The sequence below is a fragment of the Caldovatus sediminis genome (genome assembly GCF_014644455.1).
Classification (GTDB): Bacteria; Pseudomonadota; Alphaproteobacteria; order Acetobacterales; family Acetobacteraceae; genus Caldovatus; species Caldovatus sediminis.
This window is the reverse complement of sequence record NZ_BMKS01000003.1, coordinates 194554-251634: the sequence shown is the minus strand read 5'-3', so window position 1 is coordinate 251634 and position 57081 is coordinate 194554. Positions and strand designations below refer to the sequence as shown.

At 72.4% G+C, this 57081-nt stretch carries 49 protein-coding genes and 2 tRNA genes (2 of these 51 cut by a window edge); 13 read left to right on the top strand and 38 right to left on the bottom strand.

Annotation, left to right across the window (positions count from 1 at the left end):
- Both IEX99_RS06440 and IEX99_RS06435 read right to left on the bottom strand, forming a co-directional pair.
- Positions 1 to 2053, bottom strand: partial view of a glycosyltransferase gene (locus tag IEX99_RS06440; RefSeq protein WP_188899189.1) — the 5' portion only. It extends 488 nt beyond the left edge of the window; 2053 of the gene's 2541 nt are visible here — the first part of the coding sequence; the start codon lies at positions 2051 to 2053; its stop codon lies beyond the left edge, outside the window.
- A gap of 360 nt (positions 2054 to 2413) precedes the next feature.
- Entirely contained in the window at positions 2414 to 3652 is a 1239-nt protein-coding gene (locus IEX99_RS06435; protein ID WP_188899188.1) for an aminotransferase-like domain-containing protein, read from the bottom strand.
- Between the two features lie 259 nt (positions 3653 to 3911).
- Here IEX99_RS06435 and IEX99_RS06430 point away from each other — a divergent pair, with 259 nt between their 5' ends.
- Positions 3912 to 4946 carry an MBL fold metallo-hydrolase gene (locus IEX99_RS06430; RefSeq protein ID WP_188899187.1) on the top strand — a complete coding sequence of 345 codons (1035 nt, stop codon included), beginning with the start codon at positions 3912 to 3914 and terminating at the stop codon, positions 4944 to 4946.
- Between the two features lie 33 nt (positions 4947 to 4979).
- On the opposite strand, the gene IEX99_RS06425 is transcribed toward IEX99_RS06430, so the two are convergent.
- A complete protein-coding gene (locus IEX99_RS06425) occupies positions 4980 to 6242 on the bottom strand; it encodes an MFS transporter (protein WP_308421473.1) in 1263 nt (420 codons plus the stop codon).
- 185 nt (positions 6243 to 6427) lie between these two features.
- Between IEX99_RS06425 and IEX99_RS06420 the strand changes: the two genes are divergently transcribed.
- Entirely contained in the window at positions 6428 to 6826 is a 399-nt protein-coding gene (locus IEX99_RS06420; RefSeq protein WP_188899185.1) for a carboxymuconolactone decarboxylase family protein, read from the top strand.
- Between the two features lie 13 nt (positions 6827 to 6839).
- On the opposite strand, the gene IEX99_RS06415 is transcribed toward IEX99_RS06420, so the two are convergent.
- The 28 genes from IEX99_RS06415 to clpP all read right to left on the bottom strand — a co-directional run bounded on the left by IEX99_RS06415 (position 6840) and on the right by clpP (position 35637).
- Positions 6840 to 7784 (bottom strand): NAD-dependent epimerase/dehydratase family protein, encoded by a 945-nt coding sequence (locus IEX99_RS06415; RefSeq protein ID WP_188899184.1) that lies wholly within the window; start codon positions 7782 to 7784, stop codon positions 6840 to 6842.
- Between the two features lie 119 nt (positions 7785 to 7903).
- A complete protein-coding gene (locus IEX99_RS06410) occupies positions 7904 to 8590 on the bottom strand; it encodes an ABC transporter ATP-binding protein (RefSeq protein WP_188899183.1) in 687 nt (228 codons plus the stop codon).
- Positions 8583 to 9836: a lipoprotein-releasing ABC transporter permease subunit gene (locus tag IEX99_RS06405; protein WP_188899375.1), complete on the bottom strand. Its 1254-nt coding sequence runs from the start codon at positions 9834 to 9836 to the stop codon at positions 8583 to 8585. Before IEX99_RS06405 ends, IEX99_RS06410 begins: the two co-directional genes overlap by 8 nt.
- 40 nt (positions 9837 to 9876) lie before the next feature.
- Positions 9877 to 11190, bottom strand: coding sequence for a proline--tRNA ligase (gene proS / locus IEX99_RS06400; protein ID WP_188899182.1), 1314 nt, complete (start codon positions 11188 to 11190; stop codon positions 9877 to 9879).
- A gap of 432 nt (positions 11191 to 11622) precedes the next feature.
- Positions 11623 to 11886: a DUF1467 family protein gene (locus IEX99_RS06395; protein WP_188899181.1), complete on the bottom strand. Its 264-nt coding sequence runs from the start codon at positions 11884 to 11886 to the stop codon at positions 11623 to 11625.
- 82 nt (positions 11887 to 11968) lie between these two features.
- Positions 11969 to 13630 (bottom strand): ribonuclease J, encoded by a 1662-nt coding sequence (locus IEX99_RS06390; protein WP_188899180.1) that lies wholly within the window; start codon positions 13628 to 13630, stop codon positions 11969 to 11971.
- 11 nt (positions 13631 to 13641) lie between these two features.
- Entirely contained in the window at positions 13642 to 14445 is an 804-nt protein-coding gene (locus tag IEX99_RS06385) for a type III pantothenate kinase (protein ID WP_188899179.1), read from the bottom strand.
- A gap of 4 nt (positions 14446 to 14449) precedes the next feature.
- Positions 14450 to 15166 carry a biotin--[acetyl-CoA-carboxylase] ligase gene (locus IEX99_RS06380; RefSeq protein ID WP_229677844.1) on the bottom strand — a complete coding sequence of 239 codons (717 nt, stop codon included), beginning with the start codon at positions 15164 to 15166 and terminating at the stop codon, positions 14450 to 14452.
- Between the two features lie 59 nt (positions 15167 to 15225).
- On the bottom strand, positions 15226 to 16680 hold the full coding sequence (gene nuoN, locus IEX99_RS06375; protein ID WP_188899374.1) for an NADH-quinone oxidoreductase subunit NuoN: 1455 nt from the start codon (positions 16678 to 16680) through the stop codon (positions 15226 to 15228).
- Positions 16680 to 18203 (bottom strand): NADH-quinone oxidoreductase subunit M, encoded by a 1524-nt coding sequence (locus tag IEX99_RS06370; protein WP_188899177.1) that lies wholly within the window; start codon positions 18201 to 18203, stop codon positions 16680 to 16682. The genes nuoN and IEX99_RS06370 overlap by 1 nt, the downstream gene beginning before the upstream one ends.
- Complete coding sequence (nuoL, locus tag IEX99_RS06365) at positions 18203 to 20119, bottom strand: NADH-quinone oxidoreductase subunit L (RefSeq protein ID WP_188899176.1); 1917 nt, start codon at positions 20117 to 20119, stop codon at positions 18203 to 18205. The genes IEX99_RS06370 and nuoL overlap by 1 nt, the downstream gene beginning before the upstream one ends.
- Before the next feature lie 12 nt (positions 20120 to 20131).
- Positions 20132 to 20440, bottom strand: a complete 309-nt coding sequence (gene nuoK, locus IEX99_RS06360; protein WP_188899175.1) for an NADH-quinone oxidoreductase subunit NuoK — start codon at positions 20438 to 20440, stop codon at positions 20132 to 20134.
- A gap of 1 nt (position 20441) precedes the next feature.
- The gene (locus IEX99_RS06355) at positions 20442 to 21140 is read right to left on the bottom strand and encodes an NADH-quinone oxidoreductase subunit J (protein WP_188899174.1); all 699 of its coding nucleotides are present in this window, start codon (positions 21138 to 21140) and stop codon (positions 20442 to 20444) included.
- A gap of 10 nt (positions 21141 to 21150) precedes the next feature.
- On the bottom strand, positions 21151 to 21642 hold the full coding sequence (gene nuoI, locus IEX99_RS06350; RefSeq protein WP_188899173.1) for an NADH-quinone oxidoreductase subunit NuoI: 492 nt from the start codon (positions 21640 to 21642) through the stop codon (positions 21151 to 21153).
- Positions 21643 to 21712: 70 nt separating this feature from the next.
- A complete protein-coding gene (gene nuoH, locus IEX99_RS06345) occupies positions 21713 to 22723 on the bottom strand; it encodes an NADH-quinone oxidoreductase subunit NuoH (protein ID WP_188899172.1) in 1011 nt (336 codons plus the stop codon).
- Positions 22724 to 22732: 9 nt separating this feature from the next.
- Entirely contained in the window at positions 22733 to 24802 is a 2070-nt protein-coding gene (nuoG, locus tag IEX99_RS06340; RefSeq protein WP_188899171.1) for an NADH-quinone oxidoreductase subunit NuoG, read from the bottom strand.
- A gap of 6 nt (positions 24803 to 24808) precedes the next feature.
- Positions 24809 to 26122 carry an NADH-quinone oxidoreductase subunit NuoF gene (nuoF, locus tag IEX99_RS06335; protein WP_188899170.1) on the bottom strand — a complete coding sequence of 438 codons (1314 nt, stop codon included), beginning with the start codon at positions 26120 to 26122 and terminating at the stop codon, positions 24809 to 24811.
- A 10-nt stretch (positions 26123 to 26132) separates the two neighbouring features.
- Complete coding sequence (locus IEX99_RS06330; protein WP_188899169.1) at positions 26133 to 26792, bottom strand: complex I 24 kDa subunit family protein; 660 nt, start codon at positions 26790 to 26792, stop codon at positions 26133 to 26135.
- On the bottom strand, positions 26789 to 27994 hold the full coding sequence (locus tag IEX99_RS06325; protein ID WP_188899373.1) for an NADH-quinone oxidoreductase subunit D: 1206 nt from the start codon (positions 27992 to 27994) through the stop codon (positions 26789 to 26791). The genes IEX99_RS06330 and IEX99_RS06325 overlap by 4 nt, the downstream gene beginning before the upstream one ends.
- 92 nt (positions 27995 to 28086) lie before the next feature.
- The gene (locus IEX99_RS06320) at positions 28087 to 28788 is read right to left on the bottom strand and encodes an NADH-quinone oxidoreductase subunit C (protein ID WP_373285163.1); all 702 of its coding nucleotides are present in this window, start codon (positions 28786 to 28788) and stop codon (positions 28087 to 28089) included.
- Complete coding sequence (locus tag IEX99_RS06315) at positions 28781 to 29338, bottom strand: NuoB/complex I 20 kDa subunit family protein (RefSeq protein ID WP_188899168.1); 558 nt, start codon at positions 29336 to 29338, stop codon at positions 28781 to 28783. Before IEX99_RS06315 ends, IEX99_RS06320 begins: the two co-directional genes overlap by 8 nt.
- A 7-nt stretch (positions 29339 to 29345) precedes the next feature.
- On the bottom strand, positions 29346 to 29714 hold the full coding sequence (locus tag IEX99_RS06310; RefSeq protein ID WP_188899167.1) for an NADH-quinone oxidoreductase subunit A: 369 nt from the start codon (positions 29712 to 29714) through the stop codon (positions 29346 to 29348).
- A gap of 285 nt (positions 29715 to 29999) precedes the next feature.
- Positions 30000 to 30076, bottom strand: a tRNA-Asp gene (locus IEX99_RS06305).
- A 90-nt stretch (positions 30077 to 30166) separates the two neighbouring features.
- Positions 30167 to 30238: transfer RNA gene (locus IEX99_RS06300), tRNA-Val, on the bottom strand.
- A 131-nt stretch (positions 30239 to 30369) separates the two neighbouring features.
- Complete coding sequence (locus IEX99_RS06295) at positions 30370 to 30642, bottom strand: HU family DNA-binding protein (protein WP_188899166.1); 273 nt, start codon at positions 30640 to 30642, stop codon at positions 30370 to 30372.
- A gap of 301 nt (positions 30643 to 30943) precedes the next feature.
- Entirely contained in the window at positions 30944 to 33379 is a 2436-nt protein-coding gene (gene lon, locus IEX99_RS06290) for an endopeptidase La (RefSeq protein WP_188899165.1), read from the bottom strand.
- 143 nt (positions 33380 to 33522) lie between these two features.
- On the bottom strand, positions 33523 to 34779 hold the full coding sequence (gene clpX / locus IEX99_RS06285) for an ATP-dependent Clp protease ATP-binding subunit ClpX (RefSeq protein ID WP_188899164.1): 1257 nt from the start codon (positions 34777 to 34779) through the stop codon (positions 33523 to 33525).
- 198 nt (positions 34780 to 34977) lie between these two features.
- Positions 34978 to 35637, bottom strand: a complete 660-nt coding sequence (clpP, locus tag IEX99_RS06280; RefSeq protein WP_188899163.1) for an ATP-dependent Clp endopeptidase proteolytic subunit ClpP — start codon at positions 35635 to 35637, stop codon at positions 34978 to 34980.
- Between the two features lie 502 nt (positions 35638 to 36139).
- Between clpP and IEX99_RS06275 the strand changes: the two genes are divergently transcribed.
- Positions 36140 to 36370, top strand: coding sequence for a hypothetical protein (locus IEX99_RS06275; RefSeq protein WP_188899162.1), 231 nt, complete (start codon positions 36140 to 36142; stop codon positions 36368 to 36370).
- A 606-nt stretch (positions 36371 to 36976) separates the two neighbouring features.
- Positions 36977 to 37228: a hypothetical protein gene (locus tag IEX99_RS06270; protein ID WP_188899161.1), complete on the top strand. Its 252-nt coding sequence runs from the start codon at positions 36977 to 36979 to the stop codon at positions 37226 to 37228.
- 149 nt (positions 37229 to 37377) lie between these two features.
- On the opposite strand, the gene IEX99_RS06265 is transcribed toward IEX99_RS06270, so the two are convergent.
- From IEX99_RS06265 to IEX99_RS06255, 3 genes are all read right to left on the bottom strand, one after another.
- Positions 37378 to 38673, bottom strand: coding sequence for an ArgE/DapE family deacylase (locus tag IEX99_RS06265; RefSeq protein WP_188899160.1), 1296 nt, complete (start codon positions 38671 to 38673; stop codon positions 37378 to 37380).
- A gap of 105 nt (positions 38674 to 38778) precedes the next feature.
- Complete coding sequence (locus IEX99_RS06260) at positions 38779 to 40380, bottom strand: ABC transporter substrate-binding protein (protein WP_188899159.1); 1602 nt, start codon at positions 40378 to 40380, stop codon at positions 38779 to 38781.
- Between the two features lie 89 nt (positions 40381 to 40469).
- A complete protein-coding gene (locus tag IEX99_RS06255) occupies positions 40470 to 41519 on the bottom strand; it encodes an amino acid ABC transporter substrate-binding protein (protein WP_188899158.1) in 1050 nt (349 codons plus the stop codon).
- A gap of 232 nt (positions 41520 to 41751) precedes the next feature.
- Here IEX99_RS06255 and IEX99_RS06250 point away from each other — a divergent pair, with 232 nt between their 5' ends.
- Positions 41752 to 42411, top strand: a complete 660-nt coding sequence (locus IEX99_RS06250; RefSeq protein ID WP_229677843.1) for a DsbA family oxidoreductase — start codon at positions 41752 to 41754, stop codon at positions 42409 to 42411.
- Between the two features lie 590 nt (positions 42412 to 43001).
- Here IEX99_RS06250 and mfd read toward each other — a convergent pair.
- Both mfd and IEX99_RS06240 read right to left on the bottom strand, forming a co-directional pair.
- Positions 43002 to 46451 (bottom strand): transcription-repair coupling factor, encoded by a 3450-nt coding sequence (gene mfd, locus IEX99_RS06245; RefSeq protein WP_188899156.1) that lies wholly within the window; start codon positions 46449 to 46451, stop codon positions 43002 to 43004.
- Complete coding sequence (locus tag IEX99_RS06240) at positions 46448 to 46732, bottom strand: FAD assembly factor SdhE (protein ID WP_229677842.1); 285 nt, start codon at positions 46730 to 46732, stop codon at positions 46448 to 46450. The genes mfd and IEX99_RS06240 overlap by 4 nt, the downstream gene beginning before the upstream one ends.
- A gap of 37 nt (positions 46733 to 46769) precedes the next feature.
- On the opposite strand from IEX99_RS06240, the gene recG reads away from it, so the two are divergent.
- The 8 genes from recG to IEX99_RS06200 all read left to right on the top strand — a co-directional run bounded on the left by recG (position 46770) and on the right by IEX99_RS06200 (position 55630).
- A complete protein-coding gene (gene recG / locus IEX99_RS06235) occupies positions 46770 to 48914 on the top strand; it encodes an ATP-dependent DNA helicase RecG (protein WP_188899154.1) in 2145 nt (714 codons plus the stop codon).
- Between the two features lie 137 nt (positions 48915 to 49051).
- On the top strand, positions 49052 to 49813 hold the full coding sequence (locus tag IEX99_RS06230; RefSeq protein WP_188899153.1) for an ABC transporter ATP-binding protein: 762 nt from the start codon (positions 49052 to 49054) through the stop codon (positions 49811 to 49813).
- A gap of 1 nt (position 49814) precedes the next feature.
- Positions 49815 to 50546, top strand: coding sequence for an ABC transporter permease (locus IEX99_RS06225; protein ID WP_188899152.1), 732 nt, complete (start codon positions 49815 to 49817; stop codon positions 50544 to 50546).
- A gap of 6 nt (positions 50547 to 50552) precedes the next feature.
- On the top strand, positions 50553 to 52523 hold the full coding sequence (locus IEX99_RS06220; RefSeq protein ID WP_188899151.1) for a GldG family protein: 1971 nt from the start codon (positions 50553 to 50555) through the stop codon (positions 52521 to 52523).
- Positions 52524 to 52539: 16 nt separating this feature from the next.
- On the top strand, positions 52540 to 53631 hold the full coding sequence (locus tag IEX99_RS06215; protein WP_188899150.1) for a DUF4340 domain-containing protein: 1092 nt from the start codon (positions 52540 to 52542) through the stop codon (positions 53629 to 53631).
- The gene (locus IEX99_RS06210; protein ID WP_188899149.1) at positions 53628 to 54062 is read left to right on the top strand and encodes an NUDIX hydrolase; all 435 of its coding nucleotides are present in this window, start codon (positions 53628 to 53630) and stop codon (positions 54060 to 54062) included. The genes IEX99_RS06215 and IEX99_RS06210 overlap by 4 nt, the downstream gene beginning before the upstream one ends.
- A gap of 95 nt (positions 54063 to 54157) precedes the next feature.
- The gene (locus IEX99_RS06205) at positions 54158 to 55171 is read left to right on the top strand and encodes a Bug family tripartite tricarboxylate transporter substrate binding protein (protein ID WP_188899148.1); all 1014 of its coding nucleotides are present in this window, start codon (positions 54158 to 54160) and stop codon (positions 55169 to 55171) included.
- 141 nt (positions 55172 to 55312) lie between these two features.
- Positions 55313 to 55630, top strand: a complete 318-nt coding sequence (locus tag IEX99_RS06200) for a hypothetical protein (RefSeq protein ID WP_188899147.1) — start codon at positions 55313 to 55315, stop codon at positions 55628 to 55630.
- 49 nt (positions 55631 to 55679) lie between these two features.
- On the opposite strand, the gene prpB is transcribed toward IEX99_RS06200, so the two are convergent.
- Positions 55680 to 56600 (bottom strand): methylisocitrate lyase, encoded by a 921-nt coding sequence (gene prpB / locus IEX99_RS06195; protein ID WP_188899146.1) that lies wholly within the window; start codon positions 56598 to 56600, stop codon positions 55680 to 55682.
- Between the two features lie 16 nt (positions 56601 to 56616).
- Positions 56617 to 57081 carry the end of a sodium:proton antiporter gene (locus tag IEX99_RS06190; protein ID WP_188899145.1) on the bottom strand. Its footprint extends 945 nt past the window's final position, so 465 of the gene's 1410 nt are visible here — the last part of the coding sequence; its start codon lies beyond the right edge, outside the window; it ends in the stop codon at positions 56617 to 56619.

Below are 57081 nucleotides of genomic sequence, written 5' to 3'. Positions count from 1 at the left end.
CCGCGGGCGTGCGCGGCAGGCGCGGATCGAACAGCACCAGCCGCGTCGGGCCCGCGCCAGCCGGATCACCGAACGCCGCGCGCAGGCGCGCGACGATCGTCCTGTGCCGTTCCGGGGACGGAGCCGGGCGCATCCACCGGTCGCGGACCGTGAGCTGCTCCATCACGGAGGCGGTTCGGTTGCCGGTCTTCTGCCCCTGGCGCAGGCGGTAGAAGGCGATCGGCCAGTCCACGCGGCGCGGCCGCGCCCCATGCCGCGCGGCGGCAAGCCAGAAGGCGTAGTCGAACGCGTAGTGCAGCCCCTCATCCACCCGCCCGCCGAGAGCCTCGAGCAGGCGGCGGGTGAACAGCGCCTCGGGCTGGAGGAAGAAGGCGCCGTCCATCCAGCGCCCGAACACGTCGGAGAGCGCCTCCACGGTGAATTCGCCGGGCGCGAGGCGCGGCGCCTGCAGGGCCGTCGGGGCCCGGTCGCGGTGGACGATGCACGGCCCGTGGAGGATGTCGGCGGTCTCCGGCTCGGCGAGCCAGGCGGCGGCGGCGGCATGCAACGCGCCGGGGGCGAGCATGTCGTCCGCGTTCAGCCAGCCCACCAGCTCGCCCCGCACCCGGGCGAGGCCCTTGTTCAGGGCCTCCGCCTGGCCGTTGTCGGGCTCGACGATCACCGTGTCGATGGCGGCGCGGTGACGGGCGAGGATGGCGGGCGTGGCATCGGTCGAGCCGCCGTCCACGATGACATACTGCAGCCGCGGATAGCCCTGATGCAGGACGGAGAGGATGGCCTCCTCCAGCCACCGCCCGGCGTTGAGGGTCGGCGTGATGATGGTGACGAGCGGCCACTCGGCGGCCCCGGGCGGCAGCGGCGGCACGACGGTCGGATCCGGCGGCGCGTAGGGCCAGGGGATGCCGCCGGTGCGCGCAGCGACAGGCCAGGCGAGGCGGCGCATCCTCCCCTCCTCGGCGGTCCCGGCGACACCGGCGAAGGCCGCCACGGCCTCCTCCCTCCGCCCTGCCGCGGCGGCGGCGAAGCCGGCGTTCAGGCGGATCGCCGGGTCGTCGGGGGCGAGGCGCAGCGCGAGAGCGAAGCACAGGCCCGCGCGCGCCAGTCGGCCCGCCGCATGCAGCGCGAGGCCGCGCTGGGTCAGCGCAGCGCCGTCGAGGGGGAGCGGTTCCCCCCCGGTGAGCGCGGCGGCGGCCGCGGCGAGCCAGGGCGGTGGCGGGTCGGTGGCGTCCAGGACCTCGACCAGGGGCGCGGCGAGACGGTCGAGGAGATCGCCGCGATCCATGCTCTCCGCCAGCCGCGCGATCTCGGCGAGCAGCGCCGGCGGGAGGGTTGCGGCGAGGTCCGCGGCGGCGCTGGCGATTGCCTCGAGCAGAACCAGGTCCGGAGCGTCGTTGAGGCTGCGTCTGAACGCGTCGAGGCCGGCCTCGACGAAGCGCCGTCGCAGCCCCGGGCGGCCGCGCGCCGCGGGGCCGTGCAGCACGGCGATTGCTGCCGCGCCGGCGCCGCGCGCGAGCAGTGCGTCGAGGGTGTAGGCGATCGCGGCGTCCCCTTCCCCGTCCTCCGAAGGCGCCCAGGATCGCAGCGCCGCCACCGCCTCGGCAGGATCGCCGAAGCGGGCGGCGAGCATCGCGGCGCGCAACCGAAGGCCGGGATCGGCCGGAGCGCGGGCACGCCCGGCCGCGAGAAGGATCTCGGCAGCGGTCGGGTCGCCCGCCAGCAGGCGCGCCTCGGCCGCGACGGCGAGCAGCGGCGCCGGCGGGTGGCGCAGCGCGGCGACGCGCGCCGGGTCGAGCTGGGCGAGGGCGAGCAGAAGCCGCCGCGCCGGCGCATCGTCCGGTTCCTCGGCGAGGAGGGTGACGAGCGCCCGCTCCGCGCTCGCCCAGTCGGCATCGGAGGTCAGGAAGGGCGCGAGACCGGCCGCGGGCGGCGGCGGCGTCGCGCGGGCGAAGGCCAGGAAGATCGCGTGGCGCCGCGCGCCGTCGCCCGGCGGCCTCCCGCCTCCGGTGGGGTTCGGCGAGGGCGGGCATGCGGGTGCTGGAGCCTCCGGAGACATCGCGTGCCCTCTCTAGAGCCGATCGCGGACGGCCGGGAACAGCCGGGAGCGTGAACCGGCTCGGCAAACGACAAGCAGGAGCCGTCGCAACGAGCACAGCCGAGCGAAAACGGCTCTGGCGCAGGTCGCGCCGCCGTGCGCGCCGGCACGGGACGCCCACCTTCATTCGCGCAATTCCAGTCCGCTACGTGGCGGCCTTCATGCGCATGCGGTCCGACATCAGCATGCCGAGGCAACCGTCACCGTCGCCTGGAACAGACGCCGGAGCGGTGCGTGCGCGATGTGCCGGATCAGGTCGCGCCCGCATGGCCTTGATCCTTCGCGGACGGGCCGAGACGGGCTTCGCACGCCGCCGCGGGCTCAGGCGCGGTGGCGCACATTCCCGCTCCGTTCCGGAATGCCGGTCTGCTCGAAGCAGACGCGGGCGAGGGCCGCGACCCCCTCGCGGATCTCCTCCTTCGACGGCAGCGCGAAGCAGAGGCGGAGCTGCGAGCGCGCGCTCGCCGGGTCGCACGCCCATTCGGGGCCGGGGTTGAAGGCGATGCCCCGCTCGGCCGCGGGCTGGATGAGCTTCGTCACGTCCACCGCCTCGGGCAGCCGGAGCCAGAGGAAGATCCCGCCCTTCGGCGTCCAGCATTCGGCCGCGCTGCCGAACTCGCGCGCCACGGCGTCGAGCATGGTGGCGAGCTTGTCCTCCAGCACGGCGCGCAGCCCCGCGACGTGGCTGTCGAAGTGGCGCGAGAAGTACTCGGCGACGAGCATCTGCTCCAGCGCCCCGGTGCCGGCATCGGTCTTCAGCGCGACGAGCCGCGAGAGCACGGGCCAGGGCGCGACGGCGTAGGCGACGCGCAGCGCCGGCGCGAGCGTCTTGGAGAAGGAGCCGATGTGGATCACCTGCTCCGGGTCGAGGGCGTAGAGCGCGGGCGGCGCCTCGGTGCCGGCCCACACCAGGTCGGCGTAGCACTCGTCCTCGAAGATCGGCACGCCATGTGCCCGGGCCAGGGCGATGAGCCGCCTCCGGCGCTCGAGCGGCAGGATCGAGCCGGTCGGGTTCTGGATGGTGGGGATGGTGTAGAGGAACTTCGGCGTCACCCCCCTCGCCTTCAGGTCGCCGAGGATGCGCTCCAGCGCGTCCATGCGCATCCCGTCGGCGTCGAGCGGCACCGGGACGATCCTCGCCCCGCGTTTGCGCGCCCGGGTGATCGTGCCGTTGTAGGACAGCTCCTCGATCAGGACCGTGTCGCCGGGCTCGATCAGCAGGTCCATGACCAGGTCGAGGCCCTGGAGCGAGCCGGAGGTGATCAGCACGTCCTCGCGCGTGCAGTTCGTGATGCCGCGGTGGCGCGCAAGCTTGTCGGCCACCACCTCGCGCAGCCCCGCATGGCCGAGCGGGCCGTGGCCGAGGTTGTAGAGGGCGAGGCTCGGCGCCTCGCGGCGCAGCACGGCGGCGGCGGCCTCGGCCAGCGCCTCGGTCGGGACGCGCGTCGGGTCGTTGTGGCCGCCGATGAAGTTGTACTTCGGGAAGCCGGCCCAGCGCGGCGCCGGCTCGGGCGTATCCCTGCGGAAGAGGCGGGCGTAGTCGGGTCCTGGGCTGGTCATGCGTGGCGTGGTCCTTGGACGTCTCCGGCGGATTCGAGACAGGCTCGCCCGCGCCGACGGGCCGGGAGCCCGGCGCACCGCGCCGGCGGAGGCGCGCCGCCTGCCGGACCGGATGCCGACCGTCGCGGCCCCGACCCCGCACTCTGCCGGCCCGCGGGGACGCCGACAACCCTCGGCGGAGGCCCCCTCCGGCGCGCGCCTCGGCTATGCTGCGGGCGGCACCGGCCGCCGCCAGAGCGCCATGCCGAGGGAGGGCCCCATGATCTTCCGCCAGCTCTTCGACCCGGTCTCGTGCACCTACACCTATCTGCTCGCGAGCCGCCGCGGCGGCGAGGCGCTGATCATCGACCCGGTGCTCGAGCGGGTGGACCGCTACCTCCAGCTCATCGAGGAGCTGGACCTCAGGCTGGTCAAGGCGGTGGACACCCATCTCCACGCGGATCACATCACCGGGCTCGGCGCGCTGCGCGACCGCACGCGCTGCATCACGGTGATGGGCGAGCAGAGCGGCGTGGATGTCGTCTCCATGCGCGTGCGCGACGGCGAGAGGCTGGAGATCGAGGGGATGACGCTCGGCGTGGTCTACACGCCCGGGCACACGGACGATTCCTACTGCTTCACCCTGCCCGACCGGGTCTTCACCGGCGACACGCTGCTGATCCGGGGCACGGGACGCACCGACTTCCAGAACGGCGACCCGCGCGCACAGTACGACTCGATCTTCAACCGCCTTCTCAGGCTGCCGGACGAGACGCTCGTCTATCCCGCGCACGACTACAAGGGCGACACGGTCAGCACCATCGGCGAGGAGCGGGCGCACAACCCGCGCCTGCAGGTCCGCTCGGTGGAGGAGTACGTGGACCTCATGAACGGCCTGAAGCTCGCCAACCCGAAGATGATGGACGTGGCGGTGCCGGCGAACATGCGCCAGGGCCTCGACCAGGAGGAGGTGGCGCGGCGCGGCTGGGCGGTGGGCGCGGAGGAGGCGATGGCGCTGCTCGGCCGCCGCGACGCCGTGCTGGTGGATCTGCGCGAGCGCGGCGAGCGCGAGCGGCACGGCGCGATCCCCGGCGCGCTGCACGTGTCCTATCAGGACCTGCAGGAGAGCATCCGCCCCGGCGGCGTGCTCCACGAGCTCGCCTCGGCGACCGGCAGGCGCCTGGTGTTCTACTGCGCCTTCGGCGAGCGCTCGGCGATGGCGGTGCAGGCGGCGCAGGATGCGGGCCTTGCCGCCGCCGCGCATCTGCAGGGCGGCATCGCGGCCTGGAAGAAGGCGGGCGGGCCGCTGGCCTGACCCCGCTCCCGCCAGGACCGTCCGTGATCGGTCCTAGGCGCGCGGCGCGGCGCGGCGCTCCGCCGCCTGCCGCGGCAGGAAGATGGTGAGCAGCCCGAGCAGCGGCAGGAAGGCGCAGATCCGATAGACCGCGGCGATGCTCGTCCAGTCCGCGAGCTGGCCGAGCGCGGCCGCGCCGAGGCCGCCGAGCCCGAAGGAGAAGCCGAAAAACATCCCCGCCACCAGCCCGACTCGGCCGGGCAGCAGCTCCATCGCATAGACCAGGATGGCCGAGAAGGCGGAGGCCATCATGAAGCCGACCAGCACCGACAGCACGCCGGTCCAGACCAGGCCGACATGCGGCAGCAGCAGGGTGAAGGGCAGCGGCCCGAGGATCGAGAACCAGATCACCGGGATGCGCCCCACCCGGTCGCCCACCGCACCCCCGGCCAGCGTGCCGGCGACCAGGGCGGCGAGGAAGACGAACAGGTGCAGCTGGGCAACCTGCACCGAGACGCCGAACTGGTCGATCAGGTAGAGGGTGAAGTAGGAGGTCAGGCTGGCGGTGTAGACGTTCTTGGAGAACAGCAGCACCACCAGGATGGCGAAGGCCATCGCCACCTTGCCGGCCGGCAGCGGCGCCGCTGCGACCGCCGCGCCGGCATCGCTGCCCGCCCGGGCGGCCGGGCGCGGCGATGCCGGGCGGCTGCGCGCGTACCAGCCGCCGACCCGGACGAGCACCAGCATGGCGAGCAGCGCGGCGGCTGAGAACCACATGATGCTCGCCTGCCCGCCCGGCACCACGATGAAGGCCGCGAGCAGCGGGCCGACCGCCGAGCCGGTGTTGCCGCCCACCTGGAACAGCGACTGCGCCAGCCCGTACCGGCCGCCCGAGGCCAGGCGCGCGACGCGCGACGCCTCCGGGTGGAACACTGCCGAGCCGATGCCGATCAGCGCCGCGGCGAGCAGGATCAGGGGGTAGGATCCCGCCGCGGCCAGCAGCAGCAGGCCGACCAGGGTCGAGCCCATGCCGGCCGCCAGCGAATAGGGCATCGGCCGGCGGTCAGTGGCGATGCCAACCAGCGGCTGCAGCATCGCGGCGGTGAACTGGAAGGCCAGGGTGATCAGCCCGATCTGCGCGAAGTCGAGCGCGTAGGCGGCCTTCAGGATCGGATAGATCGCCGGCACCAGCGACTGCATCATGTCGTTCAGCAGGTGGCAGAAGCTGAGCGAGAGGATGATCGCGAAGCTGGCGCCGGCCGGCGAGGCGGGGCCGCCGCGCGTCCCGGTGTCGGTGAGGTTCGGCGTGTCGCGCACGGGCCGAGTCGCTTTCCCGGAAAACCCTGTCCAGCCTAGCGCGGATCGGCCGGAGCTGCGCCAGACCGGCCATCGTCCCGACGCGGGGCATCCATGCCGCATGCGGCGATCTGCCGCCGCCGGCGCTTGCCGTGCCCCTCGCCCCTGTTAGGCTCGATCCGCCCGCACACAGGAGGAAGCGACCGATGGCGAAGGGCGAGCTCTACCGGATGGGCCGCGAGGTCCGCCGCCAGCTCATGGGCGACGCGTTCGTCGAGCGGATGAACAGCTCGGTCTACGACGACCCGATCATGGAGGGATTCTCCGAATACGCCGCCGAGGCGGTGTTCGGGATGCTGTGGACGCGGCCCGGGCTCGACATGAAGACCCGCGCCCTGATCTGCGTCGTCTCGGACACGGCGACCGGGGCCTGGCCGGAGCTCGCCCTCCATCTGCGCATGGCGCGGCGGCAGGGCTGGACGGAGGAGGAGCTGGCGGAGGCCCTGCTGCACCTCTCGGGCTATATCGGCCTGCCCCCGGTGCGCGAGGCGCTGATCGTGGCGAAGCAGGTGTTCGCCGAGATGCGCGCCGAGGAGAAGGCGTAGCCGCGCTGCCCGGTCAGTCGCCGCGGATCGGCGGGGCGCCGCGCTCGGCGCGCACGTCGTTGATGATCTGCAGGACGCGCCGGCGGAACGGCGCGTACTGCACGCCGAACTCCTCGACCAGGCGGGAATTGTCGATCAGGTAGTTGCCCGAGCGCTCGCGCCCGCCGGTGTCCTGCTCGAACTGGATGCGGGCCTCCGGCAGGAAGCCGCGGACCATCTCGGCCAGTTCGCCGAGGCTGATCGTCGTGCCGCCGGAGTTGTAGATCCGGTGGCGCGGCTTCTCCACGGCCGAGACGCGGGCGAAGACCTCGGCGATGTCGTCCACGTGGATCGGGATGCGCATCGCGTCGCGGTAGGGGAAGGTGACCGGGTTGCCGCGCGCCGGCTCGGTGATGCAGTGGACGTGGTCCACCGAGCCGAACAGCTTGTCGGGCCCGGTGACGTTGGCCGGGCGGATGCCGGTGATGGTCATGCCGTACTTCTCGGCGTAGTCGCGCGCCTGGAACTCGTTGAAGATCTTGTTCACGGCGTACTGGCTGTCGCCATAGCAGCGGTCCTCCTCGGTGACAGCGCGCTCGCCGAAGTGGCGCTGCGGGCCGCTGACCGCGAGCGAGCTGGCGTAGATCGTGTGCGGCACGCCGCAGAGGCGCGCCGCCTCGAAGCAATTGTCCATGCCGAGAACGTTGAGCTTCGTCGCCACGCGCGGGGGGAGATCGCTGCCGATGTGGTAGGCGAGGTTGATCAGGCGGTCCGGCTTCGCCTCCGACACCACCGTCATCACCTCGTCGAACTGGGTGACGTCGCCGCGCAGAACGCGCACGCGCTCGCCGAGCACCGCGAAGGCGGCGCCGGCGGCCGGGTTGATGTCCATGCAGGTGACGCTGTCGCCGCGCGCGGCGAGGAGCGGGATCAGGCGCCGGCCGATGAAGCCGGTGCCGCCGATGACGACGATGCGCATGGGGGGTCCCTCCCGTTCCGACGCGGCGCGACGCGAAGCGAGGATGGCACGTGCCCGCGGCGGCTGTCACCGGCCCGCGCCGGGGAGGGACGCGGCGGAGGCCGCGGCCGCGCCGGCGCTCAGGCCGGGACCACCCGCCCCTCGCGCAGCGTCACGATCCGGTCCATCCGCCGCGCCAGGTCCGGGTTGTGCGTCGCGACCAGGGCGGCGGCGCCGTGGCGACGCACCGCGTCGAGCAGCTCCGCGAAGACGCGGTCGGAGGTGGCGACGTCGAGGTTGCCGGTCGGCTCGTCGGCCAGCAGCACGCGCGGCGCGTTGGCCAGGGCGCGGGCGATGGCGACGCGCTGCTGCTCGCCGCCGGAGAGCCGGCCGGGGCGGTGGTGCTCGCGCCCGTGCAGGCCGAAGGCCTCCAGCAGGGCGCGCGCCCGCTCCCGCGCCGCGGCGCGGGAGGCGCCGGCGGCGAGCTGCGGGAGGACGACGTTCTCCTCCGCCGTGAACTCCGGCAGCAGGTGGTGGAACTGGTAGACGAAGCCGATGGTGGAGCGGCGGATCGCGGTGCGGGCGTCGTCCGGCAGGCGGCCGGCCGCCTGGCCCTCGACGAAGACCTCCCCGCCATCGGGCCGCTCCAGCAGGCCGGCGAGGTGGAGCAGCGTGGACTTCCCGGTGCCCGAGGGGGCGACGAGGGCGACGATCTCGCCCGCCTGCAGGACCAGGTCGGCGCCCGTCAGCACCGGCAGCTCGCCCGCCTCGGTGCGGTAGCGGCGCTCGACGGCCTCGAGGCGCAGCGGCGGGGCGGCGTCACTCACTGCGCAGCGCCTCGACCGGATCGAGCCGCGCCGCCCGCCAGGCGGGATAGACCGAGGCGAGCAGGCTGAGCGTCAGGCTCATGGCGGTGACCTGCGCCACCTCGCCGGGATCGGTGATCGCGGGCAGGCGGGAGAGGAAGTAGACCGTGGGATCGAAGATCACCGTCCCCAGGACCCATTGCAGGAACTGGCGGATGTTCTCGATGTAGGCGCAGAACACCAGGCCGAGCGCGACCCCCGCCACCGTCCCGATCACGCCGATCGCCGCCCCGGTCATGAGGAAGACGCGCATCACCGCGCCCTGGGTGGCGCCGACGGTGCGCAGCACGGCGATGTCCTTCCGCTTGTCCTTCACCAGCATCACCTGGGTGGTGACGATGTTGAAGGCGGCGACCAGGATGATGAGCGAGAGGATGATGAACATCACGTTCCGCTCGACCTGCACCGCCTGGAAGAAGGCGTTGTTCGCCTCCTGCCAGGAGACGACGCGCACCCGCGGCCCGTCGGCGAGGGCGCGCAGGATGGCGCGCTGCACCTCGCGCACGCGATCGGGATCCTGGACGAAGACCTCGATCTGCGTCGCGGCGCCGGGGACCTGGAAGAAGAGCTGCGCCGCCTCGAGCGGGAGGTAGACGAAGCTCGAGTCGTACTCGTGCATCCCGGTGTTGAACAGCGCCACCACCTCGTAGGAGCGCACGCGCGGCACGGTGCCCATCACGGTCGTCCGGCCCTGGGGCGAGACCAGGGTGATGCGGTCGCCCACCATCACGCGCATGCGCTGCGCCAGGCCGGTGCCGATGACGATCGCGTCCTCGCCGCGGAAGGCGCCGAGGTCGCCGGCGCGGATGTTGTCGGCGATGATCCGCTTCGCGCGCAGGTCGTCGGGGCGGATGCCGCGGGCGAGGCCGCCCGCGGCGCCGCCGAACTCCGAGGTCACGAGCGCCTGTCCCTCGACCACCGGATTCGCCGCGACGACGCCGGGGACGCCGCGGATGCGGCCGGCCACCGCGTCGAAGTCGCGCATCGCCCCCTCCGCGGCGAACACGCCGAGGTGCCCGTTGAGGCCGAGGATGCGGCCGAGCAGCTCCTGGCGGAAGCCGTTCATCACGCTCATGACGATGATGAGCGTGGCGACGCCGAGGGCGATGCCGATCAGGCTGAACCAGGCGTTGAAGGAGACGAAGCGCTCGCCCGTGCGCGCGCTCAGGTAGCGCGCGGCGACGCTGCGCTCGAAGGGGCCGAACATCGCCGGGCGGGAGGCGCGGGGGGCGCGGTCCTGGCGCATCCTAGCCGCGGATCTTCGCCACCGCGTCCTCGAGCGAGACCTCCTGCCGCTCGCCGGTGGCGCGCCGCTTCAGCTCGACGCGGCCGCTGGCCGCGCCGCGCGGGCCGACGATCGCCTGCCAGGGGAAGCCCATCAGGTCGGCGTCGGCGAACTTCACGCCGGCGCGCTCGTCGCGGTCGTCGTACACCGCCTCGCCGCCGAGCGCGGCGTAGAGCCGCTCGCACAGCGCGTCGCAGGCGGCGTCGCCGCGCTTGAGGTTGAGGATCGCCGCCGGCCAGGGCGCGACCGGATCGGGCCACTTGATCCCGGCCTCGTCGTGGTTGGCCTCGATGATCGCGCCGACCAGGCGCGAGACGCCGATGCCGTAGCTGCCCATCTCCGGCGCGACCGGCCTGCCGTCCGGGCCGGCGAGGGCGAGGCCCATGGCGGCGCTGTACTTGGTGCCGAAGTAGAAGATGTGGCCGACCTCGATCCCCCTGCCCTCGCGCCGGCGCTCCGTCGGCACCTTCTCCCACGCCGCGGGGTCGTGCTTCTCGTCGGTCGCCGCGTACATCGAGGTGAGCAGCGCCGCGAAGCGGGCGAGGTCCTCGGGATCGTCGTAGTCGTAGTCCGAGTGCTCCCAGTCGAGCGTCTCGAAGCCGGCGTCGTAGAAGACCGCGCTCTCCCCGGTCTCGGCGAGGATGATGAACTCGTGGCTGAGGTCGCCGCCGATCGGGCCGGTCTCGGCCGCCATCGGCACCGCCTTGAGGCCCATGCGTTGGAAGGTGCGCATGTAGGCGAGCATCATCGCCCGGTAGCTGCGGATCGCCCCTTCCTTGTCGAGGTCGAAGGAGTAGGCGTCCTTCATCAGGAACTCGCGCCCGCGCATCACCCCGAAGCGCGGCCGCACCTCGTCGCGGAACTTCCACTGGATGTGGTAGAGGATGCGCGGCAGGTCGCGGTAGCTCCTGGCGTAGGCCTTGAAGATGTCGGTCACCATCTCCTCGTTGGTCGGCCCGTAGAGCATCTCGCGGTCGTGGCGGTCGCGGATACGCAGCATCTCCTTGCCGTAGTCGTCGTAGCGCCCGCTCTCGCGCCACAGCTCGGCCGGCTGGATGGTGGGCATCAGCATCTCCTGCGCCCCGGCGCGGTCCTGCTCCTCGCGCACGATCTGCTCGATGCGGCGCAACGCGCGCAGGCCGAGGGGGAGCCAGGCGTAGATGCCGGCGCTGGTCTGGCGGACCAGGCCGGCGCGCAGCATCAGGCGGTGCGAGGCGATCTGGGCCTCGGCGGGGGTCTCTTTCAGCGTCGGCAGGAAGGCGCGGGAGAGGCGCACGGCGGCGGGATCCTCAGGAACGAAAAGGCGCGCGAAGGTAGGGGCAGCGGCGCGACAGGGCTAGAGCGCAGGCCGTCGCCGCGGGCGGCCGGTCGGCCTCCGCATGCTGCGTTGCAGCAATTCCTTTGCCTAAGGCGGCGAACCGGCGCAATTCCCGGCAAGAATCGCATCCCTTCCCGAAAAAACCGCTTGGCGTCGGCAAGCCGGCCCGTTAATAAAAAATGGGCCGTTTCCCGGGGAAACGGCCCGAGTTTAGGGAGGAAACGCCAGTCACACGGCAGGAAGGGCCACCGCCCTTCCCGTTGGTGATGATGGCGCCGTCTGGGGACGCGTCTCAAGCCCGACGGATGCCCGCAAGGGGCAGAAAAGTAGCGTCCGGGACAGAGCTTGCCCAGATTCGCGGCGAGATCTGCCCGGATTGCTAATTTCGGCCTAGTTTTCAGGCAGAGCGAGCCAGCCGCTGCGGAAGCTGATCCAGTCGCTCTCGACCAACCCGTAGACCGCAAGCCAGATCGCCGCCGAGACGACCGTCGTCGCCACCAGCTTGCGCCCGAGATGCGGCTGCCGCGGCGCGCCGCGCCAGCCGCCCGCCTCGGGATCGCCGTCCGGCTCCGGGCGCGTGCCGAAGGGCAGAACGGCGAACAGCGCGGTCCACCAGATCAGCAGATAGACGACGATCCCGGTGAACCAGGTCACGAAGTCCTCCTCCTCTCCCGCCAAGGCGGAGCGGCCCCGGGTTTCCCGGGACGCACGCGCCGGTGCGGCCGCCTCCACGGGCTCAGACCCGGAGCAGATGCACCTCGACGCTCGGGCGCTTGCGCAGGCGCCGGCCCACGGCCTTGCGCAGCGCGCTCCGCGCCGCCTCGCGCAGGGCGTCGTCCTCGCGCCGCAGCGGTCCGGGCAGCTCGCCGACCGCGCGTGCCAGGTCGGCCGCGATCCGCGCCGGCTCGTCGTCGCCGGATTCGAACAGGCCCGGCGCCGACACCAGCGGCGTGCCGACCACCCGACCGGCCCCGTCCACCGCGAGCGAGGCCATCACCACGCCGTTGAACAGCATGCGCTTGCGCGCGGCCAGCACGCCGCCGGCGAGCGGCAGGAGCCGTTCGCCGTCGAGGGCAAAGCGGCCGGTCGGCACGCCCTCCACCACCTCCGGCCGGCCGGGGGCGAGGCGCAGCACGTCCCCGTCCTCGACCAGGAAGGGGGTGGCGCCGCAGTCGCGGGCAAGGGCCGCGTGCTCGGAAAGGTGGCGCCACTCCCCGTGCACCGGGACCGCGTAGCGCGGCTTCACCAGGGCGTAGAGCCGCTTCAGCTCGTCCCGCGCCGGATGGCCGGAGACATGGACCATGTGGTCGTCCGCCGTCATCACCCGGCAGCCGCGGCGCGCCAGCTCGTCCTGGACCCGCAGGATCGCCCGCTCGTTGCCCGGGATCATGCGCGACGAGAAGATCACCGTGTCCCCCTCGCCCAGCGCGATGTGGGGGTGGCTGTCGGCGGCGATCCGGGCGAGCGCCGAGCGCGGCTCGCCCTGGCTGCCGGTGCAGAGCAGAAGTAGGGAATCGTCGGGCAGGTAGCCCGCCTCCTCCTCCGGCACGAAGGGCGGGATGCCGCGCAGGTAGCCGCATTCCCGCGCCGCGGCCTCGACGTTGCGCAGGGAGCGGCCGAACAGGGCGACCTGTCGCCCCGCAGCCTGGGCCGCCAGCGCCACGCTCTCCATGCGGGCGACGTTGGTGGCGAAGCAGGTGACGGCGACCCGGCCCTTCAGGCCGCGGATGATGGCGGCGAGGTTGCGTCGCACCTCGGCCTCGCTGCCGGAATGGCCCTCGACCATCGCGTTGGTCGAATCGCAGACCATCGCGAGGACGCCGCGCGCGCCGAGGCGGGCGAAGGCGGCCTCGTCGGTCGGCGGCCCGACCAGCGGGTCGGGATCCAGCTTCCAGTCGCCGGTGTGCAGCACCGTCCCATAGCGGGTGTGCAGCGCGAGAGCCTGCGCCTCCGGGGTGGAATGGGCGACCCGGACGAACTCCATCTCGAAGGGCGGAAGGGAGAGCGTGCCGCCGAGCGGCAGGGTGGTCAGCGGCACCTGTCCGGACAGCCCGACCTCGGCCAGCTTCCGGCGCAGCACCGCCAAGGTGAAAGGGCCGGCGAAGACGGGGCAGCGCAGCATCGGCCACAGATGGGCCACGGCGCCGACATGGTCCTCGTGCGCATGGGTCACGACCAGGCCGAGCAGGCGGTCGCGCCGCTCGGCCAGCCAGGTCGCGTCCGGCACCATCACCTCGACCTCCGGGTTCTCCGGTCCGCCGAAGCCGATGCCGCAGTCCACGGCGAGCAGCCGGCCGTCGCAGCGGTAGACGTTGAGGTTGAGGCCGATCTCGCCGGTCCCGCCGAGGGGGATGAAGGCCAGGTCGCCGGAGGATGAACCGGGCGGAGGTGCGTCCATGTCCGATGGGGTTACGCGTGATCGCGATGCGCGGTTCTCTGCAAGATGGGGGTGGGGTTGCGGTCCGCCAACAGCCGCAGCCCTTCGAGGGTGATATCGGGATCGGTCCGCTCGATCACCAGCGTGCCCTCGGCGAAGAGCGGGGCCAGCCCGCCGGTCGCGATCACCTTCATCGGCCGGCCGAACTCGGCGCGGATGCGCGAGACGAGCCCCTCGATCAGCCCGACATAGCCCCAGTAGATGCCGCTCTGCATGGCCGGGACCGTGGCGCGCCCGATCGCCGCCTGGGGCCGGCCGATGCCGATCCGCGGCAGCCGCGCCGCCGCCTGGTGCAGCGCCTCGATCGAGAGGTTGATGCCGGGGGCGATGGCGCCGCCGAGGTAGCTGCCGTCCTCGTCCACCACGTCGAAGGTGGTGGCGGTGCCGAAATCGATGACGATCAGGGGGCCGCGGTAGCGGTGGTGGGAGGCGAGCGCGTTGAGCAGGCGGTCGGCGCCGACCTCCTCGGGGTTGAGGACCTTGATGGCGAAGCCCCAGTCCAGATGGGCGCGCGCCACCAGGGGCTCGCACTGGAACCATTCGCGGGCCAGCCGGCGGAGGTTGTAGAGCGCGGCCGGGACCACGGTGCCGATCACGCAGCGCCGGATGTCGGCGGGCTTCAGCCCGGAATGCTGCAGCAGGGCGAGAAGCCAGACGGCGTACTCGTCGCTGGTCCGGTCGGCCCGCGTGGCGACGCGCCAGCGGCCGCGCCAGTCCCGCCCGTCATGCACCGCGAAGACGACGTTGGTGTTGCCCGCATCAACCGCCAGCAGCATAGGTTCAGCCCGCCTCCACCTCGCCCGTCCGCAGCGCGCGGATGCCGCCGTCGGGGCCGGCGAGCAGCAGGCTGCCATCCTCCCCGAGACCCGCAAAGGCGCCGGTCGCGCCGGCCACGCTCATCGGCGTGCCGCGCCGCGGCCCGTGCGCCAGCCACGCCGTCCGGATCGGGGCGAATCCCTCCCGTGCCAGGACGCGCCGCCAGCGGTCGAGCGCGGCGAGCAGCTCGGCGGCGAACACCTCCGGCGCCGGCGGTTCGGCGCCGAGCGTGGCGAGCGAGACGGTCGCGCGCCCGCCGGGGAGGAGCGGGGCATGCGCCAGGTTCGTGCCGATGCCGAGGACGAGCCAGGCAAGGCCGCCGCGCGGGCCGGTCGCCGCCTCGGCGAGGATTCCCGCGAGCTTCGCCCCACCGAGCAGGACATCGTTCGGCCATTTCAGCTCGAGCGCCGCCGCCATGCCCGCGGGCAGGCGGGGCGAGATCGCCTCCGCCAGCGCCACCGCCGCGAGCAGCGCCCACTGCGCCGCGTGCTGCGCCGGCCCGCGCGGCCGGAGCAGGACCGAGAGGTGCAGGTTGCCGACGGGCGACTCCCATCCCCGGCCCTCCCGGCCTCGGCCGGCGGTCTGCCGGCGGGCGAGGACGGCGAGCCCCTCCGGCTCGCCTGCCTCCGCCGCGCGCAGCACCGCGTCCTGGGTGCTCGGCAGCTCCTCGTGCAGGCGCAACCGCCAGGGGGGGCACGCGCCGCCGGGGGCGCGCGCGGAGGGCCGGAGCGGAGACGCCGTCACCCCACGATGGCCGCGGCCGCGGCCTGCGCCGCGGCGAGCAGCGGCCCCGGCGCGATCGAAAACAGCGCGGTGAACAGGCCGGTCGCCGCCATCACCACGGTAAGGCTCGCCGGCCGGGCATCCAGGGCGCCGGCCTCGGCCAGCGGATCGAAGAACATCACGCGCACGATGCGCAGGTAGTAGTAGGCGGCGATCACGCTGGTCGCCACGCCGATGACGGCGAGCCAGACGAAGCCCCCTTCGATCGCCGCCCGGAAGACGAAGAGCTTGGACCAGAAGCCGGCGAGCGGCGGCACCCCGGCCATCGAGAACATGAAGACCAGCATCCAGATGGCCATGCTGACATCGGTGCGCGCGAGGCCGGCGAGGTCCTCGATCTCCTCCACCGGTCTGCCGCGCCGGCGCATCGCGGCGAGCACGGCGAAGGCGCCGAGCGTCATCAGCAGGTATATCGCCATGTAGAACAGTAGGCTGCGCATGCCCTCGTCGCGCACGGCCGGATCGGGCGAGGCGGCGACGGCGAGGCCGATCAGTGCGTAGCCGATGTTGCCGATCGAGGAATAGGCCATCAGCCGCTTGATGTTGTGCTGGCCGATCGCCGCGACGGCGCCGAGGATCATCGAGCCGGCGGCGACGAGCCACACCACCTGCCCCCACTGCATGCCGAGGTCCCCGAAGGGTTGCACCAGCACCCGCGTCAGCAGTGCGACGGCGGCGAGCTTCGGGGCCGAGGCGAAGAAGGCGGTGACGGGGGTCGGCGCGCCCTCATAGACATCCGGCGTCCACATGTGGAAGGGCACGGCGGAGATCTTGAAGGCCAGCCCGGCGAGGACGAAGACCAGGCCGATGACGAGGCCGAGCGAGGCCGCGTGCCCGGTGGTGAGAATGTCGGCCAGCCGGTCGAAATTGGTCGTGCCGGCGAAGCCGTAAACCAGGCTCATGCCGTAGAGCAGCAGGCCCGAGGCGAGCGCGCCGAGTACGAAGTACTTCAGCCCCGCCTCCGCCGAGCGCTCGGAATCGCGATTGAAGGCGGCGAGCACGTAGGCCGCGAGCGACTGCATCTCGAGCCCGAGGTAGAGCGTCATCAGGTCGTTCGCCGACACCATCAGCATCATGCCGAGCGCGGCGAAGAGGAGGAGGACCGGGTACTCGAAGCGCGCGAGGTCGCGGTCGGTCTCGTTGAAGTCGAGGGCGAGCGTCAGGGCGAGCATGGCGCCGACCAGGATCAGCACCTTGCTGAAGCGGGCGAAGGCGTCGCTGACGTACTGGCCCATGAAGGCGGTGCCCTCCCCCTGCCCCAGCACGAGCACGGCGGCGAGCACCAGCGCGCCGACGACCGCCATGGAGGCGGGGAAGAACATGTCCTGCCGCCGCGGCAGCACCGCGATGGCGAGAATGACGAGGCCGGCGCAGGCCAGCACGAGTTCCGGCAGCGCGAGGGACCAGTTCATCATCGGGAAAGGGTCTCCGCGAGGCGCTGGGCGGCGCCGACTGCCGCCTCGTGCTGCTGGACGAGCGCGGCGACGCTGACCTCGAAGAAGGAGAGGAAGGACTGCGGATAGACGCCCATCCACAGCACGAGCAGGACCAGCGGCGCGAAGACCGCGTGCTCACGCGGGCTCATGTCGAGGAGGCCGCGGATGTCCTCGCGCATGATGCGCCCGAAGGCGACCCTTCGGTAGAGCCAGAGCGTGTAGGCGGCACCGAGGATCATGCCGAGGGCGGCGCCGAAGGCGAGCCAGAAGTTGACCCGCATTGCCGAGACGATGACCAGGAACTCGCCGACGAAATTCGCCGTGCCGGGCAGCGCCACGTTCGCCATCGAGAACAGCATGAACACCGCCGCGAAGGCCGGCATCACCTTCGCCACCCCTCCGTACCGCGCGATGTCGCGCGAGTGCACGCGGTCGTAGAGCACTCCGACGCAGAGGAAGAGCGCTGCCGAGACCACGCCGTGCGCCAGCATCTGGAACACCGCGCCCGAGAGGCCCTGATGGTTGAAGGTGAAAATGCCGAGCGTGACGATGCCCATATGGGCGACCGAGGAGTATGCGATCAGCTTCTTCATGTCCTCCTGCGCCAGGGCGACAAAGGAGGTGTAGACGATGGCGACCACCGAGAGCGCGAAGATGAGCGGCGCCAGCTCCACCGAGGCATGGGGGAACAGCGGCACGGATAGGCGCAGGAAGCCGTAGCCGCCGAGCTTCAGCAGCACGCCGGCGAGGATGACGGAGCCCGCGGTCGGCGCCTCCACATGCGCGTCCGGCAGCCAGGTGTGGACCGGCCACATCGGCACCTTCACCGCGAAGGCGGCAAGGAAGGCGAGGAACAGCCAGATCTGGTAGCGCGGCTCCACGCCCGCCTCGATCAGCGCCGGAATATCGGTAGTGCCGGCCTGGCCCCACAGGAAGATGATGGCGAGCAGCATCAGCAGGCTGCCCGCGAGGGTGTAGAGGAAAAACTTGAACGCGGCGTACACGCGGCGCGGCCCGCCCCAGACCCCGATGATGAGGAACATCGGGATCAGTACCATCTCGAAGAAGAGGAAGAACAGCAGCAGATCGGTGGCGCAGAAGAAGCCCACCATGGCGGTCTCGAGTACGAGGAAGGCCGCCATGTACTCCCGCACCCGATGCTCGACGCTCTCCCAGGAGGCGAGGACGCAGAGCGGTGTCAGCGCGGTGCAGAGCAGGACGAACAGCACCGACAGGCCGTCCACGCCCATCGCATAGGCGACGCCGTAGCCCGGCAGCCATTCCAGCCGCTCGACGAACTGCAGCTCCGGCGAGGAGCGGTCGAACCGGAACCAGAGTATCAGCGACAAGCCGAAGGTGATGAGACTCGTCCAGAGCGCCGTCCAGCGCGCGTTGGAGGCGACCACCCGCTCCTCGCCGCGCACCGAGGCGATGATGAGGGCGCCGGCCAGCGGCAGGAAGGTGACGAGCGAGAGCAGCGGGAAGCCGGCGGCGTTCATCAGCGGGTGGTCCCGAGGTAGAGCAGCGAGACGAACAGCACGAGCCCGATAATCATGGCGAAGGCGTAGTTCGCCACCCGTCCGGTCTGGATCCGCGCCGCGCCGCGCGCGGCATCCACAACCAGCGTCGCCGCGCCGTTCGGCACGCCGTCGATGATCCGCTGGTCTCCGACGCGGAAGGCGAAGCGCGCGACGGCCCGGGCCGGGCGGACGAAGATCGCGTCATACAGCTCGTCGAAGTACCACTTGTTCAGCAGGAACAGATAGATCCCGCGGAAGCTGGCGGCGAGCCGTGCAGGCACGCCCGGCGCGAGCATGTAGAGGACGTAGGCCAGCGCGATCCCGCCGAGGCCGGCCGCAGCTGGGGCAAGCGGCACCCAGGCCGGCACCTCGTGCATGTCGTGCATGATGTGGTTGTGCGGGGCGTTGTGGATCGATCCGGCCCAGAAGCCTTCCCAGGCGCCGCCGATGAAAAAGGGCGCGAAGAGGTAGCCGATCAGCACCGCGCCCGCCGCGAGCACGAGCAGCGGCACGAGCATCACGAGAGGGCTCTCGTGCACGTGCTCCATCACGTGGTGGTCGGCCCGCGGCGCGCCGTGGAAGACGAGGATCAGCAGTCGCCATGAGTAGAAGGCGGTGAGGAAGGCAGCGGCGAGGCCGAGCACGAAGGCCAGCATGCCGGTCGCGGAGTGGGAGGCGAAGGCGGCCTCGAGGATCGCGTCCTTAGAGTAGTAGCCGGCAAAAAACGGGATGCCGGCGAGCGCCAGCGATCCCACCCACATCACCGCGTAGGTCACCGGGATCCTCGTCCAGATCCCGCCCATACGGCGGATGTCCTGTTCGTCGCTCATCGCGTGGATCACCGAGCCCGCCCCGAGGAAGAGCAGCGCCTTGAAGAAGGCGTGGGTAAAGAGGTGGAAGATCGCCGCCTGATAGGCGCCGACGCCGGCGGCGAAGAACATGTAGCCGAGCTGCGAGCAGGTGGAGTAGGCGATGATCCGCTTTATGTCGTTCTGCACGCAACCGACGGTCGCGGCGAAGAAGGCCGTCGCCGCGCCGACGACCGTGGCGACGGCGAGCGCCGTCGGCGCGTACTCGAACAGCGGGGACATCCGGGCGACCAGGAACACGCCGGCCGTCACCATGGTCGCCGCATGGATCAGCGCCGAGACCGGCGTCGGGCCCTCCATCGCGTCGGGCAGCCAGGTGTGCAGGCCGATCTGCGCCGACTTGCCGCAGGCGCCGAGGAAAAGCAGCACCGCGATCAGCTCGATCGTCGGCACGCCGAGGAAGCGGTCGCCGAGGTGCTGGTCCACCGCACCAAAGATCGAGGCGAACTCGAGGCTGCCGAAGGTCCAGAAGGTGAGTGCGACGCCGAGCATGAAGAAGAAGTCGCCCACGCGGTTGACCACGAAGGCCTTGATCGCCGCGGCGTTCGCGCTCTCGCGCTCGTACCAGTAGCCGATCAGCAGGTAGCTCGCGAGGCCCACCCCTTCCCAGCCAAAGAAGAGCTGTACGAGGTTGTCCGCCGTCACCAGCATCAGCATCATGAAGGTGAACAGCGAGAGGTAGGCAAAGAAGCGAGACTGCGTCTCGTCGTGCGCCATGTAGCCGACGCTGTAGAGGTGGATCAGGAAGGAGACGAAGGTCACCATCCCGACCATCACCGCGCTCAGCGTGTCGTAACGCAGCGCCCAGGCGACCTCGAGCCCGCCCGTCGCGATCCAGGTGACGATCGGCACCGTCGTTGGCTCGCCGCCGAACGCCACGGCGAAGAAGGCGGACACGCCGCTGGCCGCCGCCAGGCCCATGAAGACCACGGTGGACCAGCGGGCCGCCACGGGCCCGATCCAGGGGCCGAGGAAGCCCGAGATGCACGCCCCGAGGAGCGGGAAGAAGACGGCGCCGACGTACATGCCTCTGCTCGCTCAGCCCTTGAGGGTCGAGATCTCCTCGACCTCGATGCTGCCCTTGTTGCGGAAGTAGACCACCACGATGGCGAGGCCGATCGCCGCCTCCGCAGCGGCGACGGTCAGCACGAACATCGCAAAGACCTGCCCCGTGAGGTCGTCGAGCGCCGCGGAGAAGGCCACGAGGTTGAGGTTCACGGCGAGCAGGATCAGCTCGATCGACATCAGGATGACGATGACGTTCTTCCGGTTCAGGAAGATGCCGAACACGCCAAGGACGAAGAGGATCGCCGCGACGACGAGATAGTGCGCGAGAGTGATGGCCATCTCAGTGACGCCCCTCGCCATGGCCGTGGTGCTCGGGCTCCGGCAGCGGTTTCGGCTCCTCGGCCGGCGGCGGGCGGAGGATGCCGAGGACCCTGAGGCCGGCACCGGTCGGCACCTTGCGAAGCACGACGGTCTCGCCCGGGGCGCGGGCGATCTGCGCTGCGGCATCCTGCCTGCGGGTGCCGGGCCGCTCGCGCAGCGTGAGCACGATCGCGCCGATCATCGCGACGAGCAGGATGATCCCCGCCGCCTGGAACAGCAGCACATTGTCGGTGTAGAGGATGCGCGCCAGGGCCTCGGTGTTGGTGACTTCGGCGCCGGGGTTCGGGTGCAGGCGCAGGCCGGCCGCCTCCGGCGCCGGGCTCCACGCCCAGAGCACGAAGGCGAGCTCGAGGAACAGCACGGCGCCGACCACGAGGCCGATCGGCGCGTAGCGCTGGAAGCCCTCGCGCAGCCGCGCGAAGTCCACGTCGAGCATCATCACCACGAACAGGAACAGCACGGCGACGGCCCCGACGTAGACGATGACCAGAATCATCGCGAGGAACTCGGCCCCCGCGATCAGGAACAGACCCGCCGCGTTGAAGAAGGCGAGGATGAGGAACAGCACCGAGTGCACCGGATTGCGCGCGGTGACGACCATGGCCGCCGAGGCGACGAGCACGGCGGCGAAGGCGTAGAACGCTATGGCGGCGAGCATCCCGGCGGCCTCACCGATAGGGTGCGTCGAGGCGCAGGCGCTCGGCGATGATCGGCTCCCAGCGATCGCCGTTCTCGAGCAGCTTCTCCTTCTGGTAGAAGAGCTCCTCGCGCGTCTCGGTAGCAAATTCGAGGTTCGGGCCCTCGACGATCGCGTCCACCGGGCAGGCTTCCTCGCAGAGGCCGCAGTAGATGCACTTCGTCATGTCGATGTCGTAGCGCGTCGTGCGGCGGGAGCCGTCCTCGCGGGGCTCGGCCTCGATGGTGATGGCGAGCGCGGGGCAGACCGCCTCGCACAGCTTGCAGGCGATGCAGCGCTCCTCGCCGTTCGGGTAGCGGCGCAGCGCGTGTTCGCCCTTGAAGCGCGGGGACAGGGGGTAACGCTCGTAAGGATAGTTCAGCGTCGCCGCCGGCTTCGTGAAGAAGTACTTCAGCGTCAGCATCATGCCCGAGAGCAGCTCGGAGAGCAGCATGCTGCGGGCGGCGCGGTCGAGTGCGGCCATCTTTTTCACCTCGCGGCGGGGCGCAGCGCGGCCCCGCCCATGGATGCGGCCCGGCGGCGGCGCGGCGTCCTCATGCCGGGAGCCAGCCGGTCAGCTTCAGCAGGGCGGCGGTCACGACCAGCCAGAACAGGCTGAGCGGGAGGAACACCTTCCAGCCCAGGCGCATCAGCTGGTCGTAGCGGTAGCGCGGGAAGGTCGCGCGCACCCAGATGAACAGGAAGACGAAGAACGCCGTCTTCAGGATGAACCAGACCGCGCCCGGGATCCAGGTGAAGGGCTCCACGTGCAGCGGCGGCTGCCAGCCCCCCATGAACAGGATCGTCGTCAGGGCCGACATCAGCACGATGTTCGCGTACTCGCCGAGGAAGAACAGCGTGAAGCCGATCGTGCTGTACTCGACGAAGAACCCGGCGACCAGCTCGCTCTCCCCCTCGGGCAGGTCGAAGGGCGCGCGGTTGGTCTCGGCCAGGGCCGAGACGAAGAACACCACGAACATCGGGAAGAGCGGGATGAAGAACCAGACCTTTTCCTGCGCCCGGACAATCTCGTTCAGGTTCAGCGAGCCGGCCCAGAGCAGGACGGTGACGAGGACGAAGCCGATCGAGACCTCGTAGCTCACCATCTGCGCCGCCGAGCGCAGCGCGCCGAGGAAGGCGTACTTCGAGTTGCTCGCCCAGCCGGCGATGATGATGCCATACACGCCGAGCGAGGAGATCGCGAACAGGTAGAGGACGCCGACGTTGATGTCGGCCGCCGCCCAGCCGTCCGCCACCGGAATCACCGCCCAGGCGATCAGCGCGAGCGTCACCGTGATCATCGGCGCGAGCAGGAACAGCAGGCGGTTGGCGCCGGTCGGGATCACCGTCTCCTTGAAGATGCCCTTCAGCGCGTCGGCGAAAGGCTGCAAAAGGCCGAAGGGTCCGACGACGTTCGGCCCCTTGCGGAGCTGCATCGCCGCCAGGACCTTGCGCTCCGCCCAGGTGACGTAGGCGACGGCGATCAGCAGCGGCACCAGGATGGCAAGCGCGTGGCCGACGGTGATGGCGGCCTGGCCGGCGGGAGAGGCGAGGAAGGCGTCCATCGTCCGGTCTCACTCCGCCGCCAGCCTGGCGTGCGCGCCGCTGCCGTAGACGCGCGCGCACTCGGCCATGGTGTCGGAAGCGCGGCTGATCGCGTCGGCCTGGTAGTAGTTCGCGATCGGCAGGACGAAGGGGCTCTCGCCCATCGCGGCGGGATCGCCGGCAGGGCCTCGAAGGTCGGCGCCGCCGCGTCGCTCCAGCGTCCCGACCGTGCCGAACACCGGATTCGCCTCGACCAGTCGCGCGCGCAACCCGGCGAGATCGTCGTAGGGAAGACGCCTGCCGATGCCTTCGCTGAAGGCGCGGATGATCCGCCAGTCCTCACGCGCCTCGCCTGGAGGATGCACCGCAAGGTAGCCGCGCTGCACCCGGCCCTCGGTGTTGACGTAGGTGCCGTCCTTCTCCGTGTAGGCGGCGCCAGGCAGGATCACGTCGGCGCGCGCGGCCGCGCGGTCGCCATGGTGGCCCTGGTAGATGACGAAGGTCGAGGGCGGGATGCGCGCCGGATCGAACCCGTCGGCGCCGAGCAGCCACAGCGCGTCCACGTCGCCCGCGAGCATCGCCGCGAGGTCCTTGCCACCCTCCCCCGGCACGAAGCCGAGGTCGAGCGCCCCGACCTGGCCGCCGAACAGGTGCAGCAGGTTGAAGCCGTGCCAGTCCGGCTTGAGCATCCCGGTCTCGACCGCGAGCCGCCACGCTGCCGCCAGCACCGCCGCGCCGTCGGCGCGCGCGACCGCGCCGCGGCCGAGGATCAGCATCGGCCGCTCCGCCTTGCGGAGCGTCTCGGCGAAGGGGTGCGCGCCGCCAAGGAGGGCGCGCAGCGCGGCCGGCCCCTCTCCCAGATGATCCGCCGGATAGGTGAGGTTCACGACGCGCGGGCCGATGTATCCGACGGGGAACGGCTTGCCGGCGATGGCGCGCTTGCGGATGCGCGCGTTCAGGACCGGCGCCTCGACGCGCGGGTTGCTGCCGACGATCAGCAGCGCGTCCGCCTCCTCGATCCCGGCGATGGAGGTGTTGAACAGGTAGAAGTCGCGGCGCGAGGCATCGAGCGCCGCGCCATCCTGGCGGCAGTCCAGGTTCGCGCTGCCGAGCGCCGCCATCAGGTCCTTCAGCGCGATGATCGCCTCGGCATCGGCGAGATCGCCCGCGACAGCGCCGATGCGGTGCCCGGGCAGGGCCGTCAGCCGACGCGCGATGGCGGCGAAAGCCTCCGGCCAGGTCGCCGGCGCGAGGCGGCCGTCCTTGCGCACCCAGGGCCGGTCGAGACGGCGGCGCTTCAGCCCATCAATCGCGAAGCGGGAGCGGTCGCCGAGCCACTCCTCGTTCACCTCGTCGTTGGTGCGCGGCAGGATGCGCAGCACCTCCGGCCCGCGGCTGTCCACGCGGATGTTGCAGCCGACCGCGTCCAGGACATCCACGCTGTCGGTCTTGCGCAGTTCCCATGGGCGCGAGACGTAGGCGTAGGGCCGGCTGGTCAGCGCGCCGACCGGGCAGATGTCGATCAGGTTGCCGGAGAGCTCGGTGTGCAGCGCCTGCTCGACATAGGTGCCGACCTCCATCGCCTCGCCGCGGCCCGTCGCGCCGAGTTCCGGCACGCCGGCGACCTCCTGCGAGAAGCGGATGCAGCGGGTGCAGTGGATGCACCGCGTCATGATGGTCTTGATCAGCGGCCCGACGTACTTGTCCTTCACGGATCGCTTCGCCTCGCGGAAGCGCGAGCGGTCCATGCCGTAGGCATAGGCCTGGTCCTGCAGGTCGCACTCGCCGCCCTGGTCGCAGATCGGGCAGTCGAGCGGGTGGTTGATCAGCAGGAATTCCATCACCCCGCGGCGCGCGTTGCGCACCATCGGGCTGTCGGTGCGGATCACCATGCCGTCGGCGACAGGATAGGCGCAGGAGGCGATCGGCTTCGGCGCCTTCTCCAGCTCGACCAGGCACATGCGGCAATTGCCGGCGATCGAGAGCCGCTCGTGGTAGCAAAAGCGCGGGATCTCCTTGCCCGCCGCCTCGCAGGCCTGGAGCACCGTCGCGCCGTTCGGGACCTCGACCTCGATCCCGTCAACCGTGACCTTCGCCATCGCGCGCTACTCCGCCGCCATCGGCAGCGCCGGCTGCGGCGAGCCGTGCCGCGCCCTGTACGCCGCGATGCGCTCTTCCATCAGCGGCCGGAAGTGGCGGATCAGCCCCTGCACCGGCCAGACGCCGCCGTCGGCGAGGGCGCAGATCGTGTGGCCCTCGATCCGGCGCGTCACCTCCTCGAGCACGTCGATCTCCTCGATCTCCGCGCGCCCCTCGACCATGCGCTCCATCACCCGCCAGACCCAGCCCATGCCCTCGCGGCAGGGGGTGCACTGGCCGCAGCTCTCGTGCTTGTAGAACTTGGAGAGGCGCGCGATCGCCTTGATGACGTCGGTGGACCTGTCCATCACGATCACGCCCGCCGTGCCGAGGCCGGACTTCACGTCGCGCAGCGCGTCGAAGTCCATCAGCACGTCGTCGCAGACGTGCTTCGGGATCAGCGGCGTCGAGGACCCGCCCGGGATGACGGCGAGCAGGTTGTCCCAGCCCCCGCGCACCCCGCCGGCGTGGCGCTCGATCAGCTCGCGCAGCGGGATGGACATCTCCTCCTCGACATTGCAGGGCCGGTTCACGTGGCCCTGGATGCAGAAGATCTTGGTGCCCGAGTTCTTCGGCCGCCCGAAGCCCGCGAACCAGGCGGCGCCGCGGCGGAGGATCGTCGGCACCACGGCGATGGTCTCGACGTTGTTCACCGTGGTGGGGCAGCCGTAGAGCCCGACCGCCGCCGGGAAGGGCGGCTTCAGGCGCGGCATGCCCTTCTTGCCCTCGAGCGATTCGATGAGGGCCGTCTCCTCGCCGCAGATGTAGGCGCCGGCGCCGCGGTGGACGTAAAGGTCGAAGTCCCAGCCGCTGCGCGCCGCGTTGCGGCCGAGCAGCCCGGCCTCGTAGGCCTCGCGGATCGCGGCCTCGAGAACGACGCTCTCGTTGTAGTACTCGCCGCGGATGTAGATGTAGCCGGTGTTCGCGCCCATCGCGAAGCCGGCGAGCAGGCAGCCCTCGATCAGCAGGTGCGGATCGTGGCGGATGATGTCGCGGTCCTTGCAGGTGCCGGGCTCGGACTCGTCGGCGTTGACGACCAGGTAGTGCGGCCGGCCGTCCGACTGCTTCGGCATGAAGGACCACTTCAGCCCGGTCGGGAAGCCGGCGCCGCCGCGGCCGCGCAGGCCGGAGTTCTTGACCTCCTCCACCACCCAGTCGCGGCCCCTGGCGATCAGCGCGGCGGTGCCGTCCCAGGCGCCGCGCCGGCGCGCCGCGTGCAGCGACCAGGGCTGCAGGCCGTAGAGGTTGGTGAAGATGCGGTCCTTGTCGCTCAGCGCCATCGCTGCGCCCTCACTCCCCCGGCACGTCGAGCAGCGTGGTGCGCTCGCCCGCCGGCGCGCTGGCCTGGCGGCCGGTGACGCTGCCGGGCTTCGGCCGCTCGCCGCGGCGCAGCGACTCGATCAGCCGCACCGTGCTCTCGTAGTCCAGGTCCTCGTAGTAGTCCAAGTCCACCTGCAGCACCGGCGCGTTGACGCAGGCGCCGAGGCATTCGACCTCGGTCAGGGTGAACATCCCGTCGGCGCTGGTCTCGCCATAGGCCTTGATTCCCGTGGCGTCGCGGCACGCCCGCGCCACCTCCTCCGAGCCGCGCAGCATGCAGGGCGTGGTGCCGCAGACCTGCAGGTGGTAGCGCCCGATCGGGCGGGTGTTGAACATGAAGTAGAAGGTCGCGACCTCGTAGACGCGGATCGGCGCCATGCCGAGCCGCGCCGCGACCACGTCCATCGCGACCTTCGGCACCCAGGCGCTGCCGGTCTGGCGGCGCATCTGGTCCTGCACGAGCCAGAGCAGCGGGATCACCGCGCTCGCCCTCTTCGCCTCGGGGTAGCGCGCGAGGATGTCCGGAATCCGCCGCTCGCTCTCCTCGTCGAAGGCGAAGTGGGCGGGCTGCTCGCGCCGCTCCGCCTCGTCCACCGCGTGGGTGGCGCCGCCGTTCTCGCCCCCGCTCACCGATCGATCTCCCCGAAGACGATGTCGAGCGAGCCGATGATCGCGACCGCATCGGCGAGCATGTGGCCCTTCGAGAGCGCCTCCATCGCCTGCAGGTGCGCGTAGCCCGGCGCCCGGATCTTGCAGCGGTAGGGCTTGTTGGTGCCGTCCGCCACCAGGTAGACGCCGAACTCGCCCTTCGGCGCCTCGGTCGCGGTGTAGGTCGCGCCGGCCGGCACGTGGTAGCCCTCGGTGTAGAGCTTGAAGTGGTGGATCAGCGCCTCCATCGAGCGCTTCATCTCGGCGCGGGGCGGCGGCGTGATCTTGTGGTCCTGGATCCTCACCGGGCCGGGCCGCATCCGGTCCAGGCACTGCTCGATGATGCGCAGGCTCTGGCGCATCTCCTGCATCCGCACCAGGTAGCGGTCGTAGCAGTCGCCGTGCCGGCCGACCGGCACGTCGAACTCCACCCGGTCGTACATGTCGTAGGGCTGCGCCTTGCGCAGGTCCCAGGCGCAGCCGGAGGCGCGCAGGCACGGGCCGCTGAACCCCCAGGCGATCGCCTGCTCCGGCGTCATCACGCCGATGTCCACGGTGCGCTGCTTGAAGATGCGGTTCTCGGTCAGCAGCCCCTCGAGGTCGTCGAGGAAGGAGGGGAGCTGGCGCGCCCAGGCCGCGATGCGGTCGAGCACGGCGGGCGGGATGTCGCGGTTGACGCCGCCGGCGCGGAAGTAGTTGGCGTGGTAGTGGCTGCCGCCCGCCGCCTCGTAGAATTCGAGGACCGCCTCGCGCTGCTCGAACCCCCAGAGCGCGGGGGTGATCGCGCCGACGTCGAGCGCGAAGGTGGTGACGTTCAGCAGGTGGTTGGCGATGCGCGTCAGCTCCGCGTAGAGCGTGCGGATCCACCGGCCGCGCTCCGGCACGTCCCGCTCGATGCCGAGCAGCCGCTCCACCGCCAGCACGAAGCTGTGCTCCATGCACATCGGCGAGACGTAGTCCAGGCGGTCCATGTAGGGCATCGCCTGGAGGTAGGTCTTGTACTCGATCAGCTTCTCGGTGCCGCGGTGCAGCAGGCCGATGTGCGGGTCGGCGCGCTCCACCACCTCGCCCTTCATCTCGAGGATGAGACGCAGCACGCCGTGCGCGGCCGGGTGCTGCGGGCCGAAATTGATGGTGTGGCTGTCCACCTCCACCGTGCGCGTCTCGGCCGGCGCCTCCTCCATGCCGGGCGGCGCCGCCGGCCGCTCGCGCAGCGCGAGGTCCGCGGCGGCGTTCCTCGACGAGCCGCCCTCGGCGGCGATGTGGCTGCTGCCGCTCATGGGCGCGGGCCCTCCAGGCGCTTCCGCGCCTGCGCCTCGAGGTGCTCGCGGTTGGTGTGCACCTTCTCGTCGCCCGGCAGCGTCGTCATCGCCTCCCACGGGGAGAGGAAGTCGAAATTGCGGAACTCCTGGGTCAGCTTCACCGGCTCGTATACGACCTGCTTGCGCTCCTCGTCGTAGCGCACCTCGACGTAGCCGGTGAGCGGGAAGTCCTTGCGCAGCGGATGTCCCTCGAAGCCGTAGTCGGTGAGGATCCGCCGCAGGTCGGTCTGGCCCTCGAAGACGATGCCGAACATGTCCCAGGACTCGCGCTCGTACCAGGTCGCGCTCGGCCAGAGGTCCTTCACGCTCGGCACCGGCGTCGCCTCGTCCGTGCCGACGACCACGCGCAGGCGCCGGTTCAGCGACAGGCTCAGCAGGTTGTACACCACGTCGAAGCGCGGGCTGCGCTGCGGCCAGTCCACGCCGCAGATGTCCACGCACTGCTCGAAGGCGAAGCGCGGATCGTCGCGCAGCAGCGCCATCACCGGCAGCAGCGCCTCGCGCCGCACGCGCAGCACCAGCTCGGCGCCGCGCTCCACCTCGACCGCCTCGACCGCGCCCGCCGGCGCCGCCGCCGCGACCGCGGCGCCGAGCGCATGCAGCGGCTGTTCCTCCGGCGTCGCCGGAATCGCGGTGGTCAGTTCGCCCTCAGCCACGCAGGATGGTCCCCGTCCGACGGATCTTCTTCTGCAGCTGCAGGATGCCGTACACCAGCGCCTCCGCCGTCGGCGGGCATCCCGGCACGTACACGTCCACCGGCACGATCCGGTCGCAGCCGCGCACCACGCTGTAGGAGTAGTGGTAGTAGCCGCCGCCGTTGGCGCAGCTCCCCATCGAGATCACCCAGCGCGGCTCGGCCATCTGGTCGTACACCTTGCGCAGCGCCGGGGCCATCTTGTTGGTCAGCGTCCCCGCCACGATCATCACGTCCGACTGGCGCGGGGAGCCGCGCGGGATGATGCCGAAGCGGTCGAGGTCGTAGCGCGCCATGTAGGCGTGGATCATCGGCACCGCGCAGCAGGCGAGGCCGAAGGTCATCGGCCACAGGCTGCCCGTGCGCGCCCAGTTCACCACCTTGTCGAGGCTGGCGACGACGAAGCCCTTGTCCTCGATCTCGCCGGTGATGCCCTTGACGACCGCGTCCTGCGCCGGCCCGGGCGGCAGATGCTCGCGGTTCCAGGCGATGGCGTCGGTCGCACCGCTCATCGCATCGTCACTCCCACTCCAGGGCGCCCTTGCGCCACTCGTAGAGGAACCCGACCGTCAGGACGAGCAGGAAGGCCATCATGGAGAAGAAGCCGAACCAGCCGATCCCGCCGAGTCCGACGGCCCAGGGGAAGAGGAAGGCGACCTCGAGGTCGAAGATGATGAAGAGGATCGCCACCAGGTAGAACCGCACGTCGAAGCGGCGGCGCGTGTCGTCGAACGGCGCGAACCCGCACTCGTAGGCCGAGAGCTTCTCGGGATCCGGCTTGCGCCGCGCCAGTACCAGGTTGGCGCCGAGCATCGCCGCGGCGATCCCCCCCGCGATGACGAGGAAGACGAGGATCGGAACGTAGTCGGCCAGCAGGGGCTGGGTCATGCGGCGCGCTCGCTCGTTTCGGCCCGGCTTGGGTGCGGCGTGGGGGTCGCGGATCAGCGTCAGCGCCGCAGCCATGCCGCAGCGCAGCGGCGCGGACATTAGCCTCGCCCCGTGCGCTACGCCATAGGGGGAACGTCCGCTCCCCGCGCCTCGATGTGCGCATGGGCACCTGGAACGAAAAGGGGTGTCGCCGGCCGCAAGGCGTGGCCCTGCCCTCACCTTCCCTCGCTTCGCTCGGGGAAGGCGGCACGGCCCATCGCGGCGTTGCCGGCTGGGCGACGCACATGGCGCGAGTGACGGGGCTCGAACCCGCGACCTCCGGCGTGACAGGCCGGCGCTCTAACCGACTGAGCTACACCCGCGTGCGCCCGTGCAGGCGGCGCGGTGTAGGGCGCCGGAGAGGGGCGTGTCAAGGCAGGCGCCGCCAACCCTGCCCGGTGGACCGGTGGATATGGGCACTGACGGATTCGAACCGCCGGCATCCTCGGTGTAAGCGAGGCGCTCTACCGCTGAGCTAAGTGCCCGTGTCCGCGGCTGGACGAGTCGCGTAGCCGTCGTGGCCGGAATTGCAAAGGGCCGGCATCAAGCCGGCCCCCGGGAATGTCCGCCTTGCCTGCCGGGCCCGGGCCAACGCCGTTCCGGGCCGCGCAGCGGCTCAGTTCACCGCCTCCTTGAGCGACTTTCCGGCCTTGAACCGAACGGTGGTGCTGGCCGGGATCTTGATCTCCTCCCCGGTCCGCGGGTTGCGGCCCTTGCCGGCCTTCCGCTTGGAGGTGCTGAAGGTGCCGAAGCCGACCAGGCGCACGTCCTGCTTCTTCTTCAGGGACTTCTGGATGGCGTCGAACACCGCGTCCACCACCTCGCCGGCCTTCGCCTTCGGCAGGTCGGCGGCGTCGGCGACCGCCGTGATGAGATCCTGCTTGTTCATCTGGGAACCCCCCTCTGCGCTCGGCGGCGGCAGGGCAGGACCGATTCCGCCCAGGCCGCACTGCTCGACACACTGTAGGGATGCGGTTTCCCCGGCGTCAATCGGCAGAGGGCCGATTCGGCGCGGATTTCCGCCATTCTGCCCGGGTGGTGGGGCGCAAACGCAACGAAACGCAGGGGCCCCGGCACCGCATCCGCGCAAACCGCCCGCCCGGGCCGCCCTGGAACAGGCCGAGGGAGCGCGGCCGCGCCGCGCTCCCTGCCCGTTTCGTCTCCGACTCGTCGGGATGCGCCGCCTTCGGTCAGTGCGGCAGCACGGCGCCTGGCACCCCCGGATCCGCAGGCGGGCGGGCGGGCGTGGGCTGGGTCGGCGCCTCCTCCGGCTCCTCCCACTGGATCGGCTCCGGCTTGCGGACCAGGGCCCGGCCGATGACCTCGTCCACGTGGCTGACGGGGATGATCTCCAGCCCCTTCTTCACGTTGTCCGGGATCTCCGCCAGGTCCTTCTCGTTCTCCTTCGGGATCACGACCGTCTTGATGCCGGCCCTCAGCGCCGCCAGCAGCTTCTCCTTGAGGCCGCCGATCGGCAGCACCCGGCCGCGCAGGGTGATCTCGCCGGTCATGGCGATGTCCTTGCGCACCGGGATTCCGGTCAGCACGGAGACGATGCTGGTCGCCATCGCGATGCCGGCCGAGGGGCCGTCCTTCGGCGTCGCCCCCTCCGGTACGTGGACGTGGATGTCCCGCTTCTCGAACAGCGTCGGCTTGATCCCGAAGGTGGTGGCGCGCGAGCGGACGTAGCTCATCGCCGCCGAGACGCTCTCCTGCATCACGTCGCCGAGCTTGCCGGTGTGCTGCACCTTGCCCTTGCCCGGGACCATGACGCTCTCGATCGTCAGGATCTCGCCGCCGACCTCGGTCCAGGCGAGGCCGGTGACGACGCCGACCATGTCCTCCGCCTCGGCCTCGCCGAAGCGGAACTTGCGCACGCCCGCGTACTTCTCGAGGTTCTTGCGGGTGATCGCGACCTTGGCCGCCTTCTTCGAGACGATCTCCTTCACCGCCTTGCGGGCAAGCCCGGCGATCTCCCGCTCGAGGTTGCGCACGCCCGCCTCGCGCGTGTAGTAGCGCACCAGGTCGCGCAGCGCGTCCTCGCTGATGCTCCACTCGCCCTTCTTCAGCCCGTTCGCCTCGGATTGCTTCGGGATCAGGTGGCGCTTGGCGATCTCGACCTTCTCGTCCTCCGTGTAGCCGGGGATGCGGATGATCTCCATCCGGTCCATCAGCGGCTGCGGCATGCGCAGCGAGTTCGCCGTGGTGACGAACATCACGTCCGAGAGGTCGTAGTCCACCTCCAGGTAGTGGTCGTTGAAGGTGGAGTTCTGCTCCGGGTCCAGCACCTCGAGCAGCGCCGAGGACGGGTCGCCCCGCCAGTCGGCGCCGAGCTTGTCGATCTCGTCGAGCAGGAAGAGCGGGTTGGAGGTCTTCGCCTTCCGCATCCCCTGGACGATCTTGCCCGGCATCGAGCCGATGTAGGTCCGCCGGTGGCCGCGGATCTCCGCCTCGTCCCGCACGCCGCCGAGCGACATGCGCACGAAGTTCCGCCCCGTCGCCTTGGCGATGGACTTGCCGAGCGAGGTCTTGCCGACGCCGGGCGGGCCCACCAGGCACAGGATCGGCCCCTTGATCTTGGGCGAGCGCGCCTGGACGGCGAGGTACTCGATGATCCGCTCCTTGACCTTCTCCAGGCCGTAGTGGTCGGCGTCGAGCACCTTCTCGGCCTCGGCGATGTCGTTCTTGATCTTCGAGCGCTTCTTCCAGGGGATGGAGAGCATCCAGTCGAGGTAGTTGCGCACCACCGTCGCCTCGGCGCTCATCGGGCTCATGGTGCGGAGCTTCTTGAGCTCCGCCATCGCCTTCTCGCGCGCCTCCTTGGAGAGCTTGGTGGCCTTGATCTTGGCCTCGAGCTCGGCGGCCTCGTCGCGGCCCTCCTCGCCCTCGCCGAGCTCCTTCTGGATCGCCTTGAGCTGCTCGTTCAGGTAGTACTCGCGCTGGGTCTTCTCCATCTGCCGCTTGACGCGGTTGCGGATGCGCTTCTCCACCTGGAGGACGCCGATCTCGCTCTCCATGTGGCCGAAGACCTTCTCGAGCCGCGCCGGCACGCCGACGGTCTCGAGCAGCTCCTGCTTCTCGGCGATCTTGAGGTTGAGGTGCGCCGCCACCGTGTCGGCGAGCTTCGCCGGGTCGTCGATCTGGTTGATCGAGACCAGCACCTCCGGCGCGATCTTCTTGTTGAGCTTGATGTACTGCTCGAACTGGGCGACGACGGTGCGCCCCAGCGCCTCCGCCTCGCGCGGCTCGGCGCCCGTCTCCTCGGCGAGGAGTTCGGCGTAGGCCTCGAAATAGGCCTCCGTCTCCTTGAAGCCGACGATGCGCGCGCGGCGCCCGCCCTCGACCAGCACCTTCACCGTGCCGTCGGGCAGCTTCAGGAGCTGCAACACCGTCGAGACCGTGCCGACCTGGTAGAGGTCGCTCGCGGCCGGGTCGTCCTGCGCGGCGTTCTTCTGCGCGACCAGCAGGATCTGCTTGTCGTCCCGCATCACCGCCTCGAGCGCGCGCACGCTCTTCTCGCGGCCGACGAAGAGCGGCACGATCATGTGCGGGAACACCACGATGTCCCGCAGCGGCAGGACAGGAAGGAGTTCGCCGCGAAGGGTTTCGGAAGACTTATCCGCCATCAGGACCTCGCATCGGACAGTCGGCGCCCGGCCCGCCCGACGGGCGGCACGGGCGGGGCACCGCGGGTGTCGTCTAGAGATGGGACCCCCGCGAACCCCTCACAAGGCCTCCTGCGGGCGGCCGTGGCCGCCCTTCGGCACTCTCAGCCGGCGGACTGCTCCGCCGCCCGCTCCCCGTAGATGTAGAGCGGGCTGGCGCGACCCTCCGCCACCTCGCGGTTGACGACGACCTCCTCGACCTCCTCGAGGCCGGGCAGGTCGAACATCGTGCCCAGCAGGATCGCTTCCATGATCGAGCGCAGACCCCGCGCGCCGGTCCTGCGCTGGATGGCGCGGGCCGCGACCGAGCGCAGCGCGTCCTCGGTGAAGGTGAGCTTCACCCCCTCCATCTCGAACAGTCGCTGGTACTGCTTGAGCAGCGCGTTCTTCGGCCGGGTCAAGATCTCGATCAGCGCCTTCTCGTCGAGGTCGTCGAGCGTCGCCACCACCGGCAGCCGCCCGATGAACTCCGGGATCAGGCCGAACTTGAGCAGGTCCTCCGGCTCGACCTCGCGCAGGATCGCGCCGGTGCGGCGCTCGTCCGGCGCGCGCACCTCGGCGCCGAAGCCGATGCCCGAACCCTTGCCCCGGGCGGCGATGATCTTCTCGAGCCCCGCGAAGGCGCCGCCGCAGATGAACAGGATGTTGGTGGTGTCCACCTGCAGGAATTCCTGCTGCGGGTGCTTGCGCCCGCCCTGCGGCGGCACCGAGGCGATCGTCCCCTCCATGATCTTGAGGAGCGCCTGCTGCACCCCCTCGCCGGAGACGTCGCGCGTGATCGAGGGATTGTCCGACTTGCGGCTGATCTTGTCCACCTCGTCAATGTAGACGATGCCACGCTGCGCCCGCTCGACGTTGTAGTCGGCCGCCTGGAGCAGCTTGAGGATGATGTTCTCGACGTCCTCGCCGACATAGCCCGCCTCGGTCAGCGTCGTCGCGTCGGCCATGGTGAAGGGCACGTCGAGGATGCGGGCAAGCGTCTGGGCCAGCAGCGTCTTGCCCGAGCCGGTCGGTCCGATCAGCAGGATGTTCGACTTGGCGATCTCGACGTCCGAGTTCTTGGCTCCGTGGGCGAGACGCTTGTAGTGGTTGTGGACGGCAACCGAGAGGACCTTCTTGGCGTGGTCCTGCCCGATCACGTAGTCGTCCAGTACCTTGCAGATCTCGCGCGGGGTCGGAACGCCGTCGCGCGACTTGACCAGGTGCGTCTTGTGCTCCTCACGGATGATGTCCATGCAGAGCTCGACGCACTCGTCGCAGATGAACACCGTCGGGCCGGCGATCAGCTTGCGCACCTCGTGCTGCGACTTGCCGCAGAACGAGCAGTACAGGGTGTTCTTCGAATCGCCGGACTTGCTCATGGGCACTCTCCGCTCGCCGGGACGCCAAGGGACGCGCCCGGGGAGGCATAGCTCTGACTGTAGCCCCCCGGGCACCCGGGGGAAAGCCGATCGCCCGGCCCGCCGGCCGGCGAGGGCGCGATGTGGCCGCCCGGTCTCATAGCCCGGACCAGGCCGGCGCGCTTTCCCGCCCGGGACGCCCCGGACGCGCCGGGCCGCTCAGGAGGACCGGATCCCGCCGCCGCTCTCGGGGGGCGTGGCGGCCGGGCGCTGCTCGACGACCTGGTCCACCAGGCCGAAATCGCGCGCCTCCTCGGCGGACATGAAGGTGTCGCGGTCCAGCTTGCGCTCGATCAGCTCGAGCGGCTGGCCGGTGTGGCGGACGTAGATCTCGTTCAGCCGCCTGCGCAGGTACAGGATCTCGCGCGCCTGGATCTCGATGTCCGCCGCCTGGCCCTGGGCGCCGCCCGAGGGCTGGTGGACCATGATCCGGGCGTTCGGCAGCGCGTAGCGCTTGCCCTTCTCGCCGGCGCACAGCAGCAGCGAGCCCATCGAGGCCGCCTGGCCGATGCACACCGTGCTCACCGGGCTGCGGATATATTGCATGGTGTCGTAGATCGCCAGGCCCGCCGACACCACCCCGCCCGGGCTGTTGATGTAGAAGGCGATGTCCTTGTTCGGATTCTCGCTCTCGAGGAACAGCAACTGGGCGCAGATCAGCGCCGACACCTGGTCGTACACCGGGCCGGTGAGGAAGATGATCCGCTCCTTGAGCAGGCGCGAATAGATGTCGAAGGCCCGCTCGCCCCGCGCGGTCTGCTCGACGACCATGGGGACGAGGGCATTGGAGTAGATCTCGACCGGGTCGCGGTCACGCATCGTCTGTCCCTTCCTGCCCCGGCGGGGGCCGCTCGCCGGTCCGCGACGGACCGCGTGCGCTCTCCCGGGGGCGCCGCACTGATTTGGGGGGAGACGCGACCCCAGAAAAGACCTCGCCTCGTCCGCCCCGCCCGCCGAATCGGCGGCGGCGCCGCCGGCCGGCCCGTACCCCCCGCGGCTATGTGCCATTGCGCTCTGCCGCCGCCAATGCCCCGGCGGCGGCCCGCAACACACGGCTGAAACCGCGCGGCGGCATCCTGCGGGGGGCGGCGGCGCGCGTCGCGCCGATCCGGCCGCGCCCCGAAGGGCGCCGCTCCCATGACCGGACCCGCCGCCTCCGCCGCCACCCGTCCGGCTGCCATGCGGCTGCGGGCGGGATCGCCGCCGCGGCGATGGCCGCCGGGTTCGCCCGCGCCCAGCCCGCCCGCGCCACGCCGGGCGCCTCTTCAAGGCCGTCGACGGCGGCAGCGAGGCCACCTTCGGTCGGCGTCGGTCATCGGTAATGACCGACGCCGAACTCGACCGCTTCGGCACCGGCCCCGAGGTGGAGCGGATCGCCCGGCGGCTCGTCGCCGAGGGCCGGATCACCGTCTGGCGCTACGTCGTCGCCCGCGCGCCGGATGGCACCACCCGCCACGCGCCGGCGCATCGTGTCGCCCTGCTGCGCAACGAGATCTTGCGGATCGGGCCCTACGCGCCGGCCCTGCCGGTCGTGCCGCCGCCCGCGGAGTAGGCCCCCGCCATGCCGGCCGCCGCTCCCGCCATGACCGCTTGGCTGCCGGTCCTGGCCGGCATCCTGCTGTCATCGCCGCCTTCCTCGCCTTCGTTGGCGCCCCCGCCGCGCTGCGGGAGCATGGGAGGGAGCCGAGGCGACGGGTCGTGGCACCGGCGCCGCCACCGGGCTGCCGGGCCATGCCAGGGCACCGCGGCGGCCGGCGCGGATAGGGGATCGGCAAGGGCTTTCCGGAACCGGCCTGCGGGCCCGGTTGGCCGCCGGGTCGCCGGCGCCCGCCCCGCGACGACGCGCCCGACCCCCGCGGCGCCGACGCGCCGGGGCGGACCCGGGATTCGCGATGCGCGACCGCCTCCTCGCCGATCCGGAGGGGACGCGCCCCGGACGGGCGGGAACGCAGGCCCGGCTGCGCTCCCTCGCCTCGCCCGGCGGCCGGAATCTCCACGGACGGAGGGGCGGACACCCCGCGGTCGCCGCCGCAAGGTCCGGTCCGGCCGGACAGGCGGAGGCGCCATGCCATTGGCGCGCCACCGTTCGGCCGCACGGCGGCCTGCCCGCGCGCCGAGACTGCGCCGCCAGGACACAAGAGCGATTGCGGGATCGGCCATGAGCGACGGCAGACGGCACGGCCTCGGCGCGGCCCTCGGCGGCCTCGCCCTCGCGAGCCTCGCCGGTTCCACGGCGATGGCCGGGAGCCAGTCCTCGGACTCCTCCTCGAACTGCTCGGCCGGCCGCCGCACCCGCGTCGACACGCTCGTGATCGAGGACGACCACGGCGACATGCGGGGCCGGCGGCGCACCGAGGCCTGGAACGGCCGGGATCGCGGCGACCCGCGCCGCGGCCGTGACGACGCCTGAGCACGGCGGGGAGGAGGCGCCGCGGCGGGATCCCCGGCCATGCGCTCTCCGACGTCGCCGCCGCCCGGCCGACGCGGGCCGCCACACGGATCGCCGGGCGGCCGCGGTCCGCCGAACGGCGAACCCCGCCCGGGGTGGGCGGCCATGCGTCACCCCGCGCCGCGCGCCGGCCGCAGCCCGCACCAGTCGGCGATGAAGGCGGCGAGGACGAGCGTCGTCTTCCTCAGATGCGCAAGGTCGGCGCGCTCGTCGAAGGCATGGGCCCCCTCGCCCCGCGGCCCGTAGCAGAGGCCCGGGATGCCGAAGTAGAGGCCGTAGAAGCGCGTGTCGTTCACCGCCGTGCTGCGCCGCTCCTCCATCGGCGCGCCGAAGACCGGGGCGTGCGCCGCGGCGAGGACGCGCTCCGCCTCGCTGCCCGGCTCGAGCACGTAGCCGTCGGCGAGGAAGCCGTGCCACTCGATCCGCGGCGGGTTGTTGGCGAGGAAGGCGTCGTCCCGCGCCGCCTCGGCGATGCAGCGCTCGACGCCGCGGCGCGCCTCCGCAACCTCGGTGCCGGGGAGGAGGCCGATGCGGCAGTCCACCTCGCACCAGGCGGGCGTGCTGCTGGCCCAGTCGCCGCCGCGGATGATGCCGGGATTGAACTTGATCGGATCGGGCACGTCCCGGTACCAGGGATGCGCCTTCGCCGCGCGGTTCAGCGCGGCGGTGTAGCGCTGCAGCGCCTGGATCAGGCGCAGCGCCGAGAGGATCGCGTTGGTCCCGGTCTGCGCCACGGCGACATGCACCGGCACGCCGCGCACGCGCAGGCGGAACCAGAGCGTGCCGGTGTGGCAGCGGGTGATGGCGCCGCCGGTGGGCTCCGGGATCAGCACCGCGTCGGCGCGGTAGCCGCGCAGCAGGGTGGAGAGCGCGCCGTTGCCGGTGCTCTCCTCCTCGGTGACGGTCTGCAGGTGCAGGTCGGCGGCGGGCTCGAGCCCGGCGGCGCGGATCGCGTCCAGCGCGAACACCATCGCCGCGACGCCGGCCTTCATGTCGCCGGCGCCGCGCCCGTAGAGCCAGCCGTCGCGGATCGTGGCGGCGTAGGGCGGATGGGTCCACATCGCGGCCGGGCCTTCCGGCACCACGTCAATGTGGCCCTGGAGGATCAGGCTGCGCCCGGCCGGGTCCCGCGCGCGATGGGTCGCCACCACCTGCACGGAGGCGTCGGCGCGGGCGTCCACCATCGGGCTCGCCTTCGGGTGCGCCGCGAGCGGCACCTCGGCGAGGGTGTAGCGGTCCACGGCGTAGCCGCGCGCGGCGAACTGCCGCGCCAGCCAGTCCTGCAGCGGCGCCTCGTTCCCGCGCGTCGAGGGGAAGCGGACGAGATCGGCGAGGAACGCCACCTCGGCGTCGAAATTGGCGTCCACCGCGGCGGAGAGCCGCGCGAGCAGGGCGGGATCGGGCATGCGGGGCGTGGTCCCTCCGGCGGACGGATGCCGCGCGCCGGGGCGCGGCGTCCGTCGGCGCCAGAGCCTCGCCCCGCGCGCGGGCGCGCGTCAAGGCGCGAGCCGCTACTCCGCCGGCCGGGCGTGGATCGCGGCGGTGTGGTTGATCGGGCTCGGGTCGTACACCACGCGGTCGCGCCGCCCGGCCCAGGTGTTGCGCAGGAAGATGACGGGCAGCACGCCCTTGTCCTCGAGCAGCGCGCGCGCCGCCTGCTGCGTCAGCGCCTCCCGCCGCTCCTCGTCCATCGTCGTCAGCGCCTGCCGCGCCGGCTCGTCCACCGCCGGGTTCGAGTAGCGCTGGCGGTTGAAGGGTCCGAAGCCGAGCTCCCGGTTCTGCGTCATCACCACGTTGCGCAGCGGATTGATCGTCAGGTAGGAGCTGAAATAGGTCATGAACAGCGAGAACTCGCGGTTCGTCGCCCGCGTGAACAGGTTGGCCGGCGGCAGCGCCTGCACCTGGGTCTCGATGCCGATGCGCGTGAAGGCCTGCGCGATCGCCTGGAGCAGGCTGTCGTCGAGCGGGAAGAACCCGTTCGGCCCGTGGATGGTGAGGCGGAAGCCGTTCGGGTAGCCCGCCTCGGCGAGCAGCGCCCGCGCCCGCGCCGGGTCGTGCGGCAGCGGCGGCAGGTTCGGCACGCGGTGCTCCGCGACCGGCGCGGCGAACTGGTCGGCCGCCCGCGCCTGGCCCTGGTAGAGCCGCTCCGCGATGGCCTCGCGGTTGATCGCGAGCGACAGCGCCTCGCGCACGCGGCGGTCGGCGAGCGGGTTGCGCGGCAGCGGCCGGCCCTGCTTGTCGGACACCTGCGGCGAGGTGTCGCGCATCGAATCGGGGAACAGGTAGACGAAGGTGACGCTGTCCACGGAGAACAGGGCGAAGCGCGCGTCGCGCTCGAGCCGCGGGATGTCCTGCACCGGGACGTAGTCGATGAGGTCCACCTCGCCGGTCAGCAGCGCGGCGACGCGCGATCCGGCCTGCGGGATGTAGCGGTACACCACGCGCTCCCAGGGCTCGGCCGGGCCCCAGTAGGTCGGGTTGCGCGCGAGCTCGACGCGCTCGTTGTGGGTGAAGGAGACGAAGCGGTAGGGCCCCGTGCCGATGGCGAGGCGGCCGGAGTTGAACTCCGCCGTCGAGGGCCAGCCGGGCCCGTGCACGCGGCGGGAGAGGATCACCGGCCCGGTCATGTCCCAGGGCAGCAGCGGATTCGGCTCGCGCAGCCGGAGGCGCACCGTCCCCGGGTCCACCACCTCGACCGCGGCGATGGTGCGCACCGCGGGGGTGAAGAGCGCCGGGCTGTTCGGCACGGTGGGGACGCGGGCGAAGGTGAAGGCGATGTCGTCCGCCTCGAAGGGCGTGCCGTCGTGGAAGCGCACGCCCTGGCGGACCTTCACCTCCCAGGTCAGGTCGTCGAGCGGGGTGAGGCTCTCGGCGAGGCGCGGATGGCGCCGCGCCCTCGTGTCCAGATCGAACAGCGCCTCGAAGATCTGGCCCCGCAGCACCATGTTGTTGTTGGTGGTGTTGTGGTAGTGCGGGTCCATCGCGCTGGGCGGCGTCTGCGCGCCGATGGTCAGGGTGCGCGGCGTCTGCGCCGCCGCGCCGGCGGCGAGGCACGCGGCGCCGAAGGCGGCGCACGCGAAGGCGGCGCCGAGCCGCCTGCTCCTGCTCGTCACTTCTCTTGCTCTCCCTTCGATCCCTGCGCGCGGCCATGGCCGTCGGGCGGGCGCGCGGCGCCGCGGCGGACCGCGCCCCCGCCCCCCGATCAGCGCATCGGCGGCACGTGGTGCAGCCCGCCGCGGGTCCAGAGGTCGTTGATGCCGCGCTGGATGCCGAGCGGGGCGATGTTGCTCTCCGACACCTCCCCGCAACTGCCGAGCTGGCGGCCGATCCGCACCGCGAAGTCGTTCCCGAACCCGGGCGAGCGCCCGAGGCCGCCGCTGCGCCCCATGAACCGCTGGACCTCGGGGTTCCGGCTGTCGGCGAATCCGTCCAGGTCCTGGCTGGTGGTGCCGAGATCCTCCGCCGTCGGCAGGGTGAAGTAGGTCCAGCGCACGATGTCGAACCAGCGCCAGTCGCCCCTGCGCACCGCCGGGCCGAGCAGCTCCTTGGAGATGATCTCGGGCAGCAGCGCGCAGCGCTCCGCGTTCTCTTCCTGGATGGCGCGGAAGGAGGCGAGCGCCGAGGCGCCGGTCGGGTACACGTCGCAGTGCCCGGCGACGCAGGCGGCGCGGATCTCCTCCGCCGTCTCGATCGCCACCGGCGTGAAGCGCATGTTGTTGGCGCGGAAGTCGTCGGCGAGGTCGGGCTCGGTCGTCGTCCCCGGCTGCGCGCAGACCGTCGCGCCGTCGAGCTGGCGGGCCGAGGCGATGCCGGAGGCGCGGTTCACCGGGGAGCCCTGGCCGCCGTGGAATTTCGTTCCGGCGAAGGCGAGGCCGAGCGGCGCCTCGCGCGTGAGCGTCCAGGTGGTCTGGCGGATCAGGACGTCGATCTCGCCCGACTGCAGCATGGCGAATCGCTGCTGCGGCGTGGAGGGGGCGAAGCGGACCTTGTCCGCATCCCCGAGCACCGCCGCAGCGAGCGCGCGGCAGAAATCCACGTCGATGCCCCGCCAGACCCCGCGGCTGTCCGGCTGGGCGAAGCCGGCGGTGGACGGCGCGACGCCGCAGTTCAGGATGCCGCGCGCGCGGACGGCGCCGAGCGTGTCGGCGGCCGTCTGCGTCCCGGCCGGCGGCGCCGCCGCGAAGGCGAGCAGCATGGCCGCGGCACCGGCGAGAAGGCCGGACCAACGGCGGCGGCGACGGGCCCGGGCCATGCGATCCTCCTTCGACGTTCTGACTCCCTCGGGCGGCTGGCTTCTCGATAGGGTCGGCGCGCCCGTCACGCCTGCGGCCGGCCGGGGCGACCGACCCGTCCGGCGCGCGGCGCGAGTTGGGATCCTGCCGGCGGCCGGCGCGCGCGGGCAAGCGCCTGATGCGGCGGCGCGCCCCGGGGCGATCCGATTGGGCGTTGGCCGCCGCCTCGCCGGCCGGATAGGATGCGCCACCGTGAACCTGCTCTCCCCGCCCCGCGCGCGTCTGCCGATCGAGGTCGTCTTCGACCTGGTCTGCCCTTGGTGCTTCCTCGGCACGCGGCGGCTGCGCCGCGCGCTGCGCGCGCGCCCGGACGTCCTCGCCGAGATCCACTGGCGGCCCTTCCTGCTGAACCCCGACATGGCGCGGGAAGGCGTGCCGCGGCAGGACTACTTCGTGCGCAAGTTCGGCGGCGAGGAGCGCGCCCGGCGCCTGCACGCCACCATCGCCGAGCTCGGCCGCGCCGAGGGCGTGCCCTTCCGGTTCGACCGCATCCGCCGCGTGCCGCAGAGCCTGGACGCACACCGCCTGGTCCGCCTCGCCGCGCGCGAGGGGCTGGCGGACGCGCTGGTGGACGCCCTGTTCCTCGCCTACTTCGCCGAGGGCGCCGACATCGGCGACCACGACACCCTGACCGCGATCGCATCCGCGGTCGGGCTGGACGCCTTTGCCGCGCGCCGCCACCTCGCCACGGGGGCGGAGGCGGAGCAGGTGCACGCCGACAACCTCCGCGCGCACCGGCTCGGCATCAACGGCGTGCCCTGCTTCGTCATCGGCGGCCGCAACGCCATCGCCGGCGCGCAGGAGCCCGAGGTGCTGGAGCGGCTGCTCGACGTGGCACTGGTGGAGGAGTGAGCCGGCCCCGCCGGCGGGCGCGGACCCCGCCCGGCCGCCGGCGCGTTGCGGCCGGCGAGGCGGTGCCCAGCCGGCAGGAAGCCCCCCGACGCCCCTCCTGCCCGCCACCCCGGAGCGCTCCGCGCACAGCACCGCTGCGCACGTCAACGGCGAGATCGCCGAGCACACCGCCGGCGGGCCGCAAAGGCCGCGAGACCTCCCCGAGCGGGGTGCGGAACCGGCTCGCGGCGCCCGATCGCGAGTTGGACACGGGGCGCGTCATCGAGGCGAATGCGGCTTCCTCGCCTGCGCCGGCGCGATCCTGGCGCTGGCGGTGGACCGGCGCTGCGCCCTCCTCCCCGCTGCGGGCGGCGGGTTCCTGCTGCAGCCTTCCCTGCAGGGCTGGTGTCCGCCCGTCCCGCTGCTGCGGCGCGCCAGCGCGCGCGAACCGCAAGATCGAGGCGGAACGCGCCGTCCGGGAGGCGCTGCGCGGCGGCTTCGACCGGGTATCCGGAGCGCGCGACCCCGGCCGGCGGGCATTGGCGGCATTGCGGGCGGCCGCGGCGAACAGCTGAGGCGACGCCCGCCGACCGGGACGTCCCGCAGGCCGACTAGGCCGCCCGCGCCTGCCGCGCCACGCGCGTCAGCGCGGCGAGCAGGTCCCGCGCCGCCTTCACCCGCTTCGCCAGGTCCATCTCGCGCACCACCGCGAGCTTGTGGTCCGGACGCAGCTTCACCTGGCCCTTCTGCGCCTGCACCCAGGCGATCAGCCCGCCCGGATTGGCGAACCGGTTGCGGCGGAAGCTGATGACGATCCCCTTCGGCCCGGCGTCCAGCTTCTCCACCCCCGCCTCGCGGCAGAGCCGCTTGATCGAGACGACGGCGAGCAGGTTCTCCACCTCCTCCGGCAGCGGGCCGAAGCGGTCGGCGAGCTCCGCCGCCATCGCGTCCGCCTCCTTGTCGGAGTCGAGGGCGCCGATGCGGCGGTAGAGGCCGAGGCGCACCGGCAGGTCCGGCACGTAATCCTCCGGGATCAGCACCGGCAGGCCGAGGTTGATCTGCGGCGTGAAGTCGCGCTCCGTTTCGGCGCGCCGCCCCTGCCCCGCGCGCAGCTCCGCCACCGCCTCCTCGAGCATCTGCTGGTAGAGCTCGATGCCGACCTCGCGGATGTGGCCGGACTGCTCCTCGCCGAGCAGGTTGCCGGCGCCGCGGATGTCGAGGTCGTGGCTCGCCAGGGTGAAGCCGGCGCCGAGGTTGTCGAGCGTCTGCATCACCTCGAGCCGCTTCTCGGCCGCGGGCGAGAGGCGGTGCCCCTGCGGCCAGGTGAGGTAGGCGTAGCCGCGCAGCTTGCCGCGCCCGACCCGGCCGCGGAGCTGGTAGAGCTGCGCCAGCCCGAACAGATCGGCGCGGTGCACGATCAGCGTGTTCACCGCCGGCATGTCGAGCCCGCTCTCGATGATGTTGGTCGAGAGCAGGATGTCGTGCTTGCCGTCGCCGAACTCGGTCATCACGCGCTCGAGCTCGGTCGCGGCGAGCCGGCCGTGCGCGGTCACCAGCCGCGCCTCCGGCACGATCTCGCGCAGCCGCACGGCGGTCGTCTCGAGGTCCTCGATGCGCGGGACGACGCAGAACACCTGGCCGCCGCGGAACCGCTCGCGCTGGATCGCCTCGCGCAGCACCACCCCGTCCCAGGGCATGATGAAGGTGCGCACGGCGAGGCGGTCCACGGGCGGGGTCGCGATCACGCTCATCTCCCGCACGCCGGTCAGCGCGAGCTGCAGCGTGCGCGGGATCGGGGTCGCGGTCAGCGTCAGCACGTGCACGTCGCTCTTCAGCGCCTTCAGCTTCTCCTTGTGCGCGACGCCGAAGTGCTGCTCCTCGTCCACGATCAGCAGGCCGAGGTTGGCGAACTCGACCCCCTTGGCGAGCAGCGCGTGGGTGCCGACGACGATGTTCACCGAGCCGTCCTTGAGGCCCGCCCGCACCGCCGCCGCCTCCTTCGCCGAGACCAGGCGCGAGAGCTGCGCGACCTTGAGCGGGAAGCCCTCGAAGCGCGCGGCGAAGGTGCGGTAGTGCTGGCGCGCGAGCAGCGTCGTCGGCACGATCACCGCCACCTGCGCCCCGGCCATCGCCACCACGAAGGCGGCGCGCAGCGCCACCTCGGTCTTGCCGAAGCCGACATCGCCGCAGACCAGCCGGTCCATCGGCCGGCCGGCGGCGAGGTCCTCCAGCACGTCGGCGATGGCGCGCTGCTGGTCCTCGGTCTCGGCGAAGGGGAAGCGGGCGCAGAACTCGTCCCACGGGCCCGCCGGCGGCGCGGCGAGCAGGCCCTCCTTCATCCTCCGCTCGGCGGCGACGCGGATCAGCGCCGCGGCCATGTCCCGGATGCGCTGCCGGGCCCGCGCCTTGCGGTGCTGCCAGGAGACGCCGCCGAGCTTGTCGAGCGCCACCCCCGCGGTGTCGGAGCCGAAGCGCGACAGCACCTCGATGTTCTCGACCGGGACGAAGAGCTTGTCGCCGCCGTCGTAGAGGATGCGCAGGCAGTCGTGCGGCGCGCCGTTGACCTCGATCGTCTCCAGGCCCTCGTAGCGGCCGATGCCGTGGTCCTGGTGCACGACGAGGTCGCCCTCGGCGATCTCGGTGGCATCGGCGATGAACTGGTCGGCGCGCCGGCGCCGGCGCGGCGGGCGGGCGAGGCGCTCGCCGAGCAGGTCCTGCTCGCCCACGACCGACAGGCCCGGCGCGGTGAAGCCGCGCTCCAGGCCGAGGACGATCAGCGCGACGACCCCCTCGGGCAGCGCGCGCGCCGCCTTCCAGTCGTCCACATTGGTCGCGGCGACCCCGTTCTCGCGCAGCAGGTTGCCGAGCCGGTCGCGCGAGCCGCGCGTCCAGGCGGCGACGATCGGGCGGCGCTTCGCCCGCACCGCCGCCTGCGCGTGCTCCGCATAGGCCGCGAACACGTTCCGGCCGGCGGCGCGGATGTCGGTGAACAGCGGGCCCGGCCGCCCGCCGGCGTCCATCCCCTCGGCGCCCTCGGGCCGGGCGTAGGGCGTGAACTTCAGCAGCGGCCCGCCGGCGAGCATCGCCTCCCAGCCCGCGCGGTCGAGGTAGAGCCGATCCGGCGGCGCCGGACGGTAGGGCACCTCGCCCTCGCCGATCCGCACCGGCGCGCGGCGCGCCTCGTAGTGGTCGGCGATCATCTCGAGCCGCGCCGCCAGCACCTCCTCCGCCTGGTGGTCGAGGCTGACGCTCGCCCCCGGCAGGTAGTCGAGCAGCGTCTCCATGTGCGCGTGGAACAGCCCGGCCCAGTGCTCCATCCCGGGATGCTTCCGCCCGGCGCTGACCGAGACGTAGAGCGGGTCCTCGGTCGCCGCCGCGCCGAACAGGTCCACGTAGCCGGTGCGGAAGCGGGCGATGCTCTCCGGGTCGAGGAACACCTCGCCCACGGGGCGCAGCCAGAGCTCCTCCAGCGCCTTGCCGCTGCGCTGGGTGCCGGTGTCGAAGCGGCGCAGGCTCTCGATCTCGTCGCCGAACAGGTCGAGGCGGACGGGATCGGGCTCGCCGGCCGGGAAGATGTCGATGATGCCGCCGCGCACGGCGTACTCGCCGGGCTCCATGACGGTGCCGGCGCGGCCGTAGCCGTTGGCCTCGAGGAAGGCGAGCAGCCGCTCCGGCTGGACGCGGCCGCCCTTGCGGAGCTGCATCGTCGCGCCGCGGAAGACCTCGCGCGGCGGCACCTTCTGCACGAGCGCGTTGACCGTGGTGACGACGACGCGCGGCCTCTCCCCCGCGGGCTCCAGCAGCCGCGTCAGGGTGGCGACGCGCTCCGCCACGATCCCCGGGTTCGGCGAGACGCGGTCGTAGGCCAGGCAGTCCCAGGCCGGGAAGCGCAGCACCTCGATCTCGGGCGCCCAGAAGCCGAGCGCCTCCGCGACGCGGGCCATGCGCGCGTCGTCGCGGCAGACATGCAGGACCGGCGCCTCGGTCTCGGCGCGGCGGCGGGCGATCAGCAGGGCGTCGTAGCCCTCGGGCGCGCCGTGGACGGTCAGGCCGGCGCTCATCCGCCCGCCATCCCCCGCCCCGCGACCTCCGCCGCCATCCGGCGCAGCATGGGCGAGTCGCGGTCGGCCGGCACGGGGCGGCGGCCGGAGAGCCAGTCGGCGAGGTCCACGTCCGGGTGTTCCAGCACCGCCTCGAGCTCGTCGAGCTCCGAGTCGGAGAGGGTGGCGATGCAGCGGGCCACGAAGCCGCCGATCAGCAGGTCGGCCTCCTTGGTGCCGCGGTGGCGGGCGCGGAACAGCAGGCGGCGGCGGCGGGCGTCGAGTTCGGTAGTGTCGGGCATGTCGGCGGATCGGGCTCGGGCTGGCATATAGAGCCCCATGGGAATCCTGTCAGCCCGACGCGGCCGGGGGGCGGCAGCAGCGCCCGCCCTGGCGGAATCGCAGGCGGCGGCGCCCGGGGCGGAGGCGCTCGGCCCGCTGCTCGCGCCGCTGACCGAGCTGCGCGGCGTCGGGCCCGGCCTGGCGCGGCTGATCGCCGAGGCGGCGGGCGGCGACCGCGTGCTCGACCTGCTGTTCCACCTGCCGGAGCGGGTGGTGTTGCGCCGGCGCATCGAGGACCCGGCGGAGGCGCCGGCCGAGGCCGAGGTCATCCTCTCCGCCACCGTCCGCGCGCTGCGCGCCGCCGTGGCGCGCACGGGCCGGCCCTATGTGGAAGCCAAGACCACCGCTGCCGGGCGCCCGCTGACGATCCGCTACATCAACGGCCGCCTCGCCTGGCTCAAGGAGAAGCTGCCGGTCGGGCAGGTCCGCTACTTCGCCGGCAGGGTGATGCCGGAGGGCGCGGGCTTCGCCATGCTGAACCCGCTCTCGGCCGCGCAGGAGGCGTCGCTGCCGCTCGCCGAGCCGGTCTGGCCGCTGGTGCGCGATCTGAGCCAGGGCCGCCTCGCCGCCGCCATCCGCGCCGCGCTGGACCGCCTGCCGGAGCTGCCGGAGTGGCACGACCCCGCCCTCCTGCGGCGGGAGGGCTGGCCCGGCTTCGCCGCGGCGATCCGCGCCCTCCAGGCGCCCGACGGCCCGCTGCCGGAGAGGCCGCGCCGCCGCCTCGCCTACGACGAGCTGCTCGCCGGCCAGCTCGCCCTCGGCCTGGTGCGCCGGCGCGTGCGCGCGCGGCCGGGCCGGGCGCTGGCCGGCGACGGCGCGCTGCGCGCCCGGGCCCTCGCCGCCTTCGGCCAGCCCCTGACGCCGAGCCAGGCGCAGGCGGTCGCCGAGATAGACGCCGACCTCGCCGCGCCGACGCGGATGCTGCGCCTGCTGCAGGGCGACGTCGGCTCGGGCAAGACGCTGGTCGCGGCGCTGGCGATGCTGCGGGCGGTGGAGGCCGGCGCCCAGGCGGCGCTGATGGCGCCGACCGAGATCCTGGCGCGCCAGCACCTGCGCACCCTCGCGCGCCTCTGCCTGCCCGCCGGGGTCCGCGTCGAGCTGCTGACCGGCAGCGTCAAGGGGGCGCAGCGCCGGCGGGTGCTGGCCGGGCTCGCGGAGGGCGCGATCCCGCTCGTCGTCGGCACCCACGCGCTGTTCCAGGAGAGCGTGGAGTTCCGCGACCTCGGCCTCGCCGTGGTGGACGAGCAGCACCGCTTCGGCGTCGCCCAGCGGCTGATGCTCGCCGGCAAGGGCAGCCAGGCCGACATGCTGGTGATGACCGCGACGCCGATCCCGCGCACGCTGCTGCTGACGCAGTGGGGCGAGATGGCGGTCAGCCGCCTCACCGGCAAGCCCGCCGGGCGGCAGCCGGTGCGCACCACGCTGCACGGCCTGCGCCAGCTCCCCGAGGTGGTCGAGGCGATCGCCCGCGCCCTCGACCGCGGCGCGCGCATCTACTGGGTCTGCCCGCACGTCGCCGAGAGCGAGGCGAGCGACATCGCCGCCGCCGAGACCCGGGCCGCGGAGCTGCGCGCGCGCTTCGGCGCGCGCGTCGGCCTCGCCCACGGCCGGCTGGAGACGGAGGCGCGCGAGGCCGCGCTCGGCGACTTCGCCGCCGGGCGCACGCGCATCCTCGTCGCCACCACGGTGATCGAGGTCGGCGTGGACGTGCCCGAGGCGACCGTGATGGTGATCGAGCACGCCGAGCGCTTCGGCCTCGCCCAGCTCCACCAGCTCCGCGGCCGCGTCGGGCGGGGCGCGGCGGCGAGCCACTGCCTGCTGCTCTACGACGAGGGCCTCGGCCACGCCGCGCGCGAGCGGCTGCTGATCCTGCGCGACACCGAGGACGGCTTCGCGATCGCCGACGCCGACTTCCGCCTGCGCGGCGCCGGCGAGGCGCTGGGGACGCGCCAGTCCGGACTGCCCGGCTTCCGCCTCGCCGACCCGGTGGAGCACGAGGGGCTGATCCGCATGGCCCACCAGGACGCGGAGCTGCTGCTGGAGAAGGACCCGCGGCTCGCCTCGGAGCGCGGCCGGGCTGCCCGGCTGCTGCTCGCGCTGTTCGGCAGGGAGGCGGCGATGGAGACGCTGCACGCGGGCTGACCCCTCGTCGCCGGCCGTGCCGCGCGGCGAGTCGTTGCGGCCGCAGGCCGTCGCGGCGCCGGAGCGGGGGGTTGCAATGCCCTCACGCCAATGTAAATCCGGCGCCCGACGGGGGAGTGACCCAGGGGGACCGCGCCGTGCCCGCCCTGATCGAGATCGAGCGCCTCACCAAGCGCTTCGGCAGCTTCACCGCCGTGGACGACGTCTCCTTCACCGTGGACCGCGGCGAGGTCGTCGGCTTCCTCGGCCCGAACGGCGCCGGGAAGTCCACGACGATGAAGATGCTCGCCGGCTTCGTCACGCCGAGCGCCGGCACCGCGCGCGTCTGCGGCCACGACGTGACGGACGAGCCGGTCGCGGTGAAGCGCTGCCTCGGCTACCTGCCGGAGGGCGCGCCCACCTATCCCGAGATGACCGTCGCCGGCTTCCTCGGCTTCGTCGCGCGCGTGCGCGGCTATCGCGGCGGCGAGGCCAGGGACCGCGTCGCCCGCGCGATGCGCCTGACGGCGCTCGAAGGCGTGCGCCTGCAGCCGATCGAGACGCTCTCCAAGGGCTTCAAGCGCCGCGTCGGCCTCGCCCAGGCGCTGCTGCACGACCCGCCGGCGCTGGTGATGGACGAGCCGACCGACGGCCTCGACCCCAACCAGAAGCACGAGGTGCGCGAACTGATCCGCAGCATGGCGCCGGAGAAGGCGATCGTCATCTCCACCCACATCCTCGAGGAGGTGGCCGCCGTCTGCACCCGCGCCGTCATCATCGCCCGCGGCCGCGTCGTCGTGGACGCGACGCCGCGCGCCCTGGAGGCGCCGGGCATGACGCTGGACGAGGTGTTCCGCGAGCTCACCCTCGGCCCGGGCGGCGCCCGCGAACCGGAACTCGCCGCCACGGAGGCCGCCTAGCATGGGCGCCACGCTCGCCGTCGCGCGGCGGGAGCTGACGGGCTACTTCGCCACCCCCGTCGCCTATGTCTTCATCGTCATCTTCCTGGTCCTGTCCGGGGCGATCACCTTCACCCTCGGCGGCTTCTTCGCGCGCAACCAGGCCGACCTGCAGCCCTTCTTCAACTTCGTCCCCTGGCTGTTCCTGTTCCTCGTCCCCGCGATCACCATGCGCCTCTGGGCCGAGGAGCGCCGTCTCGGCACGATCGAGCTGCTGCTGACGCTGCCGATCGCGCAGTGGCAGGCGGTGCTCGGCAAGTTCCTCGCCGCCTGGGCGTTCTGCGCCATCGCCCTCGCCCTCACCTTCCCGCTCTGGATCACGGTGAACGTGCTGGGCGACCCGGACAACGGCGTGATCCTCACGGGCTATGGCGGCTGCCTGCTCGTCGCCGGCGCCTACCTCGCGGTCGGGGCGGCGCTCTCGGCGCTGACCAAGAACCAGGTGATCGCCTTCGTCCTCGCCGTCGCCGTCTGCTTCGTCTTCGCCGCGGCCGGCAGCCCGGTGGTGACGGAGTTCCTCTCGCAGCGCATCCCGGCGCTCGCCGAGGTCGCGCGCCAGTTCTCGGTGACGGAGCGCTTCGCCGGCTTCCAGCGCGGCGTGATCGCGCTGCGCGACCTCGTGTTCTTCGCCAGCTTCATCGCCTTCTGGCTGTTCGCGAACGCGGTGGCCGTGGACCACCGCAAGGCGGACTGATCCCCCATGAGCGCCGCCACCACCCCCGACACCGCCGCCCGCCCCGCCCCGCGGCCCGCCGCGCGCCGGGGCTGGTCCTCCGCCTTCGCCCTGCTCGCCGCCGCCGTGCTCGCCATCGGCGTCAACATGCTGGTGGACCGGCTGCTGCCGCGCGCGCGCCTGGACCTCACCGAGCAGCGGCTCTACACGCTGAGCGAGGGCACGCGCCAGGTCCTCGCCAACCTGCAGGACCCGGTGACGCTGCGGCTGTTCTACTCGCGCAAGCTCGGCGCGCAGTTGCCGATCTACGGCGCCTACGCCGACCGGGTGCGCGAGATGCTCCAGGAATACGCCGCCGTCTCCGGCGGCAAGGTCCGGCTGGAATTCCACGACCCCGAGCCGTTCAGCGAGACCGAGGACCGCGCCCTCGCCTTCGGCCTGCAGGGCGTGCCGCTCGACCAGTCCGGGGAGCAGGTCTATTTCGGCCTCGCCGGCACCAACCTGCTCGACGACGAGCGCACCATCCCCTTCTTCCAGCCGGAGCGCGAGCGGTTCCTGGAGTACGACCTGACCCGGATCGTGTTCGAGCTGTCCAACCCGCGCCGCCCGGTGCTCGGCCTGATGTCCTCGCTGCCGCTCAACGGCGACCCGCGGGCGATGATGATGCGCCTGGGCGGCGGCGGCGCCGGCCAGCCCTTCGCGGTGGTGCAGCAGCTCCGCCAGTTCTTCACCGTGCGCGAGATCCCGCTCGATGTGCAGCGGATCGAGGACGAGGTGCAGGTCCTCATCGTCGCGCACGCGCAGGACCTGTCGGACGCCGCGCTCTACGCGATCGACCAGTTCGTCATGCGCGGCGGCAAGCTGTTCGCGCTCACCGATCCGCACTCCGAGAGCCAGGCGAGCCGCGCCCCGCTGGGCCGCCCGCCCGCCTCCACCGCCTCCTCGCTCGACCGGCTGCTCAACGCCTGGGGCGTCGAGGCGCCCTCGGACAAGGTGGTGCTCGACCTGCGCGGCGCCTGGCGGGTGCGCGCCAGCCCGCAGGACCGGGTGCAGGCGGTGGACTACGTCGCCTGGTACAACCTCCAGGGCGACTCGCTGAACCGTAGCGACGTCGCCACCGGCGATCTCAGCCAGGTCACCGTCGCCTCCGCCGGCGAGGTGCGCCCGCGCGAGGGTGCGCGGATCGAGTTCACACCGCTCCTCACCAGCAGCGACCGCAGCATGGTGGTGGACGCGGAGCGCGTCCGCCAGGATCCCAGCCCCAGCCGGATCCTCGCCGAATTCCGGCCCGACGGGCAGCGCCGCGTGATCGCGGCGCGGGTGCGCGGCGAGCTCGCCTCGGCCTTCCCGGACGGCCCGCCGCCCCCGCCCGAGGGCCAGGAGCGCCCCGCCGACCTCCCCGCGCACCGCGCCCGGACCGAGGGCCCGGCCAACCTCGTCGTCGTCGGCGACGCCGACATCCTCGAGGACCGCTTCTGGGTCCGCATCCAGGACTTCTTCGGCCAGCAGATCGCCACGCCCATCTCCGACAACGGCGCTTTCGTCGCCAACGTCGCGGACACGCTGGCCGGCGGCGACGCGCTGATCTCGCTGCGCTCGCGCGGCGAGTCGCTGCGCCCCTTCACCCTGGTCGAGGACATCCGCCGCGAGGCCGACCGCAAGTTCCGCGCCCGCGAGCGCGAGTTGCAGCAGACCCTCGAGCAAACCGAGCGTCGGCTGCGCGAGCTGCGCCAGGGCCCCTCCGGGGGTGCCCAGGCGGGGCAGACCGGCGCCGTCATCACCCCCGAGCAGCGTGCGGAGATCGACCGCGCGCGCGAGGAGATCGTGCGCATCCGCCAGGAGCTGCGCGCCGTGCAGCTCGAGCTGCGGCGCGACATCGAGGGGCTGGAGAGCTGGCTGCGCGCGGTGAACATCGCGCTCGTCCCTGCGCTCCTGACCCTGTTCGCGATCTTCCTCGGCGTGGTGCGCGCCCGCCGCCGCGCGGCGGCGCGGGCGTGAAGCGGGGACCGGGGCGATGAAGCGACGTCATCTCGTCATCCTCGGCGGCACGGCGGCCGCGGCCGTCGGCGCCGCCATCCTCCTCACTCCGGAGCCGACCTCGCCGCCGGAGCCCTCGCGCAGCGCCCTCGCCTTCCCGGGCCTCGCCCAGCGCCTGCAGGACGCCGCCGCGATCGAGGTGCGGCGCCACGACGGCGTGCTGCGCATCGTCCGCCAGGGCGAGACCTGGGTGCTGCCCGAGAAGTCCAACTACCCGGTCCGCCCTCAGCGCGTGCGCGAGCTGCTGGCCGGCCTGACCGAGCTCCGCCTCGCCGAGCCGCGCACCGCCAACGAGGAGCTCCTCGACCGGCTCGGCCTCGAGGACCCGGCGCGGCCGGCCGCCACCTCCTCCCTGCTGCGCATCCTGGACCGGCAGGACAACGCGATCGCCGAGCTGATCGTGGGCCGCCGCCGCGTGCGCACCCAGGGCAACGTGCCGGAGAGCGCCTATGTGCGCCGCCCGAACGAGACCCAGGCCTGGCTCGCCGAGGGCCGCATCCCGGTCGACGCGGACCCGCAGCTCTGGATCGACCGCGACCTCGCCAACCTGCCGCACGACCGCGTGCGCCGGGTCGTGGTCCGCCGCGCCGGGGAGCCCGAGCTGGTCCTGGCCCGCGCCGGCGATCCCGACGCGAAGCTGGAGATGACCCGGCCCCAGGAGCACCCCGCCCTCGACGAGACCAGTCTCGACGAGGTGGCGCGCGGCTTCGAGTTCCTCACCTTCCTCGAGGTGAAGCCGGAGGCCGAGATCCCGGGCGAGCCGCTCGGCGAGGCACGCTTCGAGTTCACCGACAACCTCGCCGTCACCGTGCGCCTGCACAAGGCGGGCGAGCTGATCTGGATCCGCCTCTCGGCCGAGGGCGACGACGAGGCGGCGCGGTTCAACGCGCGCTGGCGCGGCTGGGCCTACCAGGTCGGCCAGTGGAAGGAGAAGGCCTTCGTGCCGCGGCTCGACGACCTTCGCCGCCAGGAGGCGGCCGCCGCCACGCCAGGGGATGCGGAGGCGCGCGAGGCGCCCGCCGCACCCTCCCCCGACGCGCCACCGCCGCCCGCCGCGGCCCCGCAGTGAGCCGGCGCGAATACCCGGACCGGCCCTGGGTCGGCATCGGCGTCGTCGCCTTCCGCGGCGACGCCGTTCTCCTGGTTCGCCGCGGCAAGCCGCCGCGGGACGGGTCCTGGTCGCTCCCGGGAGGCGCGCAGCGGCTCGGCGAGCGGGCCGAGGACGCGGCGCGGCGGGAATTGCGCGAGGAGACCGGCATCGAGGTCGGCCCGCTCGACCTGCTGGCCGTGGTGGACGGCATCAGCCGCGACGAGCAGGGCGCCATCCGCTTCCACTACACCATCATCGACTACTGCGCCCGCTGGCTCTCCGGTGAGGTGCGTGCCGGCGGCGACGTCACCGAGGTCGCCTGGGCGACGCCCGCGGACCTTCCCCGCTACGAGCTGACCGAAGCGGCGCTCCGGGTGATCGCCGAGGCGCGCCGGCGCGTCGCGGCGTGAGCCGGCCGGCCGGCGGCGTGCCGCCGGCTCTGCCGCCCCTTGCGTCCGCCCCGGCCGCCCGGGCAGGCTCGCCGCGATCCTGAAGGAGCGCTACCATGCCGGCTCGCCGCCGCATCCTCCTGCGCACCGCCGCCGCGCCGCTGCTCGCCGGCCTTGCCGCCGAAGGCGCTCGCGCCCAGCCGATCGCGGGCGGCCGCACCGTGCGCATCATCGTCCCCTTCCCGCCGGGCGGTGCGATCGACATCCTCGGCCGCCTCCTCGCCGACCGGCTGCCGGCCCAGCTCGGCGGCCAGACGGTGGTGGTGGAGAACCGGGCCGGCGCGGGCGGGATGCTCGGCGCCGACGCGGTGGCGAAGGCGGCGCCGGACGGCACGACGATTGGCATCATCGGCGTCACCACGCTCTGCGCCTTTCCGTTCCTCCACAGCCGCATGCCCTTCGACCCGCAGAAGGACCTGACGCCGGTGACGCAGATCACCGACGGCTCGCTGCTCTGCGTGGTCAACGCGGACACGGCGCGCCGCCGGGGCTGGACCGACTTCCGCGCGCTCATCGCCTGGTCGCGGGAGAACCCGGAGCAGGTCAGGATGGGCTCCTCCGGCACCGGCACCTCGAGCCACCTGAACATCGCGGCGATCAACCACCTGACCGGCGCGCGCATCCTGCACGTGCCCTACCGCGGCGGCGGCCCGGCGATCCAGGACCTGCTCTCCGGCACGATCGACATGATGTTCGACGTGATGCCGGCGCTGGTGCCGCATGTGCAGAGCGGGAGGTTCAAGGCGCTCGCCGTCAGCAGCGCGGAGCGCGTGCCGAGCCTGCCGGACGTGCCCGGGATGAAGGAATTCGCCGACCTCGGCCTCGGCGATCATTCGGTCGTCACCTGGAACGCCATCATGACCGCGCCCGGGACGCCGGAGCCGGTGGTGGCGCGGCTCGAACGCGCGCTGAAGGCGGTGGCGGCGGAGCCGGGCTTCGTCGAGCGCCTGCGCCCGCTCGGCTACGGCACCGTGGTGAGCGAGAGCCCGGCGGCGCTCCGGCGGCTGATCGAGGCGGAAACCCCGAAGTGGCGGCGCCTCGTGGAGATCTCGGGCGCGCGGCTCGACTGACCGGCGCCACCTCCTCCGGCCCCCGGCCGGCGCCGCCATTGCGCGAGCAGGATTGATCCGACGGCGCGCCACCGGGCGCGCCGACCGGCTATCATGCCCCGCCCGCGCGCCCCGGGCGGCGCGGGGAAAGGATGGTTGACCATGCACAGACGCCTTCTGCTCGGCCTCGTCCTGGCGGCCGCGCCCGCCGCTGCCGTCGCCCAGCCGGCGACCAGGCGCGGTGCGCGCCATGAGGAGGTGCTGGGGCGGAACTTCGACGCCCTGCCCCCCGGCGCCAAGGACCGCGTGACCGCCGCCTTCCGCGCCGGCACCCCCGATCTCGACGAGGCGGCGATCCGCCAGCGCTGGGACTCCATGACGCCTGGTCAGCGCGGCGAAGTGCTGACGATCCACGAGCGCCGCGGTCCTCACGCCGGCCGTCAGGGCCCCGCGCCGCGGCGCGGCCCCCCGTCCGGCTGAGCCGGCGCCCCGGCACCGGCGGCGCGCGGCGCCGCCGGCCGGGCACGGCTCAGCGCTGCGGCATCCCCTCCGGCACCACCGTCCGGATCAGGCTCGCGTCCAGCGCCTCGTAGGCGTGGTAGCCGATCGTCTCGTAGAGCTCGGCGCGGGTCTGCATGCGGCCGACCATGTTGTGCGTCCCGCCGTCGCGCCGGATGGCGGCGTAGAGCTCCTCCATCGCCTTGGCGGCGACGCGCAGGTGGCTGACCGGCCAGATCACCATCGCGTAGCCCATCTCCTGGAACTCCGCGGCGGTGAAGAAGGGCGTGCGGCCGAACTCGGTCATGTTGGCGAGCAGCTTCACGCCCGGCATGCGGCGGGCGAACTCGCGGAACATCTCCGCGCTGGTCAGCGCCTCCGGGAAGATCGCGTCCGCCCCGGCCTCGAGGTAGCGCCGCGCGCGCGCCACCGCGCCGTCCAGCCCCTCGCTCGCCGCCGCGTCGGTGCGGGCGATGATGTAGAGGTGCCGCCGCGCCCTGCGCGCCGCCGCCACCTTGGCGGCCATGTCGTCCGCGCTCGCCAGCTTCTTGTCGTTCAGGTGCCCGCACTTCTTGGGCAGGAGCTGGTCCTCGAGGTGCACCGCCGCCGCCCCCGCCTCCTCGAAGGCGCGGACCATGTGCATCACGTTCAGCGCCTCGCCGTAGCCGGTGTCGCCGTCCACCAGCACCGGCAGGCCGGAGGCGCGCACCACCTGGCGGATGTGCCACGCCACGTCGTCCACCGTGATCATGCCGAGGTCCGGCAGCCCCATCGTCGCGCTCATCGCCGCGCCGGACATGTAGAGCGCCTCGAACCCCGCGCGCCTGGCGAGCAGCGCGGCGATGCCGAGATGCGCGCCGGGCATCCGCAGGATCTCGGGCCGGTCCAGCAGCTTGCGGAAGCGCACCCCGGCGGGCTCGGTCGGCAGGTCGTCGGCGATCACGTAGGGCATGGCGCGAGGCTCCGAATCAGAAGAACAGCAGGGTGAGGAGGACGAAGAGCGGGATCAGCACCGCCGCGGCCCAGGCGCAATAGCCGAAGAACGAGGGCATCCGCACCCCCTGCTCCTCGACGATCGCCTTGACCATGAAGTTCGGCGCGTTGCCGATGTAGCTGTTGGCCCCCATGAACACCGCGCCGCACGAGATGGCAGCCAGGGTCGGCGCGCCCTGCGTCATCAGCCGGGCCGGGTCGCCGCCCGCCAGGTTGAAGAACACTAGGTAGGTCGGCGCGTTATCGAGGAAGGAGGAGAGCGCCCCCGTCAGCCAGAAGTAGGTCGCCGGGATGGGCTGGCCTTCCGGCGTCGAGGTCAGGGCGACGAGGCCCGCGGCCGCCCCCTCGCGCCCCGCGCGCAGGATGGCGAGCACCGGCGCCATGGTCACGAAGATGGCGGCGAAGAGCTTCGCCACTTCCGCCATCGCCCCCCAGGAGAA

Coding starts and splice junctions, on each gene's coding strand:
- IEX99_RS06325 (WP_188899373.1), bottom strand. CDS start 27,994: ATGGAGGAGGCGCCGGCCGAGACGCGCACGGTGGAGGTGGACAGCCAC.
- nuoK (WP_188899175.1), bottom strand. CDS start 20,440: ATGGCCATCACTCTCGCGCACTATCTCGTCGTCGCGGCGATCCTCTTC.
- IEX99_RS06255 (WP_188899158.1), bottom strand. CDS start 41,519: ATGGCCCGGGCCCGTCGCCGCCGCCGTTGGTCCGGCCTTCTCGCCGGT.
- nuoN (WP_188899374.1), bottom strand. CDS start 16,680: ATGAACTGGTCCCTCGCGCTGCCGGAACTCGTGCTGGCCTGCGCCGGC.
- IEX99_RS06415 (WP_188899184.1), bottom strand. CDS start 7,784: ATGCGCATCGTCGTCATCGGCGGCACCGGCTTCATCGGCCGGCGCCTG.
- IEX99_RS06220 (WP_188899151.1), top strand. CDS start 50,553: ATGAGCGCCGCCACCACCCCCGACACCGCCGCCCGCCCCGCCCCGCGG.
- IEX99_RS06405 (WP_188899375.1), bottom strand. CDS start 9,836: ATGTTCGGCCCCTTCGAGCGCAGCGTCGCCGCGCGCTACCTGAGCGCG.
- nuoF (WP_188899170.1), bottom strand. CDS start 26,122: ATGGCGCTGAGCGACAAGGACCGCATCTTCACCAACCTCTACGGCCTG.
- recG (WP_188899154.1), top strand. CDS start 46,770: ATGGGAATCCTGTCAGCCCGACGCGGCCGGGGGGCGGCAGCAGCGCCC.
- IEX99_RS06385 (WP_188899179.1), bottom strand. CDS start 14,445: ATGCTGCTGGCGGTTGATGCGGGCAACACCAACGTCGTCTTCGCGGTG.
- IEX99_RS06430 (WP_188899187.1), top strand. CDS start 3,912: ATGATCTTCCGCCAGCTCTTCGACCCGGTCTCGTGCACCTACACCTAT.
- nuoI (WP_188899173.1), bottom strand. CDS start 21,642: ATGGCCGCACTCGACCGCGCCGCCCGCAGCATGCTGCTCTCCGAGCTG.
- IEX99_RS06200 (WP_188899147.1), top strand. CDS start 55,313: ATGCACAGACGCCTTCTGCTCGGCCTCGTCCTGGCGGCCGCGCCCGCC.
- IEX99_RS06205 (WP_188899148.1), top strand. CDS start 54,158: ATGCCGGCTCGCCGCCGCATCCTCCTGCGCACCGCCGCCGCGCCGCTG.
- clpX (WP_188899164.1), bottom strand. CDS start 34,779: ATGAGCAAGTCCGGCGATTCGAAGAACACCCTGTACTGCTCGTTCTGC.
- nuoH (WP_188899172.1), bottom strand. CDS start 22,723: ATGGACGCCTTCCTCGCCTCTCCCGCCGGCCAGGCCGCCATCACCGTC.
- prpB (WP_188899146.1), bottom strand. CDS start 56,600: ATGCCCTACGTGATCGCCGACGACCTGCCGACCGAGCCCGCCGGGGTG.
- IEX99_RS06295 (WP_188899166.1), bottom strand. CDS start 30,642: ATGAACAAGCAGGATCTCATCACGGCGGTCGCCGACGCCGCCGACCTG.
- nuoL (WP_188899176.1), bottom strand. CDS start 20,119: ATGTACGTCGGCGCCGTCTTCTTCCCGCTCCTCGGGGCGTGCATCTCG.
- IEX99_RS06270 (WP_188899161.1), top strand. CDS start 36,977: ATGAGCGACGGCAGACGGCACGGCCTCGGCGCGGCCCTCGGCGGCCTC.
- IEX99_RS06390 (WP_188899180.1), bottom strand. CDS start 13,630: ATGGACGCACCTCCGCCCGGTTCATCCTCCGGCGACCTGGCCTTCATC.
- IEX99_RS06370 (WP_188899177.1), bottom strand. CDS start 18,203: ATGAACGCCGCCGGCTTCCCGCTGCTCTCGCTCGTCACCTTCCTGCCG.
- lon (WP_188899165.1), bottom strand. CDS start 33,379: ATGGCGGATAAGTCTTCCGAAACCCTTCGCGGCGAACTCCTTCCTGTC.
- IEX99_RS06265 (WP_188899160.1), bottom strand. CDS start 38,673: ATGCCCGATCCCGCCCTGCTCGCGCGGCTCTCCGCCGCGGTGGACGCC.
- IEX99_RS06355 (WP_188899174.1), bottom strand. CDS start 21,140: ATGCTCGCCGCCATAGCGTTCTACGCCTTCGCCGCCGTGCTCGTCGCC.
- IEX99_RS06420 (WP_188899185.1), top strand. CDS start 6,428: ATGGCGAAGGGCGAGCTCTACCGGATGGGCCGCGAGGTCCGCCGCCAG.
- IEX99_RS06240 (WP_229677842.1), bottom strand. CDS start 46,732: ATGCCCGACACTACCGAACTCGACGCCCGCCGCCGCCGCCTGCTGTTC.
- IEX99_RS06225 (WP_188899152.1), top strand. CDS start 49,815: ATGGGCGCCACGCTCGCCGTCGCGCGGCGGGAGCTGACGGGCTACTTC.
- IEX99_RS06435 (WP_188899188.1), bottom strand. CDS start 3,652: ATGACCAGCCCAGGACCCGACTACGCCCGCCTCTTCCGCAGGGATACG.
- mfd (WP_188899156.1), bottom strand. CDS start 46,451: ATGAGCGCCGGCCTGACCGTCCACGGCGCGCCCGAGGGCTACGACGCC.
- clpP (WP_188899163.1), bottom strand. CDS start 35,637: ATGCGTGACCGCGACCCGGTCGAGATCTACTCCAATGCCCTCGTCCCC.
- nuoG (WP_188899171.1), bottom strand. CDS start 24,802: ATGGCGAAGGTCACGGTTGACGGGATCGAGGTCGAGGTCCCGAACGGC.
- IEX99_RS06310 (WP_188899167.1), bottom strand. CDS start 29,714: ATGACCCAGCCCCTGCTGGCCGACTACGTTCCGATCCTCGTCTTCCTC.
- IEX99_RS06315 (WP_188899168.1), bottom strand. CDS start 29,338: ATGAGCGGTGCGACCGACGCCATCGCCTGGAACCGCGAGCATCTGCCG.
- IEX99_RS06275 (WP_188899162.1), top strand. CDS start 36,140: ATGACCGACGCCGAACTCGACCGCTTCGGCACCGGCCCCGAGGTGGAG.
- IEX99_RS06215 (WP_188899150.1), top strand. CDS start 52,540: ATGAAGCGACGTCATCTCGTCATCCTCGGCGGCACGGCGGCCGCGGCC.